Source organism: Listeria valentina, from assembly GCF_011800755.1.
In the GTDB taxonomy this organism is placed as follows: Bacteria; Bacillota; Bacilli; order Lactobacillales; family Listeriaceae; genus Listeria; species Listeria valentina.
In genome coordinates this window covers 1-50,582 of record NZ_JAATJW010000013.1, presented here as the reverse complement: position 1 = coordinate 50,582, position 50,582 = coordinate 1, and the positions used below count along the sequence as shown (strand labels likewise).

General features: G+C 41.3%; 50 protein-coding genes, 1 other RNA gene and 1 riboswitch. Of the genes, 42 read left to right on the top strand and 9 right to left on the bottom strand.

Going from position 1 to position 50,582, the window contains the following annotated elements; genetic code table 11:
• The first annotated feature begins 168 nt into the window (after positions 1-168).
• The 16 genes from folE (at position 169) to HCK02_RS05260 (ending at position 14,695) form a co-directional block, all read left to right on the top strand.
• Positions 169-738 carry a GTP cyclohydrolase I FolE gene (gene folE / locus HCK02_RS05335; RefSeq protein WP_208970444.1) on the top strand — a complete coding sequence of 190 codons (570 nt, stop codon included), beginning with the start codon at positions 169-171 and terminating at the stop codon, positions 736-738.
• Positions 739-819: 81 nt separating this feature from the next.
• Positions 820-1,587 (top strand): heptaprenyl diphosphate synthase component 1, encoded by a 768-nt coding sequence (locus tag HCK02_RS05330; protein WP_167629066.1) that lies wholly within the window; start codon positions 820-822, stop codon positions 1,585-1,587.
• A gap of 23 nt (positions 1,588-1,610) precedes the next feature.
• Positions 1,611-2,333: a demethylmenaquinone methyltransferase gene (locus tag HCK02_RS05325; RefSeq protein ID WP_167629065.1), complete on the top strand. Its 723-nt coding sequence runs from the start codon at positions 1,611-1,613 to the stop codon at positions 2,331-2,333.
• Positions 2,323-3,294 carry a heptaprenyl diphosphate synthase component II gene (gene hepT, locus HCK02_RS05320; protein WP_167629064.1) on the top strand — a complete coding sequence of 324 codons (972 nt, stop codon included), beginning with the start codon at positions 2,323-2,325 and terminating at the stop codon, positions 3,292-3,294. The genes HCK02_RS05325 and hepT overlap by 11 nt, the downstream gene beginning before the upstream one ends.
• 12 nt (positions 3,295-3,306) lie before the next feature.
• A complete protein-coding gene (ndk, locus tag HCK02_RS05315) occupies positions 3,307-3,750 on the top strand; it encodes a nucleoside-diphosphate kinase (protein WP_167629063.1) in 444 nt (147 codons plus the stop codon).
• Positions 3,751-3,873: 123 nt separating this feature from the next.
• Positions 3,874-5,040, top strand: coding sequence for a chorismate synthase (gene aroC, locus HCK02_RS05310; RefSeq protein WP_167629062.1), 1,167 nt, complete (start codon positions 3,874-3,876; stop codon positions 5,038-5,040).
• A gap of 2 nt (positions 5,041-5,042) precedes the next feature.
• Positions 5,043-6,134 carry a 3-dehydroquinate synthase gene (gene aroB / locus HCK02_RS05305; protein WP_167629061.1) on the top strand — a complete coding sequence of 364 codons (1,092 nt, stop codon included), beginning with the start codon at positions 5,043-5,045 and terminating at the stop codon, positions 6,132-6,134.
• Positions 6,134-6,511: a chorismate mutase gene (gene aroH / locus HCK02_RS05300; RefSeq protein WP_167629070.1), complete on the top strand. Its 378-nt coding sequence runs from the start codon at positions 6,134-6,136 to the stop codon at positions 6,509-6,511. Before aroB ends, aroH begins: the two co-directional genes overlap by 1 nt.
• The gene (hisC, locus tag HCK02_RS05295) at positions 6,511-7,602 is read left to right on the top strand and encodes a histidinol-phosphate transaminase (protein ID WP_167629060.1); all 1,092 of its coding nucleotides are present in this window, start codon (positions 6,511-6,513) and stop codon (positions 7,600-7,602) included. The genes aroH and hisC overlap by 1 nt, the downstream gene beginning before the upstream one ends.
• Before the next feature lie 12 nt (positions 7,603-7,614).
• On the top strand, positions 7,615-8,718 hold the full coding sequence (locus tag HCK02_RS05290; protein ID WP_167629059.1) for a prephenate dehydrogenase: 1,104 nt from the start codon (positions 7,615-7,617) through the stop codon (positions 8,716-8,718).
• 12 nt (positions 8,719-8,730) lie between these two features.
• Complete coding sequence (gene aroA, locus HCK02_RS05285; protein WP_167629058.1) at positions 8,731-10,005, top strand: 3-phosphoshikimate 1-carboxyvinyltransferase; 1,275 nt, start codon at positions 8,731-8,733, stop codon at positions 10,003-10,005.
• 81 nt (positions 10,006-10,086) lie between these two features.
• Positions 10,087-11,340: a tetratricopeptide repeat protein gene (locus tag HCK02_RS05280; protein WP_167629057.1), complete on the top strand. Its 1,254-nt coding sequence runs from the start codon at positions 10,087-10,089 to the stop codon at positions 11,338-11,340.
• Positions 11,341-11,366: 26 nt separating this feature from the next.
• On the top strand, positions 11,367-11,903 hold the full coding sequence (locus tag HCK02_RS05275; protein ID WP_167629056.1) for a ReoY family proteolytic degradation factor: 537 nt from the start codon (positions 11,367-11,369) through the stop codon (positions 11,901-11,903).
• Positions 11,904-11,948: 45 nt separating this feature from the next.
• Positions 11,949-12,554: a lipoprotein heptaprenylglyceryl N-acetyltransferase LhaT gene (lhaT, locus tag HCK02_RS05270; RefSeq protein WP_167629055.1), complete on the top strand. Its 606-nt coding sequence runs from the start codon at positions 11,949-11,951 to the stop codon at positions 12,552-12,554.
• A 130-nt stretch (positions 12,555-12,684) separates the two neighbouring features.
• Positions 12,685-13,368: a zinc metallopeptidase gene (locus HCK02_RS05265; protein ID WP_167629054.1), complete on the top strand. Its 684-nt coding sequence runs from the start codon at positions 12,685-12,687 to the stop codon at positions 13,366-13,368.
• Between the two features lie 58 nt (positions 13,369-13,426).
• Positions 13,427-14,695 carry a BaiN/RdsA family NAD(P)/FAD-dependent oxidoreductase gene (locus tag HCK02_RS05260; RefSeq protein WP_167629053.1) on the top strand — a complete coding sequence of 423 codons (1,269 nt, stop codon included), beginning with the start codon at positions 13,427-13,429 and terminating at the stop codon, positions 14,693-14,695.
• Positions 14,696-14,930: 235 nt separating this feature from the next.
• Here the strand turns inward: HCK02_RS05260 and HCK02_RS05255 are convergent, their stop codons facing one another.
• The 6 genes from HCK02_RS05255 to HCK02_RS05230 form a co-directional block, all read right to left on the bottom strand.
• Positions 14,931-16,361, bottom strand: a complete 1,431-nt coding sequence (locus tag HCK02_RS05255) for an AcpB/EbpR/MafR family transcriptional regulator (RefSeq protein WP_167629052.1) — start codon at positions 16,359-16,361, stop codon at positions 14,931-14,933.
• A gap of 304 nt (positions 16,362-16,665) precedes the next feature.
• Entirely contained in the window at positions 16,666-17,679 is a 1,014-nt protein-coding gene (locus HCK02_RS05250) for a serine hydrolase domain-containing protein (protein ID WP_167629051.1), read from the bottom strand.
• A 22-nt stretch (positions 17,680-17,701) separates the two neighbouring features.
• A complete protein-coding gene (locus HCK02_RS05245) occupies positions 17,702-18,391 on the bottom strand; it encodes an EAL domain-containing protein (protein WP_246215531.1) in 690 nt (229 codons plus the stop codon).
• Complete coding sequence (locus HCK02_RS05240; RefSeq protein WP_167629050.1) at positions 18,391-19,395, bottom strand: glycoside transferase; 1,005 nt, start codon at positions 19,393-19,395, stop codon at positions 18,391-18,393. The genes HCK02_RS05245 and HCK02_RS05240 overlap by 1 nt, the downstream gene beginning before the upstream one ends.
• Positions 19,392-20,546: a GGDEF domain-containing protein gene (locus HCK02_RS05235; protein ID WP_167629049.1), complete on the bottom strand. Its 1,155-nt coding sequence runs from the start codon at positions 20,544-20,546 to the stop codon at positions 19,392-19,394. The genes HCK02_RS05240 and HCK02_RS05235 overlap by 4 nt, the downstream gene beginning before the upstream one ends.
• A gap of 13 nt (positions 20,547-20,559) precedes the next feature.
• Positions 20,560-21,696, bottom strand: a complete 1,137-nt coding sequence (locus HCK02_RS05230; RefSeq protein WP_167629048.1) for a GGDEF domain-containing protein — start codon at positions 21,694-21,696, stop codon at positions 20,560-20,562.
• A gap of 129 nt (positions 21,697-21,825) precedes the next feature.
• Between HCK02_RS05230 and HCK02_RS05225 the strand changes: the two genes are divergently transcribed.
• Entirely contained in the window at positions 21,826-22,530 is a 705-nt protein-coding gene (locus HCK02_RS05225; RefSeq protein WP_167629047.1) for a uracil-DNA glycosylase, read from the top strand.
• A complete protein-coding gene (locus tag HCK02_RS05220) occupies positions 22,527-23,627 on the top strand; it encodes an NAD(P)/FAD-dependent oxidoreductase (RefSeq protein ID WP_167629046.1) in 1,101 nt (366 codons plus the stop codon). The genes HCK02_RS05225 and HCK02_RS05220 overlap by 4 nt, the downstream gene beginning before the upstream one ends.
• On the opposite strand, the gene HCK02_RS05215 is transcribed toward HCK02_RS05220, so the two are convergent.
• Entirely contained in the window at positions 23,624-24,490 is an 867-nt protein-coding gene (locus HCK02_RS05215; RefSeq protein ID WP_167629045.1) for a YitT family protein, read from the bottom strand. The genes HCK02_RS05220 and HCK02_RS05215 overlap by 4 nt on opposite strands.
• 112 nt (positions 24,491-24,602) lie before the next feature.
• Between HCK02_RS05215 and HCK02_RS05210 the strand changes: the two genes are divergently transcribed.
• From HCK02_RS05210 to HCK02_RS05135, 16 genes are all read left to right on the top strand, one after another.
• The gene (locus HCK02_RS05210) at positions 24,603-24,941 is read left to right on the top strand and encodes a nucleotide pyrophosphohydrolase (protein WP_115752092.1); all 339 of its coding nucleotides are present in this window, start codon (positions 24,603-24,605) and stop codon (positions 24,939-24,941) included.
• The gene (dapB, locus tag HCK02_RS05205; protein WP_167629068.1) at positions 24,937-25,725 is read left to right on the top strand and encodes a 4-hydroxy-tetrahydrodipicolinate reductase; all 789 of its coding nucleotides are present in this window, start codon (positions 24,937-24,939) and stop codon (positions 25,723-25,725) included. The genes HCK02_RS05210 and dapB overlap by 5 nt, the downstream gene beginning before the upstream one ends.
• Before the next feature lie 27 nt (positions 25,726-25,752).
• The gene (locus HCK02_RS05200) at positions 25,753-26,937 is read left to right on the top strand and encodes a CCA tRNA nucleotidyltransferase (protein ID WP_167629044.1); all 1,185 of its coding nucleotides are present in this window, start codon (positions 25,753-25,755) and stop codon (positions 26,935-26,937) included.
• Positions 26,918-27,895 (top strand): biotin--[acetyl-CoA-carboxylase] ligase, encoded by a 978-nt coding sequence (locus tag HCK02_RS05195; RefSeq protein ID WP_167629043.1) that lies wholly within the window; start codon positions 26,918-26,920, stop codon positions 27,893-27,895. The genes HCK02_RS05200 and HCK02_RS05195 overlap by 20 nt, the downstream gene beginning before the upstream one ends.
• A gap of 135 nt (positions 27,896-28,030) precedes the next feature.
• Positions 28,031-28,501 carry a thioredoxin family protein gene (locus HCK02_RS05190; protein ID WP_246215530.1) on the top strand — a complete coding sequence of 157 codons (471 nt, stop codon included), beginning with the start codon at positions 28,031-28,033 and terminating at the stop codon, positions 28,499-28,501.
• A 140-nt stretch (positions 28,502-28,641) separates the two neighbouring features.
• Entirely contained in the window at positions 28,642-28,875 is a 234-nt protein-coding gene (locus tag HCK02_RS05185) for a hypothetical protein (RefSeq protein WP_208970443.1), read from the top strand.
• 186 nt (positions 28,876-29,061) lie between these two features.
• Positions 29,062-29,901, top strand: coding sequence for a 3-methyl-2-oxobutanoate hydroxymethyltransferase (gene panB, locus HCK02_RS05180; protein ID WP_167629041.1), 840 nt, complete (start codon positions 29,062-29,064; stop codon positions 29,899-29,901).
• A complete protein-coding gene (gene panC, locus HCK02_RS05175; protein WP_167629040.1) occupies positions 29,901-30,776 on the top strand; it encodes a pantoate--beta-alanine ligase in 876 nt (291 codons plus the stop codon). The genes panB and panC overlap by 1 nt, the downstream gene beginning before the upstream one ends.
• Positions 30,751-31,137: an aspartate 1-decarboxylase gene (gene panD / locus HCK02_RS05170; RefSeq protein ID WP_167629039.1), complete on the top strand. Its 387-nt coding sequence runs from the start codon at positions 30,751-30,753 to the stop codon at positions 31,135-31,137. Before panC ends, panD begins: the two co-directional genes overlap by 26 nt.
• A gap of 37 nt (positions 31,138-31,174) precedes the next feature.
• The gene (gene dinG, locus HCK02_RS05165) at positions 31,175-33,973 is read left to right on the top strand and encodes an ATP-dependent DNA helicase DinG (protein WP_167629038.1); all 2,799 of its coding nucleotides are present in this window, start codon (positions 31,175-31,177) and stop codon (positions 33,971-33,973) included.
• Positions 33,974-34,011: 38 nt separating this feature from the next.
• Positions 34,012-34,575: a cell wall elongation regulator TseB-like domain-containing protein gene (locus HCK02_RS05160; RefSeq protein ID WP_425482856.1), complete on the top strand. Its 564-nt coding sequence runs from the start codon at positions 34,012-34,014 to the stop codon at positions 34,573-34,575.
• 33 nt (positions 34,576-34,608) lie between these two features.
• Complete coding sequence (locus HCK02_RS05155; protein ID WP_167629036.1) at positions 34,609-35,793, top strand: pyridoxal phosphate-dependent aminotransferase; 1,185 nt, start codon at positions 34,609-34,611, stop codon at positions 35,791-35,793.
• A 12-nt stretch (positions 35,794-35,805) separates the two neighbouring features.
• Positions 35,806-37,098 carry an asparagine--tRNA ligase gene (gene asnS, locus HCK02_RS05150; protein WP_167629035.1) on the top strand — a complete coding sequence of 431 codons (1,293 nt, stop codon included), beginning with the start codon at positions 35,806-35,808 and terminating at the stop codon, positions 37,096-37,098.
• A 128-nt stretch (positions 37,099-37,226) separates the two neighbouring features.
• Complete coding sequence (locus tag HCK02_RS05145) at positions 37,227-37,943, top strand: DnaD domain-containing protein (protein ID WP_167629034.1); 717 nt, start codon at positions 37,227-37,229, stop codon at positions 37,941-37,943.
• Between the two features lie 9 nt (positions 37,944-37,952).
• The gene (gene nth / locus HCK02_RS05140; RefSeq protein ID WP_167629033.1) at positions 37,953-38,612 is read left to right on the top strand and encodes an endonuclease III; all 660 of its coding nucleotides are present in this window, start codon (positions 37,953-37,955) and stop codon (positions 38,610-38,612) included.
• A complete protein-coding gene (locus tag HCK02_RS05135; protein ID WP_167629032.1) occupies positions 38,605-39,096 on the top strand; it encodes a YpoC family protein in 492 nt (163 codons plus the stop codon). Before nth ends, HCK02_RS05135 begins: the two co-directional genes overlap by 8 nt.
• A 44-nt stretch (positions 39,097-39,140) precedes the next feature.
• On the opposite strand, the gene HCK02_RS05130 is transcribed toward HCK02_RS05135, so the two are convergent.
• Entirely contained in the window at positions 39,141-41,723 is a 2,583-nt protein-coding gene (locus HCK02_RS05130) for a transglycosylase domain-containing protein (RefSeq protein ID WP_167629031.1), read from the bottom strand.
• A 27-nt stretch (positions 41,724-41,750) separates the two neighbouring features.
• Positions 41,751-42,350 carry a Holliday junction resolvase RecU gene (recU, locus tag HCK02_RS05125; protein WP_167629030.1) on the bottom strand — a complete coding sequence of 200 codons (600 nt, stop codon included), beginning with the start codon at positions 42,348-42,350 and terminating at the stop codon, positions 41,751-41,753.
• A 755-nt stretch (positions 42,351-43,105) separates the two neighbouring features.
• Between recU and HCK02_RS05120 the strand changes: the two genes are divergently transcribed.
• From HCK02_RS05120 to HCK02_RS05085, 8 genes are all read left to right on the top strand, one after another.
• Positions 43,106-43,465 (top strand): YppE family protein, encoded by a 360-nt coding sequence (locus tag HCK02_RS05120; RefSeq protein WP_167629029.1) that lies wholly within the window; start codon positions 43,106-43,108, stop codon positions 43,463-43,465.
• Entirely contained in the window at positions 43,462-44,010 is a 549-nt protein-coding gene (locus HCK02_RS05115) for an SLOG family protein (protein ID WP_167629028.1), read from the top strand. The genes HCK02_RS05120 and HCK02_RS05115 overlap by 4 nt, the downstream gene beginning before the upstream one ends.
• Before the next feature lie 107 nt (positions 44,011-44,117).
• Entirely contained in the window at positions 44,118-44,468 is a 351-nt protein-coding gene (gene gpsB, locus HCK02_RS05110; RefSeq protein ID WP_122865370.1) for a cell division regulator GpsB, read from the top strand.
• 56 nt (positions 44,469-44,524) lie between these two features.
• Positions 44,525-44,901, top strand: an RNA gene (gene rnpB, locus HCK02_RS05105) — RNase P RNA component class B.
• Positions 44,902-45,033: 132 nt separating this feature from the next.
• Positions 45,034-46,176 (top strand): THUMP domain-containing class I SAM-dependent RNA methyltransferase, encoded by a 1,143-nt coding sequence (locus tag HCK02_RS05100; protein ID WP_167629027.1) that lies wholly within the window; start codon positions 45,034-45,036, stop codon positions 46,174-46,176.
• Positions 46,177-46,181: 5 nt separating this feature from the next.
• A complete protein-coding gene (locus HCK02_RS05095) occupies positions 46,182-47,693 on the top strand; it encodes a carboxypeptidase M32 (protein ID WP_167629026.1) in 1,512 nt (503 codons plus the stop codon).
• Between the two features lie 48 nt (positions 47,694-47,741).
• A riboswitch (purine riboswitch) is annotated at positions 47,742-47,843 on the top strand.
• Positions 47,844-47,918: 75 nt separating this feature from the next.
• Positions 47,919-48,497, top strand: a complete 579-nt coding sequence (locus tag HCK02_RS05090; protein WP_167629025.1) for a xanthine phosphoribosyltransferase — start codon at positions 47,919-47,921, stop codon at positions 48,495-48,497.
• A gap of 2 nt (positions 48,498-48,499) precedes the next feature.
• Entirely contained in the window at positions 48,500-49,810 is a 1,311-nt protein-coding gene (locus HCK02_RS05085; RefSeq protein ID WP_167629024.1) for a nucleobase:cation symporter-2 family protein, read from the top strand.
• Positions 49,811-50,582 lie beyond the last annotated feature (772 nt).

The window sequence follows — 50,582 nt, the reverse complement described above, 5'->3', positions numbered from 1 at the left end:
AAAAGTCCTTTCGACATTTGTGTCTATTTATTTACTAGTATATCAAAAAAGGTGTCTACTTTATTAGGATACATGCAATTCCCAGTGTAGTGGGATAGAAACCGTTTACCGAATGAGGGGAGTTATGATAAGATAAACAGAGAAATAAAGCAAAAAAGGGTTAGGAGAATGACTGAAATGGATAAAGAAAAAATTGCAGATGCCGTTAGAATGATACTTGAAGCTGTTGGAGAAAATCCAGAAAGAGAAGGATTGATTGAAACACCAATGCGGGTTGCAAGAATGTATGAAGAAATTTTCGCAGGCCTTCATAAAGATCCGTCTGTTCATTTTAATAAAGTTTTTGAAGAGCAGCATGATGAACTGGTTCTTGTCAAAGATATTCGCTTTTCTTCTGTATGCGAACATCACTTGGTTCCGTTTTTTGGCGTAGCTCATGTTGCTTATCTTCCTCAAAATGGTCGAGTTGCAGGCTTAAGCAAGCTAGCTCGTGTTGTTGATTATGTGAGTAAGCGCCCGCAACTACAAGAACGAATTACGAAAACCGTAGCTGAAATTATGATGGAAAAATTGAATCCACTTGGTGTAATGGTGATTTTAGAAGCAGAGCATATGTGCATGACGATTCGTGGTGTCAATAAGCCGGGAACGAAAACAGTGACAAGTGCGGTGCGCGGTGCATTTCGTACAGATGATAAAATCCGTAGCGAAGTCCTTTCATTAATTAAGCACTCTTAAAAGGCATAACTATTATCGTTTCGAAGTGGATTTATGCTATAATAAATCTTATGGATTATTGTTTTTGAAGGGGAAGTTATTATGACTTATCAAGGGAGCCTCATACAACTGAAGGAAGTGGAAAGATTGGTTCATGATCGGACAGCTTATGAGTTTTTAAAGGAAAATTTTGATGGTCCAAAGACGGACCAAGATCAAATGCTCTGGTTGCATGAATCACTTCGGAACTCGGAACTTGCTGAAACGGATAAGTACCGAGTCATAACGGCTACGCTTTATGTTATCTTAGCTCATGATACACATGAGACGATTGATGAAAAAGGCGATGCTCGTAAATTAACGCTAAAAGAAAGAGAACTAACGGTTCTTGCTGGTGATTATTATAGCGCACTGTATTACCGGACAATGGCTGAACTTGGTATGGTTGATTTGCTTCGAGCCCTGCAACGAGGCGTTCAAAAGATGAATACGGCCAAAACGAATATTTATCAACTTCATGTTTCATCTGATGAACAATATGCTTCTGAATTTAGAGCCGCATCGGCCGCTATTTTTTCGGAGTTTGCTCGTTATTTTGGAAAAGAAGATCATTTCGTTTTTCTTGCGGAGCGTGCACTTGCTTTAAAAAAATTGTTTGATGAACGCACCTTTTATGAGGCGTATCATTCATCCACTTTGAAACGAGCTTATGAACATGGCTTTTTTGCTCGTGATGCAGCGGCTTCTTTTGAAGAATGGCTTGAACAGCTGATTCTGAGAGTTAAAAAGGAAATTATCGAACTTAGGGAAACTTGTGAACCCTTGTCTGCGGCGCTTGATATGCGTTTGCAAGAAATGCTACAGCGCTGACTTTAGAAAGGGGGTAAAAATAAATGACGACTGAAAAAGAAGAAAAAGTGCATCATGTATTTGAAAAAATTTCATCGGATTATGACCGGATGAACAGTGTGATTAGTTTTAAACTTCATGTGCACTGGCGGAACGAAACGATGGAATTGATGCGCATGAAAAAAGGTGCTTCTGTTCTTGATGTTTGTTGTGGAACAGCAGATTGGACGATTTTGTCAGCTCGAGAAGTCGGCCCGTCTGGAAAAGTGACGGGGCTTGATTTTAGCTCGAATATGCTTCAAGTTGGTGAAGCAAAAGTGGCAGAATCGGGTCTTCAAAATGTCAAATTAATGCAAGGAAACGCGATGGAATTACCATTTGCGGATAATTCGTTTGATTATGTAACGATTGGTTTTGGGTTACGTAATGTACCAGATTATTTAACCGTATTAAAAGAAATGTACCGAGTGCTAAAACCAGGTGGTCAAGCTGTTTGTCTGGATACGAGTCAACCGAATATTCCAGTTTGGCGCCCGTTCTTTAATACATATTTTCGCTATGTGATGCCGCTTTTTGGAAAGATTTTCGCGAAGAGTTATGATGAATATAGTTGGTTACAGGAATCGACACGTCACTTCCCTGGAATGGGTAAACTTTCCGATTTGTTTTATCAAGCAGGCTTTTCATATGTGCGCTATATTTCCCACAGTGGAGGCGCGAGCGCGACACATTTCGGCTATAAAAAGGTGGCAGAAGATGAAATTTAATTTTTTGTATCCTTCCATTCAAAAGGATATTGACGAAATAGAAAATGAATTAAAATTAGCGGTTTCGGATGCGGATGCAGAAACAATTTCAGAAGCTGCACTCCACCTTTTAACAGCAGGTGGAAAGCGAATCCGTCCCATGTTTGTTTGCTTAACTTCACGTCTTGGAGATGAAGATGTTGATCCCTCGCTTAGTAGAAGTGCCGCAACAGCCATTGAGCTTATTCATATGGCATCAATTGTTCATGATGATGTTGTAGACGATGCGTCACTTAGACGTGGGCGACCAACGATTAAATCCATTTGGGGTAATCATATTGCGATGTATACGGGGGATTTTTTATTTGCAAAGTCGCTTGAATATATGACACGAGTAAAAAATGAAAAAGCACACTTGCTTCTATCACAAGTGACCGTTGAACTTGCGGTTGGTGAAATTGAGCAAATTAAAGATAAATATAATTTTGAACAAAGCGTTCGTTCTTATTTGCGCCGAATTAAGCGGAAAACAGCTTTACTGATTGCAGCAAGTTGCGGGTTAGGCGGTATTATTGCTGATTTACCAGAAAAGCTTGATGATAAACTATATCTATTTGGGTACTATGTAGGCATGGCTTTTCAAATCACAGATGATATTTTAGATTTTTCCCAAGATGAGAAAAAGCTCGGGAAACCAGCTGGAGAAGATTTGAGCCAAGGGAATGTGACACTACCGGTATTTTTCGCCATGCAAGATCCACTACTTCGCAAACGGATTGAACGCGTGACGGAAACAACATCGAAAGAAGAGATTGACTATTTGGTAGAGGCTATTCGTAGTAGCGGTGCGATTGAAAAATCGGAACAAGTCGCAACGGATTACTTAAATAAAGCAGCAGGGATTTTGGATGAATTTGGTCATCGCAAAGAAGTGAAGCCGCTCAGACAAATTATTAAAATGCTTGATAAACGTGACTACTGAGGAGGGATTCGAATGGAAAGGACTTATGTTATGATAAAACCTGATGGGGTTGCAAGAGGGCTCGTTGGGAAAATCGTTGCTAGGTTTGAAGAAAAAGGGTTGAACTTGGTTGCTGCCAAGCTGTTTCAAATGGATGAGACACTTGCAAAAGCGCATTATCAGGAACATGTCGGTAAGCCCTTTTTTGGCGAATTGATTGACTTTATTACATCTGGACCTGTTTTTGCAATGGTTCTGGAAGGCGATGAAGTAATTTCAACGGCTCGAAAAATGATGGGTGCAACGAATCCGGTCGAAGCCACACCGGGAACGATTCGTGCTGATTTCGCTGTACATACGAATCGTAATGTGATTCATGGTTCTGATAGCGCAGCTTCTGCTGAACGTGAAATCGGCTTGTTTTTTAAACCAGAAGAACTAGTTTCGACAAAACGAGCTGATTGGAATTGGATTTAAACTGTCTTCTGTCGTAGAAGACAGTTTTTTTATATCACAATGGTTGTCTCGAGATGGGGCTTATGATAAGATTATACACATATACTTTAAAGCGCTAAAATGGAGAAAAGGAGTCGAAGGAGAATGAGATATTTAACGGCTGGGGAATCACATGGACCAGGATTGTCATTAATTATTGAAGGCTTACCAGCGGGAATGCCGCTTCTTGCAAGTGATATTAATGTGGAATTGAAACGTCGCCAAGGCGGATATGGTCGCGGCGCAAGAATGAAAATTGAAAAGGATCAAGCAGAGTTAACGGCGGGTGTGAGACACGGAAAAACACTGGGATCGCCGCTTGCTCTTTTTGTCGAAAATAAAGATTTTAAACACTGGGAAACGGTGATGAGTGCAGAACCAGTCCCTGAAAAAAACGAAGCGTCAAGACGTGTTTCAAGACCGAGACCGGGACATGCTGACTTAGTTGGTGGGATGAAATATGGGCATCGTGATTTGCGTAATGTGTTAGAGCGTTCGAGCGCAAGGGAAACGACGGTCCGAGTGGCGGCTGGAGCAGTCGCCAAAAAACTGCTCGCGGAACTTGGAATCGAAGTCGCTGGGCATGTGCTAGAAATTGGCGGTGTGCGCGCACAAATTGACCGGGACTTCACGGTTCAGGAAATTGAGCAGATTGCGAATGAATCACCTGTACGCTCGCTTGATGCGAATCAGGAACAAGCGATGATGGATAAAATTGATGATACGAAGAAAAAAGGCGATACGATTGGTGGCGTGGTTGAAGTCGTGGTTGGCGGTGTGCCAGCTGGGCTTGGAAGTTACGTGCAATGGGATAAAAAATTGGATGCTAAAATTGCGCGAGCGATCGTGAGCATTAATGCGTTTAAAGGCGCTGAGTTTGGCGCCGGTTTTGAGGCTGCACGGAAATACGGTAGCGAAGTAATGGATGAAATTTTGTATTCGGAAGAAGACGGGTATACGAGACGGACCAATCATTTGGGCGGTTTTGAAGGCGGTATGACAAATGGGATGCCGATTGTGGTTCGTGGGGTGATGAAGCCAATTCCGACGCTTTATAAGCCACTTCAAAGTGTCGATATTGATTCGAAGGAAGTTTTCACGGCGAGTGTGGAGCGATCAGATAGTTCAGCGGTTCCTGCGGCAAGCGTTGTAGCGGAAAACGTGGTTGCATGGGAAGTCGCAACAGCGATTCTTGACAAATACCAAAGTGACCGGTTGGATGTTTTAAAAGAGCAGGTGGAAGCGGACCGGAAACGAATGAAGGAGTTTTAAGCATGCGCGAAATCAAAATTGAAACGGCTAGTCAAACATATCCAGTTTACATTGGCGAGGCGCTTTTCGAATCGCTTAAAGACTCTTTTGCGGGGGAACTGAAGCGCTATTCGAAGCTTTTAGTTGTGACGGATCAACATGTTTTTAGTCTGCACCGGGAAAAAATGGAGCAGTTTTTGAGCAAATTTCAAAATGTTTCTTGGTTTGTAACGCCAAATGGGGAAGCGGCTAAGACGTTTTCGGTTTATGAAGCAGGCATCACGAAGGCCATTGAAGCGGGACTTGATCGTAAATCTGCTTTGCTTGCTTTTGGTGGCGGCGTGATCGGCGACCTTGGTGGGATGATCGCGGCGACTTATATGCGTGGTATTCCTTTTTATCAATTTCCAACGACGGTGCTAGCGCATGATAGTGCGGTTGGTGGCAAGGTCGCGATCAATCACCCGCTCGGAAAGAATCTGGTTGGGAATTTTTATCAGCCTGAAGCGGTGGTTTATGATACGAGTTTGCTTGCGACGCTTCCGGCTCGGGAGATGCGTTCGGGCTTTGCTGAGCTCATTAAGCACGCGCTTATCAGTGACCCAAGCTTTTTAAAATCGCTTGAGGGAGACTTTGTATCGGAAGCGGATTTATACGGTAAGTCTTTGCCTTTGTTTCTTGAAAAAGGAATTGCTGTTAAGGCAGAGATTGTGAAGCAGGATGAGACGGAGCAAGGGGTTCGGGCGTTTCTTAATTTTGGTCATACGTTTGGTCATGCGCTTGAAGCTTTCGGCGGTTTTGAACGCTTTTTGCACGGTGAAGCGATTATTTATGGCATGCTTTACGCGCTACGCTTGAGTAAAAAACTTACGGGGCTTGATTTTGAAATGGCGCCATTTGAAGATTGGCTTGTCTCGCTTGGTTATGAGATAAAACTTCCTCAAGATGTGCCTTTTGAGGCGGTTTATGAAAATATGTTGCACGACAAGAAAACCACTTTTGGGGAGATCACGTTTGTACTCTTGCGTGAAGTGGGAAGTCTTACTTTACAAACGATCAGCCGAGATGCGCTTGAAGAAACATTTACGCAGTTTAAAGAAGGAGGAGACGCATGATGCGAGCGATTCGTGGAGCTACGACGGTAAAAGAAAACCGAGCGGATGAAATTTATTCGGCTACGGATGAATTATTTCGACAAATTTTGCAAGAAAATGAGCTAACTAACCCGGAACAACTGGTATCTGTGATTATTACGGCAACGTCTGATCTGAATGCGGCTTTTCCGGCTCGGGCGATTCGAGAATGCGAGGGCTTTGAATCACTTCCTGTGATGGGGATGGTTGAAACGGACGTGCCAGGTGCACCGCGGAAGTGCATTCGGCTGATGGTACATGTAGAGATCGACCGGCAGCTTGCAGATGTGAAACATGTTTATTTGAACGATGCGGCGAAGCTTAGACCGGATCTTGCAAGAAAGCGAGATGAGGCTTGATGAAATGGAATGAAACACTCGCTGGGCTTGGGTCTTATAAGCCCGGGAAGCGTGAGGAACAAGTGAAAGCGGAACTCGGCCTTGAACGAATCGTGAAGTTGTCTTCGAATGAAAATCCTTTTGGAACTTCTGAGGCGGTTCGCGAATATTTGCGGGGGCTTAGCTATGAATCTTTTACGGAGCTTTATCCGGATGGGCATGCGGCGGCGCTACGCCAGGCGGTTGCTTCGTTTTATCAGCTAGAGGAAAGCGAACTGATTTTCACGGCTGGTGTGGATGAACTGATTGGCCTTTTGGCGCGAGCGCTTCTTCGTCCCGATGTCAATACGGTGATGGCGACGCCAACGTTTGTTCAATATGCTCATCATGCGAAGATTTGTGGGGCCGAGCTGCGCGAGGTACCACTACTTGAAGATGGTGCCCATGATCTTGAAACAATGTTTACGCAGGTTGATGAAAATACTGCGGTGGTTTGGATTTGTAATCCGAATAACCCAACTGGGAATTTTTTAGATTTGGATGCGATTGAGGCATTTTTGAAGCGAGTTCCAAAGGAAACGCTTATCGTTTTGGATGAGGCTTATATCGAATATGTGGAACCTGTTCCGCGTGCGCATGAGCACTGGATTCGCACTTATCCGAATTTAGTGATTACAAGAACGTTTAGTAAGATTTATGGGCTTGCTAGTGCGCGAGTGGGCTATGGGATGGCAAGTCCGGCTATTATTAGTAAACTCAATGTGATTCGTTCACCTTTTAATACAACAACGATTGGTCAAGCGCTTGCGATTGAAGCTCTTTCGGATCAAGATTTTATCGCCAAGTGCCGCAAGGAAAACAAGTTGGGTATTGCTCAATATGAGGCGTTTGCTGAACAACATCATGAAGTAAAACTTTATCCTTCTTGCGGGAATTTTGTTTTGCTTGAGTTTCAGTGCTCGGGGCAAAGTGTGTTTCGCTATTTAGAAGAAATGGGCTATATTACGCGTTCTGGAGAGACGCTCGGGTTTCCAAACGCGGTGCGAATTACGATTGGGCGTGCGAAAGACAATGCTGAAGTGATTCGTTTGCTCACGGCATTTTTACGCTAAGGAGGCGTTTTTTTGAAAGGAAATGTAGTGATCGTTGGGCTTGGACTAATTGGTGGGTCGATAGCGCTTGCGATCCGAGAAAGGCATCCAGATGCGCATATTATTGGGCTTGATGTATCCATGAGGACGCTTGAAACGGGGCTTGAACTGGGGATTATTGATGAAATCGGCGAGAGTCTTTTGATTGATGCTCCGCGTGCGGATTTACTCATTTTTTGTTGCCCGGTTAAGGAAACGGAAGCACTTTTACGTCATTTACCGAAGCTAAGATTGAAAGAGTCGCTGATTGTGACGGATACGGGAAGCACCAAAGCGGGAATTATGGCTTGTGCAGAAGATCTTGCGGAACGCGGCATTACGTTTATTGGCGGTCACCCGATGGCAGGGTCACATAAAAGTGGTGTCACTGCGGCCAAACGCTTACTATTTGAAAATGCTTATTACTTGCTTACTCCTTTTGAAGGAGAAGATGAGCGACGGGTTTCGGAGTTAAAAGAGTGGCTTTCTGGAACAAATGCGAAATTTTTGAGTCTTTCGCCGGTTGAGCATGATGAAATTACGGGTATGCTCAGTCACTTGCCACATATTATTGCCGCTGCGCTTGTTCGGCAAACGGAAGGCTTTACGCGTCTCCATCCTCATGCGTTTCAGCTTGCGGCAGGTGGCTTTCGAGACATTACGCGAATTGCTTCATCGGATCCACGGATGTGGACGGACATTTCGTTAAGTAACCAAGGGATTTTGATTGAACAGCTGGAAAGTTGGAAATTAGCGATGGAAGAAGCGCTTCAAATGCTTGAAGCGGGGGAAAACCAAGCAATTTACCAATTTTTTGATGAAGCGAAGGAGTTCCGTGATACGCTTCCTGTTCATAAAGGAGCAATTCCTGCGTTTTATGATTTATTCGTGGACGTGCCAGATTATCCTGGGATTATTTCAGAAGTAACTGGTTATTTAGCCAAGTGGGAAATTAGCTTGACCAATTTAAAGATTCTTGAAACACGTGAAGATATTTTTGGGATTTTGCAAATTACATTTCAAACGGAAGAAGACAGGAGCCGTGCAAAAGCCTGTATTGAAGAACAAAGTGACTTTTTATGTTATTACGAAGAATAAGGAGATAGCGCTATGAAACTAATAACGAATCAAACGGGCTTGAAGGGAATAATCGAAGTTCCAGGTGACAAATCAATTTCACATCGCAGTATCATGTTTGGTGCGCTTGCGGAAGGAAAAACGCGAATTCATCATTTTTTAGAAGCTGAGGATTGCTTGAGTACGATTGATGTGTTTCAAAAGCTTGGCGTAAAAATTGAACGGCTGGATTCGGAAGTTGTGGTTCACGGTGTTGGGGGCTTTCAAGGGTTAAAAAGACCAATGTCAGACCTTTACGTTGGAAATTCAGGGACGACGATTCGACTCTTGATGGGCATCCTTGCGGGTGCTTCGTTTGATGCTGTCTTAACGGGAGACGATTCTATCCAAAAGCGTCCGATGAATCGTGTAAGTAAACCTCTTGAGCAAATGGGGGCACGCATTGAAACAAAGGATAATGCAGGTTTTGCGCCAGTTCGGTTGCATGGTGGCAATCAACTTTCAAGTATTCACTATGAAATGCCTGTTGCGAGTGCACAAGTGAAAAGTGCAATTCTGTTTGCCGCGCTTCAAGCAGACGGAGAAACAGTAATTCATGAAAAGGAAAAAACGCGTAATCACACAGAGGAAATGATTCGCTTGTTTGGTGGAGAAATCCACGAAGAAGGGCTTACTGTCAGACTTTCAGGCAATCAACGTTTTACGGGGCAAGAAGTCCTTGTGCCGGGAGATATTTCGTCAGCAGCCTTTTTTATTGCGCTTGGATTGCTTGTGCCTGATTCTAGCGTTTGCTTAACAAATGTGGGGCTTAATCCAACGCGGACGGGTATTCTTGATGTAGTCGAAGCGATGGGTGGAAAGCTTACGAAAGAGGCTTCCACATTTTCGGGAACTATCCAAGTAGAAACATCGAATTTACAGGGAATGACCATTGAGGGAGCTCTTATTCCGCGTTTAATTGATGAACTTCCCATTATTGCGCTTCTTGCAACACAAGCAGAGGGTGAAACGATCATTCGCGACGCAGAAGAATTAAAGGTCAAAGAAACAAATCGTATTGATGCAGTCGCAAAGGAATTAGCGAAAATGGGCGCCGACATTACCCCAACGGAAGACGGTTTAATTATTCGCGGAAAAACGCCACTACATGGGGCGAAGGTAACTAGCTACGGAGATCACCGGATTGGTATGATGCTACAAATTGCGGCACTCCTCGTAAAAGAAGGAGAGGTAGAGCTCGAAAAAGCAGAAGCAGTAGCTGTTTCTTACCCCAACTTTTTTGAAGTCATCAAGTCACTGATAGGTTGATGCTCTAAGCTCAATTACTTTGAAACTCCTATTCCTTTTGTTATAATGTGGGTTATTATGTGGTGAGTGAGGGGTGTCATTTTGAAAAATGCGGAAAAAATGCTAAGTGCACTCGAACATGAAAACATGGACGAAGCCAAAAAATATTTCGATGCTGTGATTGCGGGAGATTCTCCGGAAGAACAGTTCTTTTTAGCAGAACAATTGTTTAGTTTAGGATTTTTGGATGAAACGGAAGACCTTTATGAACTTTTACTCGCTGCCTTTCCAAATGAAGGCGAGTTATACGTCCGACTAGCTGAGGTCTCGATTGAAAAAGACCAGTTGGATGAAGCGGCTGAACGATTAGAACAAATTAGCCCCGAGGACGATGCTTATCTCGAAAGCTTACTTGTTGCGGCAGATCTTTATCAAATGCAAGGACTCTTTGAAGTCACCGAACAAAAGCTTCAACAAGCGAAGAGTCTCGCACCAAACGAACCGATTATTGATTTTGCGCTTGGAGAATATTATCTATCACAGGCGCGTTTTGCGTCTGCTGTACAAAGTTACCAATCAGTGCTTGACGCAGGGATCACGACTCTTCAAGATGAAACGATTTCCGTTTATGTGCGAATGGCAGAAGCGCTTAGTGCAAGTGGAGCGTTTGAAGAAGCGATTCCTTATTATGAAAAAGCGCTTGAGGAAAACGAATCGATTGATACGTTATTTGGACTTGGCTTAACAGCTTTTCAAGCGAAAGAATATATAACAGCGATTCATTCGTTTGAACATTTGAAAGAACATGATCCAAGTTATACGACGCTTTATCCTTATCTGGCTAAGAGCTATGAAGAAAATGGTCAGAAAGAACAAGCGCTGGAAATTTTGGAAGAGGGACTTAAGCACGATGAATTCAATAAAGAACTCTTTTTTGAAGCAGGTCAATTAGCACTTTCATTAAATCGTTTGGAAGAAGCGGAACACTTTTTCAGACAAGCCTTGGTGCTTGATCCTGAATATATAGCAGCTATGCTTGAACTAAATAAACTGCTGCTAGATAAGGCAGATTATGAAGGATTAGCTGAGATTTTTGAAGGGATTAGTGATGAACTCATTACGGAGCCACAAATTTTCTGGGACTTAAGTGTTGCATATCAAGAGACAGAACAATATAATAAGGCAAAAGAAAATTTTGAGAAGGCCTATCCTCATTTCAAAAATAACCCAACGTTTTTACGTGAATATGGATTGTTTTTACGCGAAGAAGGAGATGCTAGAGCAACTACTATTTTGAATGACTATCTTACTTTTGAGCCTGAGGACGAGGAAATCCGAAGTTTACTTGATTTTTGATAAAAAATTCGGAAGGAGTGATGGTTATGAAAGCACCCATTTCTGTGGATGAAAAAAAAGACTTTATTCGTTGGCTACTCAACACGCACCAAATGAAGATGCGGGAAGCGATGTGGGTTCTTAATTATATTGCTGGTCATGATCAAATTATGAAGTATGTTCACTTTGTAGATGATCTTGATGGCAAAAGTCGAGGTCTTGTTCTTTCTGCACACGGAGTCGATAACGAACCATTCCGATTTTTTAAAGGAAACTTAACCACGTCAGATCCAGAAAAAGCTTTTCACGATATTCGTTTAAACTGGGATGAAAATCTCTATATTATGTTACATTTTAAAGAAGCATTAAGTTCACCTGAATATGCACTTGTGCGAGAAGAAAATTCAGCACAAGAACTTAAAATTGGTGAAGATGAAAAGCTTTTAGCTGAAAAATTCCTAGATCAGATGATGAGCTGCTTTGAACAAGAAGCGTTGAAGCAAGAAATTGATCAGGCGCTCGATCGTCGTGATAAAGAAACCTTTTTAAAATTGTCTGCATTACTTCAAGAAAAAACATTCTAATCATTTACTTTAAGCTGGACGCAGACCTTGCTTCCAGCTTAAAAAATGTTTTTTGGGGGGAAGCTTGTGTATCAATTACTTGCCAATCGTTCTTTTTTACGATTGCTTATGGTAGTAAATCTGCTAGGGGCGGTTTACGGCTATATTTGGTACTTGCCACAGTTACAGTTGACGAAAGCTCGGTTTTGGCTTTTTGTACCAGATAGTCCGACGGCTATTTTGTTTTTTACGTTTGTTTTGATTGCTTTTTTGGGGAAAAAGCACTGGCCACTTATGGAAGCGCTAGCCTTTGTTTGTCTTGTGAAATATGGAATCTGGGCAGTTGGGATGAACATTTTTTTAATGATTGATCAAAAAATGATTTTACTTACAAGCGTGATGTTACTTCTTAGTCACGGATTCATGGCTTTAGAAGGGATTCTTTATGCGCCTTTTTATCGCTTTCGGATAAGCCATTTTATGATTGCAGCGGTTTGGGTTTTACATAATGATGTGATTGATTACTTATTTGGGCAAATGCCGATTTATATGGGACTAGAGCGTTATTTACCTTATATTGGATACGCGACTTTTTGGCTTTCGGTGCTTGTTTTGTGGCTAGTTTATCGGAAATCTATTCGGAAAGACCGATTTAAGCTAGAGCTTTATTAATTCGTTCGTTTTTTGAGTAGAAAATAAGATTTTTCTCATTTTAAGCTTTTCCCATTGAGACTTTTTAGGAGTTCCTTTATAATTAAAACTAATCATTATTAGGAAAACGATTTGAGGAGGAAGTTAAGAAATGTCCTTTGGTACGTATATTTTATACTTTATTATTGTAGCCGCGATTCCACTTTGGGCACAGTTTCGCGTTAAGACGACTTATTCGCAGTACTCCAAGGTTGGTGTCAGAAGTGGACTAACAGGTGCGGAAGTTGCACGAATGATTCTTGACCGAAATGGTTTATCGAATGTTCCTGTTCAAGCGACAAGCGGAGTCTTAAGTGATCACTATGATCCTAGAAAAAAAGCTGTTTTCTTGTCGGAATCTAACTATCATGAAGCATCAATCGCTGCAGCGGCTGTAGCGGCGCATGAAGTGGGACATGCGATTCAAGATAAAGAAGATTATGCCTTTATGCGTTTTCGTTCAGCGCTTGTGCCGATTACTTCATTCAGTTCCAACATTTCGTGGGTGTTTTTAATCATCGGGATGATTGCAACGATGCCAAGCTTAATGCTCGTGGGAATTGTGTTAATGGCAGTGGGCGTGCTATTCCAACTCGTAACGCTCCCTGTAGAATTCGATGCAAGTAAACGGGCGCTTGTTCAACTTGAAGACGGTGGATTTTTAATACAACAAGAAGTGCCACAAGCAAGAAAAGTACTTAGCGCTGCTGCCATGACTTATGTGGCTGCAATGGCTGTTGCTGTGCTTGAACTTTTACGTTTGTTGCTGATCTTTACGAATATGAACCGAAACTAGTTAAAACCTGAGACTTTTCTCAGGTTTTTTCGTGATTTTTTAAAAAAGGAGAAATGAAATGGATTTTGATGTAATTGTGATTGGCGGCGGACCATCAGGATTGATGGCAGCAATTTCAGCGGCTGAGCAAGATAAACAAGTTTTGCTAATTGAAAAGGGACCTAAATTAGGAAGAAAGTTGATTTTATCTGGAGGTGGGCGATGTAATGTAACCAATCGCAAACCTGTGGATGAAATTATTCAGCACATTCCTGGAAATGGTCGCTTTTTATACAGTGCGTTCCACCAATTTGATAACGAAGATATTATTACATTTTTTGAAAAACTAGGGGTTCAAGTGAAGGAAGAAGATCACGGCCGAATGTTTCCCGTGTCAAATAGTGCGCGTTCCGTTGCAGATGCAATGATTCAGCGGATGGAAAAATTGGGCGTGAAAGTCTATATGAAAACAGCCGTTAAACAAGTATGTTATGAAAACGGACAAGCGGCTGGAGTCGTCCTTTTGGATGGTCAAAAAATAGCGGCGAAAAGTGTCGTTGTGGCTGTCGGCGGGAAGTCAGTTCCTCGCACGGGTTCTACTGGAGATGGCTATGCCTGGGCAAAAGAAGCAGGGCACACCATCACGGAACTATATCCAACTGAGGTGCCGATCACTTCGAATGAAAATTTTATTCGAGAAAAACGACTACAAGGGATTTCACTTCGCGATATAGCGCTTTCTGTACTTAACTCCAAAGGAAAACCGACCGTTACCCACCAAATGGATATGATCTTTACACATTTTGGGATTTCAGGTCCTGCCGCACTGAGGTGTAGCATGTTTGTTTTGAAGGAATTAAAGAAGCAAGACCAAGTGACGATGCAGCTTGATTTATTTCCAGAGGAGGCTCCTGAAGCCTTGAAAAAGCGTGTTTTTGCTTTGCTTGAAGCAAGTCCTAAAAAAGCTTTGAAAAATGCACTTGCCTCGCTTACACAAGAAAAATTACTACTCTTTTTGCTAGAAAAAGCAGATTTAGACATTGAAGATTCATATCGTCAAGTCAGCCCGAAGAAACTGGACCAATTTGTTTGGTCACTTAAAAACTTCTTGTTTACAGTAAATGGAACGTTAAGCTTTGACAAAGCTTTTGTAACGGGCGGTGGTGTCTCCATCAAAGAAATCGATCCTCGAGAAATGCAATCTAAACTCATGCCTGGATTGTTTTTTTGCGGTGAAATTTTGGATATCAATGGCTACACAGGCGGCTATAATATTACTTGTGCGCTCGTGACAGGACACGCAGCTGGAGAGAATGCGGCATTTTTTGCGGACCAAGTTAATATATAAAAAAAGAACAGAAAGGAAAGGATGCCATCCACTTATAAAATGGCATTCCTATCCATTCTGTTTTTTTAAATTTAGCTTGAATCGTACTTAAGCTATTTTTCGCTGTCTAATACAAAAAATATGAGTGATACAGAGAATTCTATCCTATTATAATGGTTTTTTAAGGCTAGAAAATCTAGATTTAATGTTTTGTGAGAAGGACTTTGGTGTTTTTATGAAAAACAATATCAATTAGCTATTCATAGACGAGAACAAAGGATTTGAGAATTCCGTGAATGATAGATTCAATTTCAGAAATTTCGCACGGCGTACCAATATAAAAGGTGTGCGCATTTTCTTGAAAAGCATAATGATTGGTAATTAAATATTGGAAGGCAGTTAGTTTTGATTGAAAGGTTGGATCACACTTTGTAAGGTTGACGATATTGATTTTACTGGAAAATAAATTGATTAGCATCGCTTCAATGTAAAGGTTTCTGTTTTTCTCTTCGTCTAAGAAAAGGTAAATAGTAATGGGTTCAATCGGTTCTATTTGGTTTGCCATGATAATCTGACAAAGCGTATAGGCAATGACAGGACGTTTTTGAGTAGAATCTGTGTAAACTTGAGTCAAGGCAAGACACCTTTTATAGAGTTTTTCTTCATAAAAAATTGGTTGGGTCGAAGAGAGAAAATCATCAATGATCCCTGTTTGGGCGAAATCATTTAAGATATACACATCATTTAAATAACAGCTAAGAACATCTAGCAGAGTTTCATCTTGGATATTTAAAAACTGGCGGCAAAGGGCTTTGTGGGTGTTATTGAATAAATAATGTTTTTGTCGCTTGAGCTGAAAGTGCAGATTATCCTTGCAGTAAACGTGTCCTTCTTTGAGCATAACGGTGAAAAAAACGAATTCATCTTCCGAAAGGTCATGTAGCTGAAAATATTGTTTAGTCAATCGAGCAATTTGTTTTTTGAATAGTTCGTAGTCCTCACAGCGCACAATTCCTTCTCTTTGTTTATCACTGAGATGAATGGTGTGACCGAGAGAAAGCCGTTTAACAGATACTTTGAAGCGGTATAGAATTTTATTAGTATCGTAGGAAGCAATATAAGAAGGAAACTGCTCTTTTAAAGAAGTGGCAAAGTCGTCGTAAAAAAATAAATCATTCACAAAAATAGGATATTCGCGACTGAAATACAACAATTTATTATAAAAGTTGCGGATATTTAACTCGCTCCCTGTAAGAACAAGAGGATTGTTTTTTAGTTTAACAGAATAGCTGCAGAGTAAATGGTTTAAAGCTTTCAAATATCTAGCATACGTGGACTCAGAGAAGAAAAAAGTCGTCAAGATTTTAGATACATCCAGTTTGTCGTGGTTGAAAAGCTGTTTGAAAATAAAAAAACTAGGTTCTTCTTGGATAATTTTGAGTAGCAATTGATATTTTTGTTGAGGAGCACACTCGTAAAAAACTTTGTTTAATTTAGTTGTTTTCATGATCGCTTCAGGCTGTATGTCAGCGAAATAAGAAAAATCTTTTCGGATGGTTTCTTTTGAAACAGCTAATTTGTCAGCAAAAGTTTCGATATCTTGAGGCTCGGTGGATAGTTCTTTTAGTAACCGAACTTTTCGATGATTGCTTTTGTTGATGAAAAAATCAATTAAAAAGTTATTCATAATTTATCACCCTTAGGTTGAGATATCTTTCTATACAATACCATCATCCTATCAAATTAAACTGGCAAAATTTTTTTCCTGTAGACTAATTATTGGCAGTATTTTTTAAATCTTATTGATATGATGATGAATTTAGCTTGAAGCTTGCTTTTCGTTTCATACTAAAAGAAATCAAGGGAGTAGGGACATTTACCAAGGTTATTCGTTTTATTAAGAAAAAAATAAGAACAGAAAGCAAGGAACTGAGCCATATTTTAATGGGAGTTCTAGCACTTCTGTTCTTTTTTGAGCTATTCAAGAATTTTTACTTATTTTGGTTCACTTCTCTTAAAAAAGTATCCACAATTTCTTCACGTTTTTCAAGGAAAAGAGGATTGTTCCGAGTAGGATGAATTCGATTTGAAAGCACAATCAGTCCGTTTTGTGTTACAGGATCAAAAACGATGAAAGTTCCCGTGAAGCCCGTATGGTAAAGAGCAAAGTGATCTTGAGCTTTCCGCAAGTCAAAACCAATACCGCGATCACGATTCAAATTTGGCGTGTAGTTTTCTCGAATAGCATCCAAACTTTGTCTCGAAAAAAGTGGTGCTCCGCCTTTAAAAAGGAAAGCATCCGCAAATAAAAGCAAATCCTCAAGCGGAGCAAATAAGCCAGCATGCCCAGTGTTGCCACCAGCAATAAACGCTTTGTGATCATGGACGATTCCCGTAATAAGTCCTCGCTTGTCTGAGAGCTCAGTCGGAACTGAATTCTTAGGATCGGCTGAATAAAAACTAGTTTGCTTTGTTCCAAGCGGTCTTAAAACATGTTGTTCTATTTGCTTTTCAAAAGGTTCTGGCGCAAGCGCTTCAATCAAATAACCGAGCAGTAAAAAGTTAATATCCGAGTATTCCACAAACTCTTTTGCAGGTTTCACTTGTTCGGCTGAATAGACGTATCGCATGACGTCACTTGGCTTTTCAATTACAAAGTGAGGAATGCTTTTAGGTAAACCCGATGCGTGGGTGACGAGATCGAGAATGGTAATCGTTTCATGTTTAAAATTGGGCAAATACTGGATAACTTCATCATTCCAGTCGAACAAGGCTTTTTCGTGCAACTGAACCAGCCGAATAGTCGTTGCAAGCACTTTCGTTAAGGAAGCCAGATCATACAGATTAGACACTGAAGACAGTAAGGGGGATTTTTCGGGCACCCAAGTTTTATCGCCTAAAACAGAAGTTTGCGTGGATTGAGGCGTTAAAATGGCAAAACTCACCCCGGGCACCGTTTTTTCGTGTACTAATTGGTGGAGCAAGTTGGTCGTTTGTTCAAACATAAATGAGCCTCCATTCGCTAATTCATTCAAAATAATAGCCTTGCGCAAGACGCACGCCGAGGTCTTTCAAAAAGCGCAGTTGCCCTTCCTTCTCGACCCCTTCAACAATAAGTTCGCGGTTATTTCGCTTTAAAAAAAGAAACAAATTGGCAAGAACCCGCTGTTTTTCTTTCTCGTATTCAATATCTCGTAGAAGCGCCACATCCGTCTTCACAAATTTGGCTGGCTGAGACAAAACTCGCGCAATATTGGCAAACCCAGCGCCGAAATCATCGATCGCAAATTGCGTGCCAAAACGATCATCCAATAAGTTCATTTTATCGTTTAATTCTTCTTTTTGCATGTCATTTACTAGCGCTGTTTCCAAAAATTCAAAAACCACTTTATGCGGCGTTTCTTGAAGCTTTTCATAGATAGCCGCGAATCGTTCCAAAAAAGTATTATAAGATAAATTAATAAAAAGCGATGTATTTGCGTTAGTAGGGAAACGCAAGAGGGCATTATGGAAAGCTTGCCATTCAAAATCTTTAAGTAAGCGGTAAGTACGACAATCATTAATGAAATGAGCAATCGAAATTTTTTCTTCACCGCGCAAGCGAGTCAAAGATTCATATCCAAAAATCTGATTGGTTTGGATCTCAACAATTGGCTGATAAATCGTATCGAATTGATTGCGCAGAATAATGGATTGAATTTGTTGTTTGTCCATCATTATAGCCTCTCCCTAGTTAATATAAGCTCTTTGTGGATATAATCGAAAAAGTGCGTTTCTTGCGCGTTTTGAGTATCCATTTGTTTCAACTTATGAAGCGCCCAATTTTTATTTTCGGTTTGCTTAGTCAGCTCAAAATACTGGACAAGTAAAGCATAAACCGCCGTGGATTCGTTTTCTCCCATGTTGCCCTCCGTTTTTCGATTATAACGAGCATAAATCTGATTCTTTATTTGAAGTTCTTGTTTCAAGAAGTGATCGAAATGATTCTCTTTTTTTCCGAGAAGTTCCGCATAGGAAATGGCAATTAAAAGTTGATCAATCATGTTCACTTCATTTCCGCTCGTTTCATAAGCGCCATTTCGGTAAACTTCTGGGAAAAATGGCTCAGCCTTCACGTTTTCAAGAGGCGCAAAAGTCTCCCTTTTGAAGTGAGCTTTCTGCATCGCTGACACCTTGTAATAACTTAAATGAAGCGTATCTCTTTGTTGTTTCGTTTTGAAATCAAAAAAGTCAACAGGGAGGGATTCGCGCATGCCATATTTTTGTTCTCCGCGAATTAGTTGCTTAGCGAAAGCTTCATAAGGCGGATAATGAAAAAGATGACGGGCTTTTTGGAGTGCTTCAAAAATACGCAAATCATCAATCAGCGCGTTCACATAAACATCTGTGCCTTTTTCCCATTTAATGAAAACATAATCCCCTTCGCGAACGGTTAGTTCTTGCTGAAGAGCTTGAAATAAAGAATAGAAACGTTCCCGGTCCTTAGTTAAAAGTAAATAATCCATATATAAACCAACACTTTCAGAAAGTTTTTGCGTATTTGTTTGCGCATAACTTGCTATTAAGCCATCCGCCGTTTTATACTGGCTTTCAATGTGCTGGATAACGGGAGAAGCCGCCTTTAGTGGGGAGGGAGCGAGTATTGATTTCTCGGTACAACTAAGAAGAAAAATCATTGTAGCAAGAAAAACGGGTAAGGCGATCCAAAATTTGTTTTTCATCCAAGTTCTCCTTTTTCAGTGAATGGTTGCGCAGAGACCGAATTTCGGCCTCGTTTTTTGGAAAGATAAAGCAATTCATCCGCCGCTTCAAAAAAAGCCTCTTGTGTCTTATATTGTGCGACATCCTGTTGAAAGAGACTTGCAACGCCAATTGAAACTGAGACGCTATGTTTAAAAGGCTGATGTGGGAAAACGGCTTGGAAAATTTCATGGCGAATGCTTTCCGCAATTTGTCTCGCTTCTTCTTGTTTAGTTTTTGGAAGTAAAATGGCAAATTCTTCACCGCCTACTCGGGCAGCTACCGCCTGAACGGGCAAGGCACGATTTTTTAAAATCGTACCAATTTCACGCAATACCAAGTTGCCCGCTTGATGCCCAAAGGAATCATTGATTTTTTTAAAGTGATCTATATCGATCAATAGTAAACTTAAGTTTTCTTGCTTAAGAAGGGCTTCACGAAAGTTTGTTTCAAACTGCTGATTAAAGTGATGCGAATTTTTCAAGCGGGTGAGCGAATCAATCGTTGCCGTACTTTGTAATTCCATCAAGACTTCATTGCTGTAGCGAATGTAGCGTGCTGCGAAAAAAATAATCGTGCTGGAAAAGAAAAAAGAAGTCGTATAGATCAAGCCTTCGCGGAGTGTTAAAGTGCGGTAAGAGTTAAAGCTTGTAAAATAATATAAATAAAGACCTGGTAGCGCGCAAAGCAAGATGAGTAAGTATTTTTTAGCGGAGCTCACCTTAAAAAAGGTGGCAGCAAGGCAAAGCAAGTAGAAAAAAGTCAGGATGATAATGTAGCGCTCGTTTGCTAATGAATTAGAAACGATCCAAAGTCGGCCGATGATAATCATGATGTAAGAAGAAGTCAGTGCAATTCGTCCAAAAAAAACGGCCATTAACAGTAAGATATTCATGCGCAAATTGATGTAGATAACAGGATTGTGCGAAATGGCGCCGCTATATGTGAAATAAATTCCCCACAAACCATAATAGATGCCAACAAGAAAAAAGAGGATGTATCTTTGGTGCGTCTTTGTTAGCCAGTGCGGTTTGCGCTCGCGGATGACACGAAATAGCAAGCCTTGGATAAAAAGTAAAGCAAGAAAACTTGCTACGCTGTCAATATAGGGGTCAAATTTACTCCAATCCATTTTGATAGCTCCTTTAAGTCATTAGTAAGAAATAGGAACAGGTCACTTGGTCGCGCCCGCTTTGCTTAGCTTGATAAAGCGCTTCGTCAGCTTTTTCTTTCATCAAGTCTTGATTTGAAAAATTTGTATTCGTATAAGTAGCAATTCCTGCTGAGATCGTAATGGAAAGGGACGTTTCCTTTTGAAGGAACTGGTGCTCTCTCACTTTTAATCGCAATGCTTCTGAGATAGCCAGAGCTTCATTTCCAGATGTTTTTGGCAGCAAAATCGCAAATTCCTCACCGCCAATTCGCGCGAGCAGACTGTGCTTAGGGAAATTAAATCCTTGTAGCAATCCTGAAAGTTCTTGCAAAACCTTATTTCCGGTTTGATGGCCGTAAGTATCGTTGATTTGCTTGAAAAAGTCGATATCGAATAAAACTAAGCTCAAGTTTTGCCTGCGCAAACGTGCTTTTTTGAAAGAACGCAAGAACAATTGATTGAAAGCGCGGTAATTTGCGAGAAAAGTCATCGGATCGTGTAAACTGAAAAATTCCAATTCATGGATGCGTTCATTTGAAAGGGTTATGAAACGAGCTGCTTGATAAAGTAGAAAACTAGAAGCAAGCGAAATGCCCAAAATGATGATCCACTGATAAGCGGTTGTGAGCGTTAAGGGAATTTCGAGGCAATGAGGCAAATAGTAAACGGCAAAAGGCAAAATACTCAATTTCGCCCATAAAAATTTCTGGAGTGGAGAAATCGAAAGCTGACTTAGTTCTGTGATGACAAAAAAATAACCCATTAAGAAAAAGGTGTAAATTAATTCATTAGCATAATTGTGCGTTAAAAATAGTTTTCCAGCGATCAAAATCAGTGTTGCGATCAGCGTCGGTGATTTGCCGCCGAATAGTGCAAGAATCAACAAAATATCGAGGATCATATCGGTATAAATCCCGTGATCCTCACCACGCTGGCTGCGGATGATAAAATATAAGCCTAAAACGCCATAATAAGTCCCAATAAAATAACGCAGGGTCAAGTGTTTTCTAGCGTTAATAAACCAATTTGGTTTTTTCTTGCGCAAGAAACGCAAAATGATCCCATGAAGAAATAAACTGTATAAAAAAATAGCCAAACTGGACCAAATGGATTCGATAATCTCCCACATGACTAATGCTTCCTTTTTTTCTTTATTTGAATTTTACGGTACAATAAAAATGAATGTTTCTTGCCCGTTTATTTCATTAATTGTAATTTACTTAACAAATCAACCTCATTATCACAAATCAGTAGGGGAATGTCAATAACAGAAAAAGGTGTGGTAGAAGTGACAGAAACAGAAGCAGAAACACTTGTGACACCAGCAAATCTGGTGGCGCTTGCTAAAAAACGTAGCGAGCCTTTTCGCCTCGAGGGCTTTGTTCCTGGACAAGGGAAAAAGTCAGCTAAAATCATGTTTGTAGGTGAAGCGCCAGGAGAAACGGAAATTCACAACTTGATTCCTTTTAGCGGACGGGCGGGCGATGAATTGATGCAATTCATGGAAATTGCTGGTCTTACAAGGGAAGATGTCTATATTACGAGTGCGGTGAGAAGCAGGCCGTATCGTTACGGGGAAAAGAAAGATCGGAAAACAGGCGAAATGGTCAAACGACGTTATAATCGAACGCCGACACAAAAAGAAATTTACGCGCAGGCGCCTGTTCTTGATTTTGAAATTCAAACGGTTCAGCCAAAGCTAATGATTACGCTTGGCAATATTGGATTACGGCGATTGCTAGGAAAAGAAGCTGGCGTTTCTGACTTACATGGCCGGCTGCTTGAAAAACCCATTCAAAAGCTTGCTTCGCTCGATGAAAACCGGTTTGAATGGACAGAAGAACGCTATACGATTATTCCTACTTTTCACCCAGCAAGTATTTTTTATAATCGTAAACTATTACCGCAGATTAAAGCGGATTTTGAAGCCATTGGTTCATATGTAAAGGAGTATTTAAGATGAATTTTGTAGTTGTTGGCTCTGGAATTGTTGGGGCAAGCGCCGCTTATCACCTGGCAAGAAATGGACATTCCGTGACGGTTATTGACCGGAAAGATGCGGGACAAGCAACGGAGCACGCGGCAGGAATTATTTGTCCGTGGGTTTCAAAAAGGCGGAACAAAGTCTGGTACGAGCTCGCTAAAGCGAGCGCCAAGTTTTATCCAGAACTCGATCTTGAGCTTGCGGATTTAGGACTTGTTTCTGGATATAAACAAGTGGGGACGCTTTGCTTGCGGAAAGAAGGGAAAAGTCTTGATGCGCTTTATGAGCTTGCGATTGAACGCAAGGAAGAAGCGCCGGAGATGGGAACGATCGAAAAGCTTACCCCGGAAGAAGTGAAAGAGCGCTTTCCACTCGTTCGAGAAGGTTATGGCGCCGTTTTTTTAAGCGGCGGAGGCAGGAGTAAGGGAGCACTTGTCCGGGATGCGTTACTTGAAGGAGCCAGCCTGTACGGGGCACAAATTATTCACGGTGATGCAGTTTTAGATGAAAAACTGAAGTTAACTGTGGATGGTCGTAAAATGGCTTATGACAAGCTGCTTCTCGCAAATGGGGCATGGCTCAAACCGTTTCTAGCAAAGGCGGGTTATGCGGTTGATTTGCTAGCTCAAAAAGGGCAACTGCTTTCGCTTCACTTTGAAAGCTTGAAAATGGATGATTGGCCAGTTGTCCTGCCGCCAGCATCAAAATCCATCGTTCCTTTTGATGGCGGTCAGTTGTTGCTTGGTGCAACTCACGAAAAAGAAGCTCAGTTTGATCTTACGCCGACGAAGGAGGCGCAGGAGGAGATTTTAACTGAGCTCGAGCCGTTTATACAGTTTGATGAGTCGCCAAGTGAAATGACGCTTTCTGTTGGAACGCGGCCGTATACGTCGGACTTTACTCCGTTTATCGGAGAATGGCTCCCAAATCAAGTTTTTCTTGCCAATGGTTTAGGGGCTTCGGGGTTAACGACGGGACCTTTTGTCGGGAAACTGTTAGCGGGACTTGCGGCGAATGAGTCTGTTTCGTTTGATCTTGTGCCGTTTGATCCGAAAAAATATATCAAGAAGCATTAAACAAGCGGATTTTTATTTTCATCTAGTGTAAATCCTTCTCCCATCACGTCATGGACGGTGCTAACGGAAACGAAAGCATGTGGGTCAACGGCTTCGATGATTTGTTTTAATTGAATGATTTCATTTTTAGCAACCACGATATAAAGCACATCTTGATCAAGTTTCGAAAAGCCGCCTCTTCCTTCGAGAATGGTGACGCCTCGGTTCATCATTTGCATGACGTGAGCGGCGATTTTTTCGTTGTCTTTGGAGATGATCATGGCACCTCTTGCAGCGTAAGCTCCTTCTTGAACGAAATCAATGACGCGAGCACCGATAAAGACGGCGACAAGCGTGTACATGACTTGGCGAATATCCAGGTAAGAAATCGAAGCGGTAAGGACGATCACGTCAAATAGGAAAAGCGTCCGCCCCATGCTGATCCCTTTTTTATAATTTAAGAGTTTGGCAATGATGTCACTTCCGCCCGTCGTGCCTCCATAGCGGAAGACGATCCCAAGACCAATTCCAGTGAATCCGCCGGCAAAAAGTGTAACAAGCAGTAAGTCGGCATGCAGATCGAGTGTAAAGGGAATTCGCTGGAAAATCCATAAAAAAAGTGACAAGCTAAGCGTGCCAATACCTGTATAGATGAACGCACGGCTTCCAAGAACGCGCCAACCAATCAAAAAAAGCGGAGCATTGAGCAAAATATTGGTGTAGGCAGGGTCAATGTGCAGAAAGTGGAGCAAAATGAGGGTAATCCCAGTGAGGCCACCTTCACCAAGCCCATTTTGAATGTTAAAATTAACAAGTCCAAAAGCATAAATGGCTGTCCCGAGCATGATAAAAAGGATATTTTTTAAACGAATTGTTTTAAGCATAAATTTCTCCTTTCTAGGTCTTTGATAGACGTTATTTATGTAGGTTAGGTATAATAAGAACAGAATGCAGGGTTCACTTTTTTAGTGTACCATAAATGAAGGGGGAATTTACGTGGCGAAGACTATTCAAGAAATGCAAAAAGAAGTCGATCAGTTCATCGGTCAGTTTAAAGAAGGGTATTTTTCACCGCTTGCGATGATGGCTCGTATTACAGAAGAAACAGGCGAGCTAGCACGTGAAATCAACCATTATTATGGCGAAAAGCCGAAAAAAACCTCTGAAGGAGAAAAATCGCTCGAAGAAGAACTAGGGGATTGCTTGTTTGTTTTAACATGCATGGCAAACTCTTTAGATATTGATATGGAAGAAGCTCACGACAGAGTGATGCGCAAATTTAAGACGCGTGACAAAGATCGTTGGACGAAAAAGGAGGAAAACGAAAATGATTAAAGTAGCAGTATCTGGTTTTAAAGGAAGAATGGGCAGTGAAGTCGTACGAACGGTTCTTGCCGAAAAAGATATGGAACTTGTGGCGGTACTAGATCACGAGCCAACTGAAAAAAATATCGCCGAACTGCCTGAGTTTCACGCAGAAGATGTTCCGGTTTACGGAGATCTCAAACAATTATTGCAAGAAGCAAAACCTGAAGCGGTTGTTGATTTTACGACGCCAGCTTCCGCTTATCAAAATACGAAGACGATCATTGAACACGGGGTTCGGGCAATCGTTGGAACAACTGGATTTACGACTGAACAAATTGAGGAGCTAACCAAACTTGCCGAAGAAAAACAAACCGGAAGTTTAATTGCGCCGAACTTTGCAGTGGGGGCGGTTTTAATGATGCAATTTGCTGAAAAAGCAGCTCGTTACTTTCCAAATGTTGAAATCATTGAATTGCATCATGATCGTAAACTAGATGCGCCAAGTGGAACAGCGGTGAAAACGGCAGAAATGATTTCCAAAACACGTGAAAAAATCGAGCAAGGCCATCCAGATGAAAAAGAAACATTGCCAGGTGCGCGTGGAGCCAATTTTGAAGGCATGCACATTCATAGTGTTCGCTTGCCCGGTTTAGTTGCCCATCAAGAGGTACTATTTGGAGCTGCTGGACAAGGACTCACCATCCGTCATGATTCCTATGATCGCGTTTCGTTCATGTCTGGCGTTACGCTTGCAATCCGCAAAACGGCGGAATGGAAAACGCTGATTTATGGTCTTGAAAATATTTTGTAAGGAATTCTTTTAGAACAGGAGAAAACCATGGATCTCATTTTTAAAGAAGCACTTCCCGTACTGGAAACTTTAGAACAAGCTGGTTATGAAGCTTATTTCGTTGGCGGAGCAGTGCGCGATTATTTGTTGAAGCGTGACGTAAACGACGTCGACATTGCGACAAGTGCTTTTCCTGAAGAAGTGAAGCAGCTGTTTCACAAAACCTATGATACCGGGATAGAGCACGGGACAGTCACGGTTCGGCTCGGCGATGAACTATATGAAGTCACGACTTTCCGGACAGAAGGAAAATACGTGGATTTCAGAAGACCCAGTGAAGTCAAATTCGTTCGTTCGCTTGAGGAAGATTTGCTACGGCGGGATTTTACCATGAACGCTATTGCGATGGATAAGGCGGGAAAACTGCACGATCCATTTTCGGGAGAGAAAGCGATTTTGCGACGGGAAATTAAAGCGGTTGGAGAGCCTGAGCACCGTTTCAGAGAAGATGCTTTACGGATTATGCGGGCTGTTCGCTTTTTAAGTCAGCTCGAATTTACCTTGGAGGAAAAAACGAGACAAGCCTTGAAAGAAGAGGTTAGTTTGCTTGCGCATACGGCTGTTGAACGAATCCGCGTAGAATGGGTCAAGCTTGTTCAAGGAAAAGGGCGCACTTGCGCGTTTAAGCTAATCATCGAAACTTGTATGGAACGCTATTTGCCAGGTCTTCTGGATAAAAAGGAGGAGCTCGCCAAACTAGCAAGTTTCAAGTTTCATGAAAAGCCTAGTGAAGATTTAGTGTGGCTGAGCCTCGTTCTTGCTGTGCGCCCGGATTCGCTTCGAGCGTTTTTAAGGGCTTGGAAGTTGTCAAATCAGCAAATCAAACGAACGGAACAAGCTTATGCATTAATACAGGAAGAGAAGCCGTGGACGGATTACAAGCTGTACCAAGCGCAAGCGGAAGGGATTCGTCTTGTGGAAAGCGGGAAGGCGTTAATCGGGCAAGAAAACGATCTACAAGTGGCACTTGCAAATTATGAGGCGCTTCCGATCCATGCCCGGTCAGAGATGGCGATTGATGGACGTTTTTTGATGGCTTTTTATGAAAAAACAGGAGGCCCTTGGCTTAGCGAATTATTAATGGAAATTGAGCAAAAAATTGTTTCTGGAGAACTTCAAAATCAAGAAGAAGCAATTAGGAGGTGGCTTTTAGATGGCAAGTCAGAATCGTGATAAACTGTTGGCGCTTTTTTCAAAGCACGTGGATCAGTTTGTATCCGGAGAAGAAATTGCTCAGCAGCTAGGGATTTCACGGGCAGCGATTTGGAAACATATGGAAAATCTTCGTAAAGAAGGGTTTCAAATTGAGGCGGTCAGAAATAAAGGCTACCGGCTAGAAAAATTTGGCACGCTTTTCTCGAAAGATAGTTTGCTGTTAGGTCTTGAAACGGAATTTATCGGACGCACGTTATACTTTTACGAGGAAGTGGCTTCAACGCAACTGATCGCCCATGAAAAGGTAAATAACGGTGCGCCGGAAGGAACCGCAATCGTGGCTGATTTTCAAAATGCTGGTAAGGGAAGGTTAAAGCGCGACTGGCTCTCAAGCCGCGGAGAAGGGATCTTCACGAGTGTGATTTTGAAGCCGGATATTCCGATTATGGAAGTACCACAGTTCACTTTTATTGCTTCACTCGCGGTTTCGGAGGCGGTTCAAAAGTTGACGGGGCTTGCGGCGAGAATCAAGTGGCCCAATGATATTTATATTGGAAAACGGAAGATTTGTGGTGTGTTAACGGAAATGCAAGCAGAAGCGGAAACGATTCACGCGGTTATCATCGGCATAGGGATTAACGTGAATCAAGCGGCTTTCCCAGAAGACTTGAAGCAAAAAGCAACATCTCTTCGAATCGAAGCGGGACAAGTCTTTTCACGAACGGAAATCATTCAGGAAATTTTTAAGCAGCTTGAAAAATATTATAAACTGTACCTTGAACAGGGATTTGCTCCGATTAAGTTACTTTGGGAAGAGCAAGCGATTCCTTTTTCAAAGCGGATCCGAGTGAGCACGTTAAAAGGTATCATCACTGGGAAAGCCGAAGGGATTTCGGATACGGGAGTTTTATTTGTCCGGGACGATGAAGGTGTGCAACATGCGATTTATTCTGCGGACATCGAATTTGAAAATTAAGGATTGAAAATGCTTTTTTTGCAGGAAATGAGGGTGTGAAACTGGAAATTCCCAAAAAGGTGGGCTTGAAATCCGCCTTTTTTCTTTTTTTCATTTGAACTGATTTCCGGTATAATCCAAACGAGGAGGTTTGATATGCGAAAATCTATCCAGCTACTGCTAGTTTCGATGGTCGCTTTGCTTTTGCTAGGAGCTTGCGGTTCATTTTCTGAATCTAATAAAGAATCAAATGAAAAGGCTGAGCAGACAGAGAAACAGGGCAAATCATTTTTGAATCCGATCGGGACGGAAAAGTTTCAACAGATACAGCTTGACAAACAGGATAAAGTGGTTTATGTTGGTCGGCCATCTTGTCCAGACTGCCAAGCTTTTCAGCCGATTTTACAAGAGGTTTTAAAGGAAAACAACTGGGGAAAGATTGACTACTATAATACTGCCCGAGCTAGTGAGAAAAATCGTAAAGCGATGATCAGTGCTTTAAAACAAGTTAAAATCGATTCGGTCCCGTCATTAATTGCTTTTAAAAATGGAAAAGTACAAGCTGTTTTTCACGGAAATGACTCTAAAAAAGAGCTTACAAATTGGCTTAGAAAAAATTCACTATAAAAAAGCAATACTTTTTTGCTAAAATCCCCTTTTCTCCTAATAAAATTCATTTTTTCGTCACAATTTATTCGCTTAAGAAGTGCTAAAATAAAGGTGAGGATTTTATTTTGAGGGAGATGAGCGAGATGGAGCAGCCGTACATGCGAAAGGAAGAGCGCATGACGCTAGCGCGAAAAACGCTTGAAGATATTTTCAAGCAAGATCCAAGCGAGGCTAGAGCTTTTTGGGAAATCGTTAGACAAAGTGAAAATTTGATTGATGAGTTAAGCATTGATTTGCTTAAGCAAGTTGAAAGTGGAGAGGGAGCGGAGAAAGAAAAAGATACGGAAAGTACCCTCCAAATTATTCCTTTTCCATCTAGAGAAACAAAGTAGCACCGGTCCTTTGACAGGTGCTTTTTCTTTACGCGCTAAACTTTAAGAGGGCTTAAAAATGTGATAAGATAGCAGATGAAGCTGGGCGAATTGATTGTATTCCAGGGGAAACGATACGGCCCTACCTTCAAAAGATTAATTTTTTGCCGTGATTCGATACTCGAACATGGACGAAAGGATGGAAAAATGAAGAAACCGATCGATTTTTTAGAAATGAAGTCGCGTTCTGAAAAAATTGTGATGATGACAGCTTATGATTACCCTTCAGCGCGGAATGCGGAGGCAGCTGGAATGGACATGATTCTCGTTGGGGACTCACTTGGAATGGTGGTACTTGGATATGAATCGACCGTTCCCGTGACGCTTTCTGATATGATTCACCATACAAAAGCTGTAAAACGAGGAGCCCCGGATACGTTTGTTGTGAGCGATATGCCTTTTATGAGTTACCATGGTTCAACAACTGAGACACATCAAAATGCACGCTTGCTTATCCAAGAAGGTGGCGTGGATGCGATTAAACTGGAAGGAGCAGGGCTTGTTATAGAGAAAATTCGTTCTCTTACAGAAGCAGGAGCGCCGGTTGTAGCTCACCTTGGGCTCACTCCGCAAAGTGTTGGCCTTACTGGAAGTTATAAAGTCCGCGCAAAATCTTCGGAAGAAGCAAATGAGCTCCTTCGTCAAGCAAAGGAAATCGAAGCCGCAGGAGCTATTGCACTTGTTCTTGAAGCTATCCCGAAACAGTTAGCTAAAAAAGTCACAGAGATGCTTACGATTCCGACTATTGGTATCGGAGCAGGCGCAGGAACGGATGGGCAAGTACTCGTGTATCACGATATTGTTGGATACGGAATTTCTCGCCGGGCGAAATTTGTCAAAGCTTATGCAGAAGTAGATCAATTGATTGAACCAGCGCTTAAAGCGTATCTGACCGATGTGAAAACGGAAAAATTCCCTACGGATGCTCACTCGTTTACGATGAAAGAAGAAGAGCTTCGAGGTCTTTACGGGGGAGGAAATGCGTGATGCAAGTTGTTCGTTCGAAAAGAGCGTTAAAAGCTATTCTCTCCCAGCAAGCAAATAAAAGCATTGGCTTTGTACCGACGATGGGTTATTTGCACGAAGGACATCTTGCCTTGATGGAAAAAGCTCGCTTAGAAAATGAATTTGTTGTGGCAAGCGTCTTCGTGAATCCGACACAGTTTGGTCCAAACGAGGATTTAGAGGCTTATCCGCGTGATGAGGAAAAAGATCAAAAACAAAGTGAACGTGCAGGTGTGGATCTTTTATTTATTCCCCCAGTGGAAGAGATTTATCCAAAAGACGTGAGTGCCCAGATAAAAGCGGTTCAAGCTGTTGATGTTTTGGACGGGAAGGGACGCCCGGGACACTTTGATGGAGTCTTGACGGTGCTTTTAAAATTATTTATGCTCGTTCAGCCAGATCGTGCTTATTTTGGGCAAAAAGATGCGCAACAAGTTGCGGTGGTTCAAAATTTTGTTTCTGACTATTTTTTACCGGTGGACATTCGAGTAGTCGAAACGGTGCGGGAGCCAGACGGACTCGCAAAAAGTAGTCGGAATGTTAATCTGCTAAAAGAAGAACGAAAAGAAGCTCCTGTGATTCATCAAGCGCTTTTAGCCGGGAAGGCACGTATTTTGGATGGTTGCCAAAATGAAAATGAAATTTTGGATGCGGTTCGGGAAGTGCTTCGTGTGGCTACTTTGAAACTCGATTATTTAGCACTCTATAGTTATCCAGATTTTAAACCCGTTACGAATTTTACAAAACCCATCATTCTTGCTATCGCGGTGCAGTATGAAAAAGCGCGTTTGATAGATAATGAGATTGTGCGGCTGAGCGGAGGTGAAACGAATGCTACGAACGATGATGTTTGCTAAAATTCACCGCGCAAAAGTAACGGAAGCCAATTTGAATTATGTGGGAAGTATTACGATTGATGCGGATTTACTGGAAGCAACGGGGCTTTTGCCAAATGAGCGGGTTCAAATTGTTGATAATCATAATGGAGCACGATTTGAAACGTATATCATAGAAGGCGCACATGGAAGTGGTGTGATTTGTGTGAATGGTGCCGCAGCTAGGCTCGTTGCTCCTGGTGATACGATTATTATTATGGGTTACGCAGAGATGGAAACGGAAGAAGCAAGGAAACTAGTTCCGAAGGTGATTGTACTGGGTGAACAAAATCAAATTGTGGAAAGGCTCTATCAGGAATTGCCGGGAGCAACACTCGAATAAAAAATACGGCGGATCGAGTTTTAGGAAGGTGAAGAGAATGAAAAGCAGATTGAAAAAATATGTGGTGGTTGATCTTGAGACCACTGGGAACCAAGCTTCAAGAGAAGATCGAATTATCCAGTTCGCAGCCGTAATGGTAGAAGACGGAAAAATTGTTCAGCGCTTTTCAACTTTTATTAACCCAGAAAAACCGATCCCGCCGTTTATTAAAGAACTTACGGGGATTGATTCGAGTGACGTTCGTGATGCGCCACTTTTTGAAGATGTAGCGGAAACGATTTATGCCCTACTAGAAGGGACTATTTTTGTGGCGCACAATGTTTCGTTTGATTGGACTTTTTTGCAAAAGGAAATGCTTCGAATCGGAATGACACCACCCAAGATTCCACTTCTTGATACGGTAGAATTAGCGCGGATTCTATATCCAGAAATTGATAGCTACAAGTTGCAGGACCTCGGGGATGAATTTGGACTGGCTCATGAAAATCCGCACCAAGCAGATAGCGATGCGGAAGTCACGGCTCTTTTGCTCATTCAGCTGCTAGCCAAACTAGAACGTTTGCCGCTACCACTTGTTGAAAAATTAACAGCTGTTTCTAGCCCACTTAAAAATCACTTGCCAACACTTTTATTTGAAATCGAGATGAAAAAAGGAAAGCAGCGCGAGGAAATTCAAGATCATTTATTTGTTTATCGTGGCCTTGTATTGCGCAAAAAACAGTTACCGAAAACTCAAGCCAAAAAAGCAGATTCTGGCCGAACTTTCCCGCAAGAAGTGGAGGAAAAGAAAGCCTTGTTAAAACAAGCGGGGACACCGCTTTATGCAAGAAATGGCCAGTTTGAAATGATGAATTTGGTGTACCGTGCGATGGTGGAGAAAAAACATGCTTTGATTGAGGCAGGAACTGGGATCGGGAAATCTTTGGGCTATTTTTTGCCGGCTCTTTATATAGCCAAGGACAGGCAGGAGCCTGTTTTAATCAGTACATATACGAATGCTTTACAGGCACAACTTTTTGAAAAGGATGTGCCGCTTGCGAGAAGTCTTGCGGGAATGGATGTTCAAGCGGAAGTTTTGAAGGGACGTGAGCATTATCTCAATCTCTTTAAGTTCGAGCAACTCTTGAATGAATCCGATCCGCAATATGACGTGGTTGTGACGAAAATGAAACTTTTGGTTTGGCTGTCTGAAACGGAAACAGGGGATATTGATGAAGTCAATTTATCAAGCGGGGGCGCGCTTTTCTGGAACCGTTTAAAACACACGGGTTGGTATTTACCGGAAGGAGATGATCCGTTTATTCAACATGATTTTTACAAATTCAGTGTTGAAAAAGCGAAACGAGCGGATCTTTTGATCGTTAATCACGCGCTTCTTTTGGCCGATCATTTTCAAGAAAGAAAAATTCTACCAGACTATTCGGTTGCAGTCATTGATGAGGCACATCATTTTGCGGAGAGTGCTCGCGAGAAAAAAAGCTTTATTTTGTCTTATCGCAAAGTAAAATATTTCCTAAACCAATTAGGAACACTCGAAAAATATTCGCTCCTTAGTCGGCTTGCTTTTGTATTTCCGGGGGAGGAAAGTTTATTTGATTTAAATATTGCACAAGTGAAATTAAACGAGGCGATCGAAAGCTTTTTTTCGGAGTTACATGCCTTGCTTGTAGGTACGAAAAAAGCGGATACGAAGCTTGTTTTGATCGAAAATCGGGAGGTGGTGCATTTCACGGAAACGCTTCGTTATGCGGCGGATAACGTGGCTGTCCTTTTCCACGAAGTAGAGCGACATTTAAGCAATTTGCTTGAAAAGGGACGAGCTGAAGCGCCACTAAAAGAAGCAGAAACAGCTTTTGTGGAAGAAGTCTACTCGTTTTTACTTGACTGGAAAGCGATGAGTGACGAATTTAAGCGGCTTGAAGTGAAGGGCGAAGAAGTAATGACGATTACGCTTGAGTCGGACAAAAACCATCATGTTTCAAGTTTGCGGATCATTGGTTCTTACATGACACCAGAAGAGGCATTAAAAGAAGCGTTCTTTTCCAAAAAGGAAAGTGTCATTTTAACGTCAGCTACACTTTCTGTAAACGGAAAGTTCTCCTATATAAAAAAAGAACTAGGGCTTAGTGAATCAGAATTAATTGAAGCGCAAATCCCGTCGCCGTTTAATTATGCAGATCATGCTCGTGTCTTGATTCCAAGCGATATGCCACAAATTAAAGGCACACCCGTTCAAGATTATACGCGAATACTTGCGGATTATTTAACAGAAATGTTATTGATTACAAAAGGAAAGATGCTTGTACTTTTCACTTCGCATGAAATGCTGCGTCTCGTTTATAGCTATTTGAAAGAGCGGCAAGAACTGGAAGAATATATGATTCTCGGACAAGGCATTTCAAGCGGAAGTGTTAACCGCCTAACGAAGCAATTTCGCCAATTTGACCGAGCAGTATTACTTGGAACAACAAGCTTTTGGGAAGGAATCGATATCCCAGGTGAAGCTCTGAGTTGCCTTGTGATTGTTCGTTTGCCATTTGCACCACTTGATGATCCTTATACGAAGGCACAAATTGATTTGCATAAAAAGCGTGGCGAAAATGCGTTTCAAACTTTTTCACTTCCACAAGCTGTTCTGCGCTTTAAACAAGGATTTGGCCGTTTGATTCGGCGTGAAACGGACCGAGGGATGGTCGTAATCTTTGATAATCGTGTCGATACGACAAGTTTTGGTCAAAGTTTTTTAAATTCCATTCCGGCTGTGACGGAAATCAAAGGTGAAAAATCGATCTTGCTAGAAGAAATGACGAACTTTTTTGAGGAAGAAGAGGAATAACACTTCAAAAGTCAGTTTTGAATTGCTATAATAAGAACATGTTTAGCATTCTTCTGCCGAATGTTCGGCAATTTGAAGAAAGAAATGAGAGGAATATGTTGCGAACAAGGAAAAAACGTAGAGTTTTACCTATAATTCTGATTCTACTTGCGATTGTTATCGTCCTTTTTCTAGCGGGAATTTGGGTTTTAAGTTATTCTGAAAAGCCGCTTAAAAAAGAAGAAGCAGTGGCACTTTCCCGAATTGAGGGGAATGTAGATTTAAAAAAACAAGATCAATTTTATCTTTATAATGGAACGAAAGAAACTTACTATGTGTTGACTGGTGAAAATAAAGCTGGGAAAAAAATCATTGTCTGGGTTCCAAAAAAGAAATCGGGTGAAGTCTTAGTGAAATATGCTTCCGATGGGATTTCAGAAAAGAAGGCACGAGAAATCGTCGAAGCGAAGAAAAAGCCAGCCAAGATTTTAAATGTAACGCTTGGAATGGAAGACGGCGTTCCGCTTTGGGAAGTCAGCTATTTGGATAAAGACGATCAATTAGGTTACTATGACATGTCGTTTAGTGAAGGAAAATGGCTACGACAAATTGAAAACTTGTAGATGCTAAAAGAGTTCGAATTGGAGGAGAGAAAGATGAAACAGCCTTTGTCAAACCGTGTAGAACAAGTTGCCCCGTCCCCAACGCTTTTTATTACTGCAAAAGCCAAACGGATGAAGCAAGAGGGAAGCGATGTGATTGGACTTGGAGCAGGAGAACCAGATTTTAATACGCCTGAAAATATTATTCAAGCGGCTTATCGCTCCATGGAAGAAGGGCATACAAAATATACGCCTTCAAGTGGGATTAAAGAATTAAAAGATGCGATCTGCAAGAAGTTAAAGCGAGATCAATCACTTGATTACACAGAGGAACAAATTTTTGTAGGAACGGGAGCCAAACATGTCCTTTATTCCGCGTTCCAAGCAATTATTAATCCAGGCGATGAAGTGATCATTCCGGTTCCTTACTGGGTTACTTATCCGGAACAAGTTAAACTTGCCGGAGGCGTTCCAGTTTTCGTAGAAACGGGTTTTGACCAAGATTTTAAAATCCTCCCTGCTGATTTAGAAAAAGCTATTACTCTGAAAACAAAAGCCATTGTGTTAAATTCTCCCAACAATCCAACGGGGATGAGTTATTCGACTGCTGAACTGAAGGCACTTGGGGAAATCGCTGTTCAGCATGATCTTTATATCATTTCGGATGAGATTTATGAAAAACTGTATTATGGAGATCCAGCTAAACTTGTTTCAGTGGCTAGTTTTGGTCCGGAATTTTATGAGCGGACGATCGTTGTGAATGGAGTTTCAAAAGCATATGCGATGACAGGCTGGCGAATTGGCTATGCAGCAGGTCCGCGTTCTGTTATAGCAGCTATGGGGAAACTAGCTGACCACATGACAAGTAATCCAAGTGTGAGTGCGCAGTATGCGGCGCTTGAGGCTTACGAAGGCAGTCAAGAAGTGCCTGAAAAGATGTATCAAGCGTTTGAAGAGCGAATGAAACGCTTTTATCCACAGCTTGAAAAAATTCCTGGTTTTAAACCTAAAAAACCGGATGGCGCTTTTTACTTTTTTATTGAAGCAAAAGATGCTGCCAAGCAAAAGGGATTTGATTCAGTAGATGACTTTGCGGAGGCACTACTCAATCAAGCGCTTGTTGCTGTGATCCCTGGATCTGGATTTGGAATGCCAGATTATATCCGATTATCTTATGCAACAGATCCAGAGCTTTTCCAAACTGCGTTAAATCGAATTCAAGATTTTATGATGAAATAGGGAGTGTAAATGGTGAAAATAACAATCAATCAAGCAAAAGAGTATGTCAATCAAGAAGTGACAATTGGCGTTTGGCTTGCAAATAAACGGTCAAGCGGGAAAATTGCTTTCTTACAAATGCGCGATGGTACCGCTTTTATGCAAGGGGTTGTCGTGAAAGCAGAAGTCGAAGAAGAAATTTTTCAGCTTGCTAAAAGTATGACGCAAGAAACAAGTTTTTATGTTACGGGAACGATCCAAGAAGATACACGTTCACCGTTTGGCTATGAAATGGCAGTAAAAGGGATTCAAGTCATCTCAGAAGCGCATGACTATCCGATTACGCCCAAAGAACATGGAACTGAATTTTTAATGGATCATCGCCATTTATGGCTACGTTCTAATCGCCAACATGCCATTATGAAGGTTCGGAATGAAATTATCCGTGCTACTTACGAATTCTTTAACCGTGAAGGCTTTATTAAAATTGACCCACCAATTCTAACAGGTAGCGCACCAGAAGGGACAACCGAGCTTTTCCATACGAAATATTTTGAGGAAGATGCTTATCTTTCACAAAGTGGTCAGCTTTATATGGAAGCAGCAGCTATGGCTTTTGGGAAAGTTTTCTCATTCGGTCCAACTTTCCGAGCTGAAAAATCGAAAACACGCCGTCACTTAATTGAATTCTGGATGATCGAACCAGAAATGGCATTTTATGAATTAAAAGATAGCTTAGAAGTACAAGAAAATTATGTGGCTTTCTTGGTGAAATCGGTGCTTGATCACTGCGCACTTGAACTTGAACGACTTGGGCGTGATACAACAGTGCTTGAAAAAATGACTGCACCATTCCCGCGCATCACCTATACAGATGCCGTTAAATTATTAAAAGAAAAAGGTTTTGATGATATCGAGTGGGGCGAAGACTTCGGGGCACCGCATGAAACTGCCATTGCGGATAGCTTTGAAAAACCGGTTTTCATCATACATTATCCGAAAGGAATCAAACCGTTTTATATGCCAGAAGATCCGGAAAATCCAGATGTAGTCCTATGTGCTGATCTTATTGCGCCTGAGGGTTACGGCGAAATCATTGGCGGTTCCGAGCGGATTCATGACTTAGACATTCTTCTTGAACGTATCAAAGAGTTTGGTTTAGATGAAGAAGCTTATAGCTGGTACATTGACCTTGCTCGTTACGGTTCAGTTCCTCACTCAGGATTTGGTCTTGGTCTTGAAAGAACGGTTGCTTGGCTAACAGGGGCAGAACACGTTCGTGAAACTATTCCATTCCCACGTTTATTAAACCGTCTTTATCCTTAATAGAAAAAAACGAAAAGCAAGGGCTATAAATCGCCTTGCTTTTCGTTTTTTTCTGGCCTAAACAAGGATTTTAAACCAGATTTTCTTATTATTCGGGTCTATGCTATAATTTGGATGAGGTGTTTAAGATGGATCAAAAATTAACGAGAGACTGGATTGTAGAAGGTGTTGTATCCCTTCCTCAAGTAGTGATGCGCCATTACGCTGCGCTTCAAATGAATGAGACGGAACTCGTGCTCATCTTGCAAATTGAGTCGTTTCGTTCAGCTGGGAACCCTTTTCCTTCTATGGAAGAACTAGCGGAACGAATGACGCTTGGAAAAGAAAATGTGATGCGTCTTGTAGAGACGCTTTTTCATAAAGGTATTCTCATGATTGAACAAGAAAAAACAAATGGAATGCTCACGGAACGCTATTCACTCGCGCCACTTTATCACAAATTAGAAGCGTATTTGGAAAATGAAGCCTTACGCACACAAGTGCAACAAGAAGAAGAGAATGAAATTCATGTGTACCGGTTATTTGAATCTGAATTTGGGCGCCCGTTATCACCGATTGAAGCGGAAATGATTTCTGGCTGGCTAGATCAAGACCATTTTGCACCGGCATTAGTTCGAGAAGCGCTAAAAGAAGCCGTTATTGCTCAAAAAAAGAATTTCCGATATATAGATCGTATTTTACTGAACTGGAAAGACAAAGGTGTGAAAACTGTGGAAGATGCGCAGCGTGTGGCTGAGGAATTTCATCAGCATAGCCGCACGGGGTTTTCGAGTACACCTGGTGAAATCAAAAAAAGTAAAAATTCCATACCGCTTTATGATTGGCTGGAAAACAGAAAAGGGTGACAAACAAAGATGCTGAGTAAAAAACAAACCATTTTTTGCATTCAAGAAATGGAAAAAATGTTTCCGAATGCACACTGTGAACTGGTCCATAAAAATACGTTTGAACTTTTAATCGCTGTGGTGCTTTCAGCGCAGTGCACGGATGCACTTGTCAACAAAGTAACAGCTTCACTTTTTGAAAAATATCGTACCCCAGAAGATTATCTTGCGGTTCCACTGGAAGAATTAGAAGGCGATATTCGCTCGATTGGCTTGTATCGCAATAAAGCCAAAAATATTCAAGGCTTGTCTCGTCGCTTGATTGAAGATTTTGATGGCAAGGTTCCAGATACTCATGAAGCGCTCGAGAGCTTGCCTGGTGTTGGGCGCAAGACGGCTAATGTGGTTTTATCTGTCGGCTTTGGAATTCCTGCGATTGCCGTTGATACGCACGTAGAACGTGTCACAAAGCGGCTTGCAATCTGTAGATGGAAAGATTCTGTTCAAGAAGTAGAAGCAACACTCAAACGGAAATTGCCGAAAGAAATGTGGTCGCAAGCGCACCATGATTTGATATTCTTTGGACGCTATCACTGCAAAGCGAGAAAACCGGAATGCCCGACTTGCCCGTTACTTTCGATTTGTCGGGAAGGGAAAAAACAAGCGAAAGCGAGAGGATTTGATGGTTAAGCTTGAATACGCGGAAGAACTCGTTCATGAGGCCTTTCCAGCACCGCTTGTTGAAAGCGACACGCTAGATGCTGATTCGATTTTTGTAAGCGGCGTCCCGTTTTGGCAAGAGCAACTTTTTTACCAAGAAAATGGGGGAGTGCGACCTTGGGAATTTGACCGAGCTAAAGCTTGCCGCAAACTTGGAAAGCAAATGACCGCTTTGTTAGAAAACTTGGATTCCGTTTTAAGAGCCCATGAAAAACCAGATCCGACGCTTGTTCGTGATGCACTAGGTCTTTTTTTATCCGTTTTATTTTGGAGTAATGGACGTCCTGTTGTGCTTAGCCATCTCGAAGAAGCAGTGGCTGAATTGGAATTAAAACCGCTCAACTGTTATGACAGGTTGAAGTACTGCTTAGAACGCGGTAATACCTTCTTGGGTTTTCGCGGATTAAATGAATTAATGCTAGAACAACGAAAATTAATCGCCAAACAAGGCTAATCAACCGATCAAAAAAAGCTCCTCAGCTGAGGAGCTTTTTTTGATCAGCCTCCGGTTTCCCGCGTGGCTCGATTATTATTATCTTGGTTTGGTGGGTTCGGATTATTGCCGCCATTATCCGAGTTCCCATTTTCATTCTCATTCTCATTTCCACCAGTTTCTTCTTTTGGAATTGTGACGCTAGTGGAGGCGGCTGGGCTCGTTTTTCCATCTTTCACCGCAACAACGGATATAGTTGTAACCGATCCAGGAGCTCCGCCTGAAATGGTGATGGAAGTTGAAGAAACACTTGAAGTTTGACCATTAATGGTGACTTGGTAAGAAGAAGCTCCATTTACGGCGCCCCAGCTGGCTGTGATTTGTTTAGTTGAAGTATTATAGCTTGCATTCAAACCAGCAGGTGCTGTAAGTTCATTTGCTTTTTCCTCTTCCTCTTCTTGCTTCTTGCGTTCTTCTTCCTCTTTTTTCTTCTGTTCTTCTAAACGTTTTTGTTCTTCTTCTTTTTGTTTATCGAGTTCTTCGCTTGAATTATCGTCTTCATCATCACTTGAACTGCTAGCGCTACCTGTTCTGCTTGGCACTGTTCCTTTAACAAAGAGTTCATTTGTGATCGCGGAACTTGGTGTACCAGATGCTGCAACAGTTGGTGGGTTAGAGCCTCTCAAGATTGGAACGGAAACGACACTGCTAGGCTTCTTAAAGTCCGATGTATTTTTTCCTTCCGATACATGTGCCATCAGCTTGCTAAACATTCGCTGTGAAATCTTTTGTTCACTTGAAGATAGATAGTTTTTCAAATTATCATAGCCTGTCCAAACTGCAATCGAATAGTCGGTTGAATAACCAGCAAACCAAGCATCTCGAGCTGCTCCTTTTGGATAACTATATTTGTTTTGGGCAGCTTGATCGAAGTTCGTTGTCCCGGTTTTTCCGGCTGCAGGAACTCCAGGAACCGCAGCACTTGTCCCAGTTCCTTTAGAAAGAACATCTTTTAGCATATCGGAAATCATATAAGCCGTGGATTCTTTCATCGCTGTTTCGCTTTTCGGTTCCATGTCCATCGACGTTTCCCCATCGGAAAGAACGATTTTTTTGATGGCATGAGGCTTGTTATAAACCCCTTGATTTCCAAATGCAGCATAGGCGCCAGCTAATTGGACAGGGTTCGATTCATTCGCACCGATTGCGTAAGACTCATAAAACTCTTTGTAGTTAAACCAGAGTTTATCTGTAAAAGTTTTTGCTTTATCAAGTCCAACTGTTTGTAAAGCTTTGAGTGCTGGAATATTCCGTGACATGTAAAGCGCTTCGCGGACGGTAAGAGAGCCTTTATAGCTCAAATCCCAGTTATTGATCTCATTTCCAGAAGAATAGCTATAAGGTGCATCTTTTAGCACTTTCGCTGTCGACCAGTTAAGATATTCAATCGCTGGACCATAATCTGCGATCGGCTTCATCGTTGACCCAACTTGACGTTTCAGCTGCGTCGCGTAGTTGTAGCCACGCGTAACATTTTCCTTTTGATTTCGTGCCCCACCGATGGCTTCGATGCGCCCATTTTTAGTGTTTTGAAGGACGATCCCAGCTTGCATTTTGTCATCTGAAAATTGAACGATATCATTTGAATTGAGCATTTCTTCCGTATATTTCTGAGCATCTTGATCGAGTGACGTATAAATCGTCAGCCCATCTTTATAGACATCATATTCTTTTGGAATTTCGCTCAAGACTTGCGTGACGTAAGCATCATATTTATAGGTTTTATCTTTACGATCGGATTCAGAACGGAGCCCAGTGGCAACTTGAACCGTTTTCGCTTGATCCATTTCTGATTTGGTAATTTTTCCATTTTTGTACATGTTGGAAAGAACAATATCACGTCGTTGTTTGGCCGCTTCTGGATGGTCATAGGGGTTGTAATTATTCGGGCTTTGCGGCATCCCAGCAATGAGAGCTGTTTCCGCAAGATTTAATTTGTTAAGTTTTTTGCCGAAATAATGTTCAGCAGCGGTTTCCATTCCGTGAACCCGATCTGACATATACACCTTGTTGACATAAATTTCGATGATATCTTGTTTGCTATACTTTTCTTCCAGTTTAAGAGCAAGATAAGCTTCTTGAGCTTTCCGCCCAAGTGTTTTGTTGGTGTAGTCAAGATAAGACATCTTAATGATTTGCTGAGATAGCGTACTTGCTCCTTCAGCTCCAAAGCCTTCCTTAACATTGGCAATGACAGCTCCACCGAGTCTAATGGGATCAAGCCCATCATGTTCATAAAACCGTGTATCTTCCGTTGAAAGAACCGCATCTTGAAGGGACTTTGGAATGTCTTTGTATTCAATATAATCACGGCGTTCTGTTCCAACTTCCGCAAAAACCTTTCCATCTTTATCGAGTAATTTAGAAGAAAGCGGGTCGCGCAATTTGGAGTCTGAGAGTTCAGGAGCATCTTTTGCGTAACTATAAAAGACGGTGGCTCCAGCAGCAATTCCGAAGAAAGCGCAGAAAAGAGCCGCAAAGAAAACAAATTTGAGTATCTTTTTTCCAGTTACTTTTTTCGGTTTTTTGGGGGGAACTCCAGATTTCTGGCTACGAAATTCCGCTCTTGTTTGCAGTTTGTCTGCCATTAAAAATTCTCTCCTTTAAAAATTCGATTAAAAGCACTTCTTATCAATAATAGACAAAAAGTCCAATCGAGGATTTAGACCATAAGGAATTTGGTCAGAATGTTGTCTAATCTCATCTAATGTAATGGATTTTCGTCCGCCTTGAAGCATACGCTCCCAGAAGGGAAAAAAAGCATCGAACAAGGTGAGATAAACTTCCCCAAGTTCACTGAACGAGGTGATCACAAAGGCAATTCCTTCTTGTTTTGTCACCTGCTTCATGTGTTCGATTTGGTGGGGATGGAAATTACTTAGTGGAAAAGCGGTTTTATTTTTGGTTTCTTTCGCTTCGAAATCCAAGTACTTTCCATTATAGACGCCATTATAATCTGTTGTTGACGGCCGTTTAAAATAGGCCTCTTTAATCATTGCACTACTCCGCTTTGGATAATCCACTTGAACAATTTGAACCGGAGTTGGCTTTTTATGAATGACAGCCCGGTCATGTGCTAGATAATAGGTATTGGTATCGTTCAGATCATCCTCAAGTGACATTCCACGATTCCCAAAGTCGATTTGATTCTTGGAATTATGCGGTTTTTGCCACTTTTTTTGAGATTTTTTCCCATTCGGATAGCCAATTGCCATACTATCACCTCTTTTTCATAGCGATTCATTTTGAACCATTCTTCATTATACCATTTAAAAATGAAAGTGCAATATTATACACGTGCGAGCGGGGTTTGGATGGTAAAGAGAAAGATTCATGTACTTACTTTTATTTTTAATGAAAGAAGAGAAATTGCCTTTCAGATAGCTTGTTTTTTGCATCAATCATTGAAATCGATTTAAGGTTGAATTTTTTTTGACTTAGGATTTAGTAATTTATTACTTCCAACTGCTTGCAAGTAGATTTAGATCCCTGAATAAATAGATAGTGGAAGATAAGTTGTGTCAATTAGCAAAAAACTTTTTAGCAGGTTCTTTCATTAAAAGTTATTCTAGACAAGCTGCAAGTAGTTAAAAGGGATGAAAGGATTAAAAAGGAAAAGACCATGTTTGAGGCTGCTTTTTCGGATCAAAATGGAATCTTTTATTTAAACGAAATGGAACAAGTTAACAAACTTATCAGGCTAGCCACTTTAAAATCAATAAATGATGCTTTCGGTGGCTTATAAATCATACTCGTGCTTGAATTTAGTCATTTTTTCAGAAAATACCAACAAACAGACTTCATGGATACTTTCTGGGCAGTCTGTTTGTTGTTCTCAGATGGGATCGTAAAAATGGAAAGGAGAGATGGCTATTTGGGCATGAACATCTTTTAAAATAAGCATGTTTTTATCGTTTTTTAAGGTAGTATGATATGCTAACGAAAGAAGGATAGAAAGGAACGCAGATAAATGAAAGAGTTAAAACAAAAAACGAAGTGGTTGCAAGAACAAAATGAAAAAAATTGGCAAAAATATCTGGCCAATCGTGAAAATCAAGTGGAATTTGATTTTTATCAAGATATGAAGCCTTTTGTGGATCACGCAAAAGAACTTGTTGATGCTTTTTTACTTGAAGCCATTCCTTGGGTAAACAAAGTGCGTCCTCATTATCTAACGGAGATGCAGCTTAAGCAGTGCTGTGACAATATTCAAATGACAGCGGTAAATGCTTTTAATGGCAAATCGTTTTATAAGCATTTTCATGATCACTATGAATCGTCTAAATACACGCTCGAACGCGTTTACCGTAGTTTGGAGGAAACGGATTGAAATCCATTGTAGTAACGGGCTATAAAAATTTTGAGCTGGGTGTTTTTAAACGAGATGCCCCAGAAAGTAAGTATATTCGTTTAGCGCTCGAAAAAAAACTCATGATGTATCTTGAAGATGGACTTGAGTGGGTGATTATTTCTGGACAGCTCGGAACTGAACTTTGGGCGGGAGAGGTGATTTCAGCTCTAAAAGAAAAATCTTTTCCTATTAAATTAGCGATTCTTGAACCATTTACTGGGCAATCCGAAAATTGGAATGAAGCGAATAAACTTTGGCAAGAAGAAGTGGTGAGTAGTGCTGATTACCATGCTTATATCACGGAACGTCCTTATGAAAACCCTGGTCAATTTGAACTTCGAGACCGTTTTTTAATCGATCATACCGATGGCACATTGCTACTTTATGACCTTGAGAAAGAAGGATCGCCACGCTTTTTTTATGAGCGAGCCAAAGAGGAAGCGAAAGCAGGAAACTATCAATTAGAACTGATTGACTTTTATGAGTTGCAAGAAATCGTTTACGAAACGGAAAACGATTTCTAAAGGTTTTTTAAAAAAAGAGGGTTTACATTGACAAATGTGTTTAGATTTGGAAAAATAAGAGTATATTATCCATATATGACGTAAAGAAAAGATAGAGGTGGAGAATTATGGCTCAAGAGCAATTTGAATATAATTTAACGGCAAAAGAAATTTTAGAAAAAGAATTTAAAACAGGTCTCCGTGGCTATAATCCTGAGGACGTCGATGAATTTCTCGACTTAGTCATCAAAGATTACGGAACATTTACACAAGAAATTGAAGCTTTACAAGCTGAAAACATTCGCTTGGTTCAAGAACTAGATGCAGGTGGTTCGGCTAGACGTGAACCTGCTGCTGCACCAAGTAGTACTTACGAAGCTCCAGTTCAGCCAGCTGGAACAACCAATTTTGATATTTTGAAACGGTTATCTAACTTAGAAAAACATGTTTTTGGAAATAAGCTGGACGATAAAGAGTAATTGTGATAGTATCTTAAAGGGCGCCTAGCTACTTTGCGCGGCGCCTTTTTCTGTTAACGTTCGGATAATCGCTGCTTTTTTAGCAGAGGAAAGTCCATGCTCGCACGGGCTGCGATGCTCGTAGTGATCGTGCCTGGTGAAACAATAAGCCAGGGCATTCCGCTTTTGCGGTTTGACGGCAGGTGAAGGGCCTAAGTCTTTGGATAAGGCCTTATATCCTTGAAAGTGCCACAGTGACGAAGTTCTTTTAGAAATAAAAGAAGTGGAACGAGGTAAACCCCACGAGCGAGAAACTCAAACTATGGTAGGGGCACTTTTCCCGAGGAATTTGAACAAGGGAAGAGGCACGGCAATTTTTGTCGGTGCAGATAGATGATTATCCCTAAGCGAGTGTGCCTGCAAATTCGCTTAGGACAGAACATGGCTTATAGAACGTTAATAGCAGGATAATTTTAAAAATAAAGCTGTTTCAAAGGAGTGGGGAATCGGCGAAAGCCACAGCGCGAAAAACGCATTCACTTTTTTGAAACAGCTTTTTTCTTGATAAAAAAAAGGAGGAACAGACGTGTCGGAATTTCAACTCTTAGCAACTGCAGCATCAGGGCTTGAAGCGATTGTCGGAAAAGAAGTCAAACGACTAGGCTACACCCCACAAGTCGAAAATGGGAAAGTGCTTTTTAAAGGCGATAAACTAGCGATTGCACGTGCTAATCTTTGGCTGCGCACTGCGGACCGCGTTAAGATTGTCGTTGGCGAGTTCAAAGCAACAACCTTTGATGAATTATTTGAAAAAACAAAAGCTTTACCTTGGGAAGATTTTTTACCACTAGATGCCGTTTTTCCAGTTTCAGGGAAATCTGTAAAGTCCACTTTGTTTAGCGTGCCAGATTGCCAAGCCATCACTAAAAAAGCGATTGTAAGTCGGCTGCAAGCAAAATATCGTAGAAGTGGTCGATTACTTGAAACAGGAGCGCTATTTAAAATTGAAGTAGCTCTTTTAAAAGATAAAGTCACGATTACGATTGATACAAGCGGAGAAGGCCTTCATAAACGTGGCTACCGGACGACGCAAGGAGATGCGCCACTTAAAGAAACAATGGCAGCTGCACTTGTTTTATTAACGAGTTGGCATCCGGATCGTCCGTTTTATGATCCAGTTTGTGGATCTGGCACGATTCCAATTGAAGCCGCTCTGATTGGTCAAAATATTGCACCAGGCTTTAACCGTAGCTTTGCTTGTGAGGAGTGGGACTGGATGCCTGAAAAGATTTTTAAGGAAGCTCGGGAAGAAGCGGAAAGTTTGGCAAATTATGACCAACCGCTTGATATTCTCGGGGCAGACATTGATCACAAAATGGTGGAGCGCGCCAAACAAAATGCCAGCGAAGCGGGCCTTGGAGATTTGATCTCCTTTAAACAAATGCAAGTAAGTGATTTTACGACGGATAAGGAATACGGTGTTGTCGTTGCCAATCCACCTTATGGAGAGCGGCTTGAAGATGAGGCGAGTATTCGAAAGCTTTACCGCGAAATGGGCGAAGTGTATGCGAAACTCCCTACTTGGTCGATTTATGTGATCACGAGTTATGAAGCGTTTGAAGAGGTTTACGGCAAGAAGGCTACGAAGAAACGGAAGCTTTATAATGGCTATCTTCGTACCGATTTGTATCAGTACTGGGGACCACGAAAACCACGTGTGAAGGAGTGACGAGAATGGAAACAGTAGCAGAATTAAAACGGGATTTTTTGGCTTTTTTGAAGAAAAAATCAGCACTTCAGGAAGCGTTGAATTTGGTTTATTGGGACATTCGAACAAAGATTCCAAAAAAAGGAGCAGAAGGGCGTTCTGAAGTGATTGGTGTCCTTGCTGGGCAAATCTTCGAAATGGAAGTTTCAGAAGAAATGGCAGCTTTTATTGCAGCACTTGCCCCGCATAAGGCAGAACTGGATGAAGTAACGCAAAAGTCGCTTGAAGAGTCGAGCCGGGTGTACGAGCTAAATAAGAAAATCCCGCATGAAGAGTTTCAAGCGTATTCAAAGCTCGTTGCAGATGCTGAAAATATTTGGGCAGAGGCAAGAGCGGAAGATAACTTTGCGAAATTTGAGCCGTATTTAACGGAGATTGTTGCGTTTAAGCGAAAATTTGTGGAACACTGGGGCTACAAGGATAATAAGTATGATACATTGCTTGACCAGTATGAGCCCGAAATGACAGTTGAAATTCTGGATGAAGTTTTCGGGAAACTTCGAACAGCCATCCTTGAATTGCGTGAAAAAATGGCTAAGGAAGGGTCTCGCCCAGATGCAAGTGGCTTAGCAGTTCGTATGAGTGAAGCAAAACAGCGAGCTTTTAGCGAAGCTATTCTAGCTAAAATGGGCTTTGATTTTGAAGCAGGCAGACTTGATACGACAGTCCATCCATTCGCGATTGGCTTAAATCTTGGTGATGTGCGGATCACAACACGCTATGATGAGGATAATTTTAAAATGGCCGTTTTTGGAATCATCCATGAAGGCGGACACGCGATTTATGAGCAGAATATTGGCAGAAACCTCATTGGGACAGCACTAAAAGAAGGGGCATCCATGGGCATCCACGAATCGCAGTCGCTCTTCTATGAGATCATCCTAGGATCTAGCCTTGCGTTTTGGAAAAGTAATTATCCAGATTTGATCAAACAAGAGCCTGCGTTTGGAAAAGTTTCGCTTGAAGAATTTTACCGGGCAGCAAATATTTCGGAAAGTTCGCTTGTCCGGATTGAAGCAGATATTTTAACTTACCCACTTCATATCATGATTCGTTACGAACTTGAAAAAGCGCTCATAAATGGAGAGCTTGAAGTGAAAGATCTCGAAGCGGCTTGGAATGACAAATATGAAGCTTATTTGGGCATTCGTCCAGAAAAAAGCAGTGAAGGTGCCTTACAAGATATTCACTGGGCAGGTGGCGATTTTGGATACTTCCCATCTTATGCGCTTGGCTTGATGTATGCGGCACAATTTTTCGATGCGATGCAAAAGGATTTGAAAGATGTGGAAGCGGTTCTTGCAAGCGAAGACTACTCGCCTATACGGGAATGGCTTACAGAACATATTCACCAATATGGCAAGCTCAAAAAACCGCTTGAGATTTTGAAAGATACAACAGGAGAAGGTTTGAATCCAGATCATTTGATTGCGCTTTTAAATCGGCGATATGAATTCGTTTACAAGTTAAAAAACTAAAAAAGTGGTTGACCCACGTAGCTTTACGGCGTTATAATGAAAAGACTTCAAGTGAATAAAATATGCACTTATATAATCTTTGTGATATGGACAATAAGTTTCTACCCGGGCACCGTAAATGACCGGACTATGAGTGATTTGCACTGAACTGGCGATGCTAGTTTATTTGACTTATCCCTCAAACTTTTTAGGGATAAGTTTTTTATTTGGAAAGGAGCATGGAGTGTGAAATTACTAGAAGAAGCGATACGAGAAAAAGGGACCGTTCTTCCCGGAAATATGTTGAAAGTGGACGCATTTTTAAATCATCAAATTGATCCAGCATTGATGCAAAAGTTAGGAGCAGAATTTGCTGAACACTTTGCTAGTAAGGGGATTACAAAAATTGTCACGATTGAATCCTCTGGAATTGCTCCAGCTGTTTTCGCAGGGCTTGCACTCGGTGTCCCAGTTGTTTTTGCTAGAAAGAAAAAGTCTGTCACGCTAAAAGATAATCTTTATTCGGCAAGTGTGTATTCCTATACGAAGCAAGAAACCAGTGATATTTCGGTTTCTAAGTCGTTTTTAACTTCAGATGATACGATTTTAATCATTGATGATTTTCTGGCAAACGGGCAAGCAGCACTCGGACTTTTAAAGATTGCGGAAGAGGCGCAAGCTACGGTTGCTGGGATTGGCATTGTGATTGAAAAGTCGTTTCAACAAGGCAGAAAACTTCTCCAAGAAACGGGAGTGGAAGTTTATTCACTTGCGCGGATTGCTTCGCTTGAAAATGAGACTATTCAATTTGTTAGGGAGGACTAGGAATGCTTAGTAAGGGAAGACTGGCTGCTTTAGGCTTTCAGCATGTTCTTGCCATGTATGCAGGGGCTGTTATTGTACCGCTTTTAATTGGCGGTGCGTTAGGGTTTAACGGAGAACAAATGACGTATCTGGTTTCGATTGATATTTTTATGTGTGGAATCGCAACTTTGCTTCAACTGTCGATGAATCGCTTTTTTGGAATCGGTCTTCCAGTTGTGCTCGGCTGTGCGGTACAAGCTATTGCACCGATTATTTTAATTGGTCAAGATATGGGAATTGGTGCGATTTACGGCTCGATTATCGTATCAGGGCTTTTCGTTCTTTTGATTGCTCCGTTTTTTTCAAAAGTGGTCAAATTTTTCCCACCGGTTGTAACGGGTTCGGTTGTAACGGTTATCGGACTCACGCTCATCCCAGTTGCCATCAATAATCTGGCTGGCGGAGAAGGAGCAAAGGATTTCGGTTCATTTTATAATATTGGTCTTGGCTTTTTTACGCTTTTCTTAATTATTTTAGTGTATCGATTCGGTCGCGGCTTTTCAAAAGCCATTGCCGTTTTAATTGGCTTAATTGGAGGGTCCATTGTCGCGATCATTTTACGAGGCATTAATTTTGCTCCTGTTTCACAAGCAGACTGGTTCCATTTACCACAACCTTTTTATTTTGGAGCGCCTTCCTTTGAATGGCCAGCTATTATTACGATGATCTTGATTTCGCTTGTTAGCATGGTCGAATCAACGGGCGTTTATTTTGCTTTATCTGATATTGTGGGTCGAACGCTCAGTAAAAAAGATTTGGCGAGAGGCTACCGGGCAGAAGGACTTGCGATTATTCTAGGAGGGATTTTTAATACATTCCCTTATACTGGATACTCGCAAAATGTCGGATTGGTACAACTTTCAGGCATTAAAACGAGAAAAGTGATTTATGTAACAGCTGGATTTCTGATTGTTTTAGGACTAGTTCCTAAAATTGGAGCAATTACGACGATTATCCCAACACCTGTTCTAGGTGGTGCAATGGTGGCCATGTTTGGTATGGTTGTGGCACAAGGGATTAAAATGCTTGGTAAAGTGAATTTTACCTCACAAGAAAACTTGCTGATTATCGCTTGCTCAGTTGGGGTGGGACTTGGTGTCACAGTTGTCCCTGATTTATTCCAAAACTTCCCATCGTTTGTTCAACTCTTTACGAGCAATGGGATTGTAGCGGGCAGTTTTACAGCTATTTTATTAAATATTATTTTCAATATGATTCCGCATCGTAACCCGAAAGAAACTGAGCAAACGGAACTTCAAAGTGAAAGTAAATAAATGACACAGACTCTCTCCAGTGGATACAAGTCATCCGTAAATGTTTAAATTAGGAGTCTCAGACTGTAGACAAAGTAGTGAAAAACTTTGTTTACAGTCTTTTTTTGCCTGACGAAAAACCCTTTTTGGGGGAGAGTTGAATAGAAAGAAGACCATAATTTCAGATAGATTTCTTTTTAGGGGAAGTTACTCATTAACAATGAAGGCTATTTCGAAAGTAAACTCATAGGAATGTGGTCAGCGATGGGAAATTCAAAAATTGAACCGTCATTTCAATATGATATTTATTCGACACACATTAAAAACCAATATCTGTAAGATTTAGATATTTTTTCGAGAACAGATGGACGTATACCAGAAATGAAGTAACAAATGGCAATATAGTAGCGAATTTTCTTTCATTTTAACTCATGAATACTATTCTGGTTTCCTAATGCTAAAAAAGTCTATTCAATGCTATAATATAGTAAAATCTTTGAGATGTTAGGCGCTTTTGAACTGTTACTTTTCATGGTTCGTGTTATTTATAGATCCCCCTTTTTAGAATTGGTGAAGATAGTTCAGCAAATGAGGTAAGGGTAATTAAACGATATTATAAAAACGATCAGTACATAGTCCATTTGAGGGAATAAAAAAATACAGATGAATTCCAGTTTGGGGTGTTACTATCAATGATGGAGGGATTATATGACAATTTGGATAGATGTCAATAAAGTAGACACAAAAAGAGTAAATACTTAAAAATTTTCAAAATAAAGAGCCTCCTTTTCAT

Coding starts and splice junctions, on each gene's coding strand:
- folE (WP_208970444.1), top strand. CDS start 169: ATGACTGAAATGGATAAAGAAAAAATTGCAGATGCCGTTAGAATGATA.
- HCK02_RS05330 (WP_167629066.1), top strand. CDS start 820: ATGACTTATCAAGGGAGCCTCATACAACTGAAGGAAGTGGAAAGATTG.
- HCK02_RS05325 (WP_167629065.1), top strand. CDS start 1,611: ATGACGACTGAAAAAGAAGAAAAAGTGCATCATGTATTTGAAAAAATT.
- hepT (WP_167629064.1), top strand. CDS start 2,323: ATGAAATTTAATTTTTTGTATCCTTCCATTCAAAAGGATATTGACGAA.
- ndk (WP_167629063.1), top strand. CDS start 3,307: ATGGAAAGGACTTATGTTATGATAAAACCTGATGGGGTTGCAAGAGGG.
- aroC (WP_167629062.1), top strand. CDS start 3,874: ATGAGATATTTAACGGCTGGGGAATCACATGGACCAGGATTGTCATTA.
- aroB (WP_167629061.1), top strand. CDS start 5,043: ATGCGCGAAATCAAAATTGAAACGGCTAGTCAAACATATCCAGTTTAC.
- aroH (WP_167629070.1), top strand. CDS start 6,134: ATGCGAGCGATTCGTGGAGCTACGACGGTAAAAGAAAACCGAGCGGAT.
- hisC (WP_167629060.1), top strand. CDS start 6,511: ATGAAATGGAATGAAACACTCGCTGGGCTTGGGTCTTATAAGCCCGGG.
- aroA (WP_167629058.1), top strand. CDS start 8,731: ATGAAACTAATAACGAATCAAACGGGCTTGAAGGGAATAATCGAAGTT.
- HCK02_RS05275 (WP_167629056.1), top strand. CDS start 11,367: ATGAAAGCACCCATTTCTGTGGATGAAAAAAAAGACTTTATTCGTTGG.
- lhaT (WP_167629055.1), top strand. CDS start 11,949: ATGTTTTTTGGGGGGAAGCTTGTGTATCAATTACTTGCCAATCGTTCT.
- HCK02_RS05265 (WP_167629054.1), top strand. CDS start 12,685: ATGTCCTTTGGTACGTATATTTTATACTTTATTATTGTAGCCGCGATT.
- HCK02_RS05260 (WP_167629053.1), top strand. CDS start 13,427: ATGGATTTTGATGTAATTGTGATTGGCGGCGGACCATCAGGATTGATG.
- HCK02_RS05255 (WP_167629052.1), bottom strand. CDS start 16,361: ATGAATAACTTTTTAATTGATTTTTTCATCAACAAAAGCAATCATCGA.
- HCK02_RS05250 (WP_167629051.1), bottom strand. CDS start 17,679: ATGTTTGAACAAACGACCAACTTGCTCCACCAATTAGTACACGAAAAA.
- HCK02_RS05245 (WP_246215531.1), bottom strand. CDS start 18,391: ATGATGGACAAACAACAAATTCAATCCATTATTCTGCGCAATCAATTC.
- HCK02_RS05240 (WP_167629050.1), bottom strand. CDS start 19,395: ATGAAAAACAAATTTTGGATCGCCTTACCCGTTTTTCTTGCTACAATG.
- HCK02_RS05235 (WP_167629049.1), bottom strand. CDS start 20,546: ATGGATTGGAGTAAATTTGACCCCTATATTGACAGCGTAGCAAGTTTT.
- HCK02_RS05230 (WP_167629048.1), bottom strand. CDS start 21,696: ATGTGGGAGATTATCGAATCCATTTGGTCCAGTTTGGCTATTTTTTTA.
- HCK02_RS05225 (WP_167629047.1), top strand. CDS start 21,826: ATGTCAATAACAGAAAAAGGTGTGGTAGAAGTGACAGAAACAGAAGCA.
- HCK02_RS05220 (WP_167629046.1), top strand. CDS start 22,527: ATGAATTTTGTAGTTGTTGGCTCTGGAATTGTTGGGGCAAGCGCCGCT.
- HCK02_RS05215 (WP_167629045.1), bottom strand. CDS start 24,490: ATGCTTAAAACAATTCGTTTAAAAAATATCCTTTTTATCATGCTCGGG.
- HCK02_RS05200 (WP_167629044.1), top strand. CDS start 25,753: ATGGATCTCATTTTTAAAGAAGCACTTCCCGTACTGGAAACTTTAGAA.
- HCK02_RS05195 (WP_167629043.1), top strand. CDS start 26,918: ATGGCAAGTCAGAATCGTGATAAACTGTTGGCGCTTTTTTCAAAGCAC.
- HCK02_RS05190 (WP_246215530.1), top strand. CDS start 28,031: ATGCGAAAATCTATCCAGCTACTGCTAGTTTCGATGGTCGCTTTGCTT.
- HCK02_RS05185 (WP_208970443.1), top strand. CDS start 28,642: ATGCGAAAGGAAGAGCGCATGACGCTAGCGCGAAAAACGCTTGAAGAT.
- panB (WP_167629041.1), top strand. CDS start 29,062: ATGAAGAAACCGATCGATTTTTTAGAAATGAAGTCGCGTTCTGAAAAA.
- panC (WP_167629040.1), top strand. CDS start 29,901: ATGCAAGTTGTTCGTTCGAAAAGAGCGTTAAAAGCTATTCTCTCCCAG.
- panD (WP_167629039.1), top strand. CDS start 30,751: ATGCTACGAACGATGATGTTTGCTAAAATTCACCGCGCAAAAGTAACG.
- dinG (WP_167629038.1), top strand. CDS start 31,175: ATGAAAAGCAGATTGAAAAAATATGTGGTGGTTGATCTTGAGACCACT.
- HCK02_RS05160 (WP_425482856.1), top strand. CDS start 34,012: ATGTTTAGCATTCTTCTGCCGAATGTTCGGCAATTTGAAGAAAGAAAT.
- HCK02_RS05155 (WP_167629036.1), top strand. CDS start 34,609: ATGAAACAGCCTTTGTCAAACCGTGTAGAACAAGTTGCCCCGTCCCCA.
- HCK02_RS05145 (WP_167629034.1), top strand. CDS start 37,227: ATGGATCAAAAATTAACGAGAGACTGGATTGTAGAAGGTGTTGTATCC.
- nth (WP_167629033.1), top strand. CDS start 37,953: ATGCTGAGTAAAAAACAAACCATTTTTTGCATTCAAGAAATGGAAAAA.
- HCK02_RS05135 (WP_167629032.1), top strand. CDS start 38,605: ATGGTTAAGCTTGAATACGCGGAAGAACTCGTTCATGAGGCCTTTCCA.
- HCK02_RS05130 (WP_167629031.1), bottom strand. CDS start 41,723: ATGGCAGACAAACTGCAAACAAGAGCGGAATTTCGTAGCCAGAAATCT.
- recU (WP_167629030.1), bottom strand. CDS start 42,350: ATGGCAATTGGCTATCCGAATGGGAAAAAATCTCAAAAAAAGTGGCAA.
- HCK02_RS05120 (WP_167629029.1), top strand. CDS start 43,106: ATGAAAGAGTTAAAACAAAAAACGAAGTGGTTGCAAGAACAAAATGAA.
- gpsB (WP_122865370.1), top strand. CDS start 44,118: ATGGCTCAAGAGCAATTTGAATATAATTTAACGGCAAAAGAAATTTTA.
- HCK02_RS05095 (WP_167629026.1), top strand. CDS start 46,182: ATGGAAACAGTAGCAGAATTAAAACGGGATTTTTTGGCTTTTTTGAAG.
- HCK02_RS05085 (WP_167629024.1), top strand. CDS start 48,500: ATGCTTAGTAAGGGAAGACTGGCTGCTTTAGGCTTTCAGCATGTTCTT.